Genomic DNA, 56,859 nt, shown 5'->3' on the forward strand with positions numbered 1-56,859 from the left:
ATCTGCGCCCGCTCAACGGACGACAACCTCTGCCCCGGCATGACCCCTCATCCTGACGAGAATCCACCCCGTTGCAACAACCACTTGAGCCCAAGGCGATCGGACACCGCGATTTTCATTGAACGCGAGTCGATCAGCAGCCAGCGGTCGCGAGCGGGTCAGGCGGTGTCGGCTTTGTGGAGATCTGCTCCCTTTTCCCGGGCTGAGTTCGGGCCGGAAGAGTCCTGGGCGGGCGGCGAGTTTCGCCGGAGCAGACCCGGGCCGGCCGAAGCGGGCGGGCCGACCGGTTCGCGCTCGGTCGCAACCGGGATCACGGCCGCCGCCCCCGACGGCTCGACGTAGGCAGGTCCGGGCACACCCGACTGCTCCGCCTCGACCGCGCGGGTGCCGTCGGCATCGGCCATTTCGGCACCGGGGCTGTCGACGCCGGCAAGCCTCGCAGCGCCACGCCCATCCCGCCGCTGCGCAAGCCCCTCCACACCGTCGAGCCGCCCCACACCACCGGACCGCTCCACGCCACTGGACCTCTCCACCCGCTCGGTGGGGGCGGCGCGCCGGGGGTTGGGGGTCGGCCGGGACGACAGCAGCCGGGGCGGCACGGCCTCCGGGGCGGTCACCGGGGCCAGACCGGCCACGACAGTGTTGACGATCTCGGCCGCGTACGAGCCGTCCGGGTCGTAGTCGGGGTCGAAGACGGTCAGCTCCACGCCGAGGCAGTGCGGGGTGTCGACCAGGCCGGCGAGCAGGATCTCCAGCTCGGCGAAGGCGATCCCACCGGGGTCGGGGGCGTCGACGGCGGGCATCACCGCGGGGTCGAGCACGTCCACGTCGATGTGCACCCAGTAGCCCGCGCAGTCGGCGAGTTGCTCGTGCGCCCACTGCGCCGTCCGGGCGGCGCCTTCGGCGCGGAGCGCCGGCACCGGTCGGGTGGTGATCCCCGCGGCCTGCAGGTCGAGCCGGTATTCGTCCTGGGCTCGGATGCCGAGCACCACCACGTCGATGTCGCGGAAGTACGGCCGGCGACCCTCGATCGCGGCCAGGTCGGCCTGGCCGCGACCGGTGACGAGGGCCAGGTCCTCCCCGGCTGCCGCTCCCACGTAGGAGGCGTTGCCGGGGTGCCGGAAGTCGGAGTGCCCGTCGACGAAGACCAGCCCGATCCGGCCGCCGACTGCCTCACCGAGGCGGTGCATGGCAAGCGCCGAGCCGAGCAGCACTGAGCAGTCGCCGCCCAGCACCACCGGGAACTCACCCCGGTCGATGATCGAGCCGATCCGTTCGGCGAGGGCGAGCGAGTAGTCGGCGATCTCCCGGGCGTGGCACACCCCGTCGCCGGGCCGCCAGTCACCCGGGTCGTACCGGGCCGGGGTGACGCAGCCCGCGTCGCGGGCGCGGAGCCGGGCCAGCAGTTCGTGGTCGCGCAGCGCGCCGGGTGCCTTGGCGCAACCCGGGACCGACGTGGACGTCGGTGGCCGCAGACCGAGATTTGTCGGCGCGTCGAGGACGGCGATCCGGCGCATCATGAGCTCCCGTCCTCGTTTGTCGGGCGGGCCGGCCGGAACGCCGGCCCGCGCTGGCGTGCTTCGAACTCAGAACAGGGCGCTGGCCAGGGCCCGGCGGGCCGAGGCGACCGCCGGATCGTCGGGGCCGGCGATGGAGAAGAGCGAGACCAGGTGCTGGCGGGCGGTCTCCCGGTCCTCTCCGGCGGTGCGCCGGACCAGACCGACGAGCCGGGCGTACGCCTGCTCGGCCAGGCCGCTGAGCACCTCGATGTCGGCGGCCAGCAGTTGCGCGGCCACGTCGTCGGGGGCACTCTCGGCGGCGGCCAGCGCGGCGGCGGGGTCCGCGCCGGCCACCCGGCGGGCCACCCCGACCTGGGCCAGCCCGGCCGTCGCCGCAGCGTCCGCCGGAGCGTCGGCGAGGATCTTCTTGTACGCCTGCTCGGCGGCGTCCAGGTCACCGCTCATCAGCGCGTCGTCCGCCTCGTCGAGGCGGGGGTCCTCCGGTTCGGCGACTGTCACGCCGCCGGCCTTGAGCACGGCCTGGAGCCACTGGCGCAGCTGCGGCTCGGGCACCACACCGGAGAAGGCGTCGACCGGCTGCCCGCCGACGACCGCGTAGACCATGGGGATGCCCTGGACCCGGAACATCTGGGCGATGCGCGGATTTTCCTGCACGTCTACCCGGGCCAGCACCCAGGTGCCGCCGCCCTCGGCGTTCAACTGCTCCAGGACCGGGGCGAACTCGTCGCTCTCCGGGAAGCCGGCCGCGCCGAAGAACACGACGACGGGCATGGCCATCGACCGTTCGAGCACCTCGGACTGGATTGTCGCTTCGGTGACGTCGACGATGGCGGTGCTTCCGCCGGCGGCGGGGGCGCCGGGGGTGCCGTTGGACGGGCCGCCCTGCGGGGGCGTGCCGGGGCGGGAACTGGCTGGTGCGGGGCCACGCAGCGTGCTGAGGTCGACCGCGCCGCGGGTGAAGATCGACGAGGTGATCCGTGGGTCGCTCATGGTTACCTAGTCTCGCACGTGACCCGCCGTTCTCAGGTCACCCACAACCCCGACGTTGCAACTCTCACCCTGCCCTTCCACCCCGCCCGACACCCCCGCCCGGCACCCCACGCCGCAACCTCGCGATCGTGCACTTCCGGCCCGGCGGGACGCGGCTTTCAGGCCGTTCGCCGGGACCGCAGGTGCACGATTCGCGGGGGTTGCGGGGCGGGGGGAAACGCGGGGGTGGGGTGGTCAGAAGCGGGCGGGTTCGCGGTGGGTGCCCCATTCGGCGCGCAGGGCGTCGCAGATCTCGCCGAGGGTTGCCTCGGCGCGAACGGCGTCGAGCATCGCGGGGATCATGTTCTCGTCGGTGCGGCTGGCGTCGACCATCCTGGCCACCGCCGTCCGGACCGCCGCCTCGTCCCGGGCGCCCTTGCGCGCGGCCAGCACCCGGCGCTGCTCCAGCTCCACCTCGTGCGAGATGCGCAGGATCTCCAACTCCTTGGCGACGGTGCCGGTGTGGCAGTTGACCCCGACGATCTTCTTGTCGCCCTTTTCGAGGGCCTGCTGGTAGACGAAGGCCGACTCGGCGATGTGCCCGGTGAACCAGCCGTCCTCGATGCCGCGCAGGATGCCGGAGGTCATCGGGCCGATCTGGTGCGGCCCGTCGCCGCCGAGCTGCCGGATCCGGGCGAAGATCTCCTCCGCCTCGGCCTCGATCTTGTCGGTCAGCGCCTCGACGTACCAGGAGCCGCCGAGCGGGTCGGCGACGTTGACGACGCCGGTCTCCTCCATCAGCACCTGCTGGGTACGCAGGGCGATCTCGGCGGACTCGTCGGTGGGTAGCGCCAGGGTCTCGTCGAGCGCGTTGGTGTGCAGCGAGTTGGTGCCGCCGAGCACTGCCGCGAGGGCCTCGACGGCGGTACGTACGACGTTGTTCACCGGCTGCTGCGCGGTGAGCGACACCCCGGCGGTCTGCGTGTGGAACCGCAGCCAGAGTGCCTTCTCGCTGGTAGCGCCGTAGACGTCGCGCAGCCAACGGGCCCAGATCCGGCGGGCGGCGCGGAACTTGGCGATCTCCTCGAAGAAGTCGAGGTGCGAGTCGAAGAAGAAGCTCAGCCCCGGCGCGAAGACGTTCACGTCCAGGCCGCGGGAGAGGCCCAGCTCGACGTACCCGAAACCGTCGGCCAGGGTGTACGCAAGCTCCTGCGCGGCGGTCGAGCCGGCCTCGCGGATGTGGTAGCCGGAGACCGACAGCGGCTTGTAGCGCGGGATCTCGGCGGCGCAGTATTCCATCAGGTCGCCGATCAGGCGCAGGTGCGGCTCGGGGTCGAAGAGCCACTCCTTCTGCGCGATGTACTCCTTGAAGATGTCCGTCTGCAGGGTGCCGTCCAGCTTGGACAGGTCGGCGCCCTGCCGTTCGGCGGCGACCAGGTACATGCAGAACACCGGCACCGCCGGGCCGGAGATGGTCATCGAGGTGGTGACGTCGGCCAGGTCGATGCCGTCGAAGAGCGCCTGCATGTCGGTGGCGCTGTCGATCGCGACACCGCAGTGGCCGACCTCGCCGAGTGCCTGCGGGTCGTCCGAGTCGCGGCCCATCAGCGTCGGCATGTCGAACGCGACCGAGAGGCCGCCGCCGCCGGCGCCGAGGATCATCTTGTAGCGCTCGTTCGTCTGCTGGGCGTTGCCGAAGCCGGCGAACTGCCGGATCGTCCAGGTCCGCCCCCGGTAACCGGTCGGATAGAGGCCCCGGGTGTACGGGTACTCGCCCGGCCAGCCGATCCGCTCGAAGCCCGGGTACGCGCTGCCCTCGGGCGGTCCGTAGACCGGCTCGACCGGCATCCCGGAGAGCGTGGTGAAGTCAGCGTCGCGCTTGCGGGCGGCGTCGTAGCGGGCCTGCCAACGCGCCCGTCCGGCGTCGATCTCGTCGGCGTCCATGAGCAGGGCTCCTCCTCGGGTCCTCGACTGGCAGGTCGAGTGTAGGGCCCATACCTGAACGATCGCTAAGTCCCGTCGTACCGACGGGTAACCGTCACCGGAGCCACCGCCTGGCGCACGGGCCGTCGTGGTCGGCCCGCAGCAGGCAGCGCCGGCCGCCGTCGAGCCGCAGGTCGCAGAAGACCCGATGGCGTACGCACTAGGCGTCCTCGGCCGAGACGGTGGTCTCACCGGGTTCGGCCTGGGCGAGTACGTCGGCCCACCGCGCCACCACCCGGGCCAGCCGTACCGCGCCGCCCAGGTCGGTAGCGACCACCGGCAGGTGGATGACGAAGATCTCCCGGCAGGATCGACCCTGGCCAGTGAGGCGCGGATGGCTCAGGAGCACAGCATCGGCCGCGACGCGGTACGTATGGCGGTCTCACTTCTGCGTTCTGAGGACCTGGTCACCACCAGCCGGGGCCAGAGCACCAGGGTTAGTGAGACCCCGCGGCGCACCACTGTCGAACTCGCCGCCGGCAGTTCGGTCAGTTCGGTCATCGCCCGGATGCCGAGCGGCATCGAGCGGCGAGCGATGCAGCTCGACGATGGCGTGCCGATCCTCGAGGTCCGGGACGCGACGGGCGAGGTGAAGGTGCTACCCGGCGACGAGGTCGAGGTTGACCCGGCCGGGCCAGGGCTGACGGCCGGGTCGTCACTGTCTCGACGCGCGGTCAGGCGGCCGGGCCGCCCATCGCCACGTCGTCGACCCGGATGTTGACCTCGTCGACCCGCAGCCCGTACGCCTCGACGGCCTCGGTCACCCGTGCCCGTACCTCGCTGGTGACCTGGGGCACCGGCTGGCCGGCGTCGATGACGAGCACCAGGTTGACCACTGCCGCGTCGCCGGTCACGTGGGCCGAGCAACCCCGCCGGGCGTCGCCCACCTGATCCAACCCGACCCGGTCGAGCACCGAGTTGAAGAATCGGGCCACGTCCCCGCCCAACTCCGCCACCCCGGGCACTGCGCGAGCCGCCGCGACCGCGATCTTCTCGATAACCTCGTCGGAGACGTGCGTCGTACCGCCTGCTGGAACCGACACCGCGCCCAACTCCTGCGTCGCCTCGTGGTTCACGTCCCGCTCCCCTGCTCGCCGCGTCACCGCCCAGCCCGAACACCGTCGGGCGGGTGCGAGCGTACCGATCTGGACGCAGCGACGGGGGCCCGCGGTCGCAAGTAGAGCCGCCAACTCCCTGACGATCAATCTCAAGCGCTCGATGAGTGCAGGTGTTAGGCGCCGCCGGGAGCGGCCGGTGCCCTCGGTTGATCGATCATGAGGTTATTACCACCGATGTCGGCGTGTCGGCGCTACAACTTCATGATCACCCGAAAGCGAGCGCCGGGCACTGCCTCACCGAGGCGGTCCAGGTCTACGAGCTACGCGATCTCGCTGCATGAGGCCCGCTGCACCGCTCCCAGTGAAGCGCCGCCTTCCTGTTCAGCGGGCGAGTTGGGCGAGCAGGGTGTCCGCCGCCGCGTACGGGTCGAGGCCACCGGCAGCGACGGAGGCGGCGAGCGTGCTCAGCTCCGTACCGTCGCGCAGGGAGCCGATCCGGGCGCGGAGGATGCCGAGCGCGATGGCCTCGATCTCGGCGGCGGCCCGCGCCTCCTGGCGGCGGCGCAGCTCGCCGTGCTCGACCAGCCAGCCGCGGTGCTTGTCGATGGCGGCGGCGATGTCGTCGATGCCCTCGCCCCGGGCGGCTACCGAGCGGACCACCTGCGGTCGCCACTGCCCCGGCCCACGCTCACCGAGGGCGATCATGCCCTGGATGTCGCGGACGGTGGCGTCGACGCCGTCCCGGTCGGCCTTGTTGACCACGAAGACGTCAGCGATCTCCAGGATGCCGGCCTTGACCGCCTGGATCGCGTCGCCCATCCCGGGCGCGAGCAGCACCAACGTGGTGTCGGCAAGCGAGGCGACCTCGACCTCGGCCTGCCCGACGCCGACGGTCTCCACAAGCACCACGTCACAGCCGGCGCCCTCCAGCACCCGGACCGCCTGCGGCGTCGCAGCGGCCAACCCGCCGAGGTGGCCCCGGCTGGACATGGACCGGATGTAGACGCCCGGGTCGGTGGCGTGGTCCTGCATCCGCACCCGGTCGCCGAGGATCGCCCCGCCGGTGAACGGGCTGGACGGGTCGACCGCCAGCACGCCGACCCGGTGCCCCTGCGCCCGCAGCGCGCGGACCAGCTCGTTGGTGGTTGTCGACTTGCCCACCCCGGGCGAGCCGGTCAACCCGACCACCTGGGCCTGCCCGGCGTACGGCGCCAGCGCGGCGGCGACCGCCGGCAGCAGCGGGTCGCCGTTCTCCACAAGCGTGATCAGCCGAGCCACCGCGCGGGGGTCACCCGCGCGGGCCCGCTCGACAAGCATCGGTACGTCCCGGGAGCGGCGCACCGACGTGGTGCCCGCCGACGGGACCTGCTCGGCCGCCTCGCTCACCGGTCCGACACAACCTTGCCCGGCACGTGGATGATCAGCGCGTCGCCCTGACCGCCGCCGCCGCAGAGGGCCGCCGCGCCGGTGCCGCCGCCACGCCGCTTCAGCTCCAGGGCGAGGGTGAGGACCAGCCGCGCGCCGGACATGCCGATCGGGTGGCCCAGCGCGATCGCGCCGCCGTTGACGTTGACCTTGTCGGGGCTGATCCCGAGGTCCCGGGTGGACTGGATGCCGACCTGGGCGAACGCCTCGTTGATCTCGATGAGGTCCAGGTCGGCGACGCTCAGGCCACCCTTCTTCAGGGCGTGGTTGATCGCGTTTGACGGCTGCGAGTGCAGGGAGTTGTCCGGGCCCGCCACGTTGCCGTGCGCACCGATCTCGGCCAGCCAGGTCAAGCCCAGCTCGGTGGCCTTGGCCTTGCTCATCACGAGCACGGCGGCAGCGCCGTCGGAGATCGGCGACGAGCTGCCGGCGGTGATGGTGCCGTCCTTGGCGAAGGCCGGGCGCAGCTTGGCAAGCGACTCGACGGTGGTGTTCGGGCGGATGCCCTCGTCCTCGCTGATCACCAGCGGGTCACCCTTGCGCTGCGGGATCACCACCGGGGCGATCTCGTCGGCGAAGTGGCCGTTCTTCTGCGCCGCGGCGGCCCGCTGGTGGCTGGCGGCGGCGAAGGCGTCCTGCTCCTCGCGGGTGATGCCGTGCTTCGTGCCGATCCGCTCGGTCGACTCGCCCATCGAGCAGCAGTCCCAGGCGTCGCTGAGCCCGTCGTGCGCCATGTGGTCCTTGACCACCACGTCGCCGTACTTGTAGCCGGTGCGTTGACCCATCAGCAGGTGCGGGGCGTTTGTCATCGACTCCATGCCACCGGCCACCACGATGTCGAACTCGCCGGCCCGGATCAGCTGGTCGGCCAGGGCGATCGCGTCCAGGCCGGAGAGGCAAACCTTGTTGATGGTCAGCGCCGGCACGGACATCGGTACGCCGGCCTCGACCGCCGCCTGCCGCGCCGGGATCTGGCCGGCGCCGGCCTGCAGCACCTGCCCCATGATCACGTACTGGACCTGGTCGGGGCTGACCCCGGCGCGCTCCAACGCGGCCTTGATGGCGATCCCACCGAGCTTCGTGGCCGGGAGGTCCTTGAGGTTGCCCAGCAGCCGACCCATCGGGGTCCGTGCGCCGCTGACGATCACCGAAGCCATGCCTGCCTCCGAGGGGGTGCCGTGCTGTACGCCTTAACGATTGTTCGGCCAGACTAGCGTCATGACTGAGAACTCCTCCGCCGAGCCCGGTGCCGACTCCGTCACAGACATCGGGCTTCGCAAGATCGACCACGTCGGGATCGCCGTGGCCGACCTGGACGCCGCGATCGACTTCTACCAGCGGACGTTCGGGATGCGCTGCGTGCACGTCGAGACCAACACCGAGCAGGGCGTCCGGGAGGCGATGCTCGCCGTCGGGCCGACCACCGAGGGCGGCTGCGTGCAACTGCTCGCCCCACTCACCCCGGAGTCGAAGATCGCCAAGTTCCTGGACCGCAACGGGCCGGGTGTGCAGCAGGTCGCGTACACGGTGGTGGACATCGACGCGGCCTGCGCGGCGCTGCGCGAGCGGGGCATGCGGCTGCTCTACGACGCACCACGGCGCGGCACCGCGGACAGCCGGATCAACTTCGTCCACCCCAAGGACGCCGGTGGCGTCCTCGTCGAACTGGTCCAGCCCGCCCCCACCGCCCACTGACGCCCGCCCGGCAAGATCCGCATCACGTAGCCCGCGCCCGTCGAAGCCGTCGGCCGCGCACGTCAGTGCGCGGTTGGCGGGGCGGCCGGACACCTTCACGCATCGGCGGATGCAGTTTTTCACAGAGGACTTCCCGGCCTAGCTACCGTTCAGTAACGTCCGCCTCCACCGGAGCTCGACCGGGGTCGGATGTGTCGAATGCCGACATGGCGGTCGTGCCCTACCGGCGCCGACGATGGCAGCACCCGGGCCCGCGCGGGTGCGGACGAACCGGAGGTCACCGTGCAGGACATCCTCGAAGCGATCATGGCGGCGGAGGAATCGAGCGATCCGGACCGCGAACTCACCGGCATCGCCGGGCTGCCCGTACCGGAGAGTTACCGAGGCGTGGTGGTCCGCGCCGAGGAGGCCCGGATGTTCGACGGCATGGCCACCCGGGACAAGGACCCCCGCAAGGCGTTGCACGTCCAGGAGGTGCCGACGCCGGAGCTGGCGCCGGGCGAGGCGTTGGTAGCGGTGATGGCCAGCGCGATCAACTACAACACCGTGTGGACGAGCATCTTCGAGCCGCTGCCCACCTTCAAGTTCCTCCAGCGCTACGGCCGGGTCTCCGAGCTGACCCGCCGGCACGACCTCCCGTACCACGTCGTCGGGTCGGACGCGGCCGGCGTGGTGCTGCGCACCGGTCCCGGGGTGACCCGGTGGGCGCCCGGCGACGAGGTTGTGGCGCACTGCCTCTCCGTCGAGCTCGAGGACGCCGCCGGGCACGACGACACCATGCTCGACCCGCAGCAGCGGATCTGGGGCTTCGAGACCAACTTCGGTGGGCTGGCCGAGCTGGCGGTGGTCAAGGCCAACCAGCTGATGCCCAAGCCACGGCACCTGAGCTGGGAGGAGGCGGCCAGCCCCGGGCTTGTCAACTCCACCGCGTACCGGCAGCTCGTCTCGCACCACGGGGCCAACATGAAGCAGGGCGACGTGGTTTTGATCTGGGGGGCCTCCGGCGGCCTCGGCGGGTACGCCACCCAGATGGCACTCAACGGTGGCGCGATCCCGGTGTGCGTCGTCTCCTCGCCGGAGAAGGCGGAGCTGTGCCGCCGGATGGGCGCGGAGCTGGTCATCGACCGGGCGGCGGAGGGTTTCCGCTTCTGGAAGGACGAGGAGACCCAGGACCCGGACGAGTGGAAGCGCTTCGGCGAACGGATTCGCGAGCTGACCGCCGGCGAGGACCCGGACATCGTCTTCGAGCACCCGGGGCGGGAGACGTTCGGCGCCAGCGTCTACGTGGCCCGGCGCGGTGGGACCATCGTCACCTGCGCCTCCACCAGCGGCTTCCAGCACCAGTACGACAACCGCTACCTCTGGATGCACCTCAAGCGGATCGTCGGCAGCCACTTCGCCAACTATCACGAGGCGTGGCAGGCCAACCGTCTGGTCGCGCTCGGCAAGGTGCACCCGACGGTGTCCCGCACCTACTCACTCGAGCAGACCGGTCAGGCCGCGTACGAGGTGCACCGCAACGCCCACCAGGGCAAGGTCGGCGTGCGTTGCCTCGCGCCCACCGACGGCCTGGGCGTGCGCGACTGGGAGCTGCGGGCCCGGCACGAGGACGCGATCAACCGGTTCCGGGGGCACTGACCGGCACCGGCGGACCGGAGGCACCGACCAGCCGGACGGATGAACGCGTGATGACCAATGCGGCGATCGACATTGTTCTTCCGCTCCCATTACCGGGAAACCCACCCGGATCGAACAAAGGGCCTCGGGGTAACCCCGGGGCCCTTTTCCGCGTCACGCTGCGTGGCGTCCGACCCGCCCGGGACCTGCCAAGATCGCCGATTGGTCCCGCCCCGCCGATGGTGGGAGTTGACCATGTAAAGAGGCCACGAAAGCTGCGCACCGCTCTTGCGAAGCACCCTGGGGCGTCTGCCAGTATGTCCCAATGCCCCAGCAGCAGTCCTCCCCTCTCGCGTTCTTCGATAACGCGAACTCGCAGCCAGACTTCACCGTCGGCCTGCGCGGTTACAACACCCACCAGGTCGATGACTTCCTCGGCCGGATGACCGCCGCGCTTACCCAGTCCGAGCAGGCCCGCGCCGAGGCCGAGCAGCGGATGAACGACGCCCAGCGTCGACTCCGCCAGGCCGAGCAGCGCATGGGCGCGCTCGAGCAGAAGCTCACCGAGACGAACAAGCAGCTCGAAGAGAACAGCCGGCCCACCCTCTCCGGGCTCGGCACCCGCGTCGAGCAGATCCTCCGGCTCGCCGAGGAGCAGGCCAACGATCACCGCAACGAGGCCAAGCGCGAGGCGGAGGGCATCCTCTCCGCAGCCCGCCTCGAGGCCCGCGAGATCACCGACAAGGCACGTGCCGAGGCGGCGGCCATGAAGGCGAGCGCCGAGCGCGAGGCGGGCAACCTCCGCACGACCGCCGAGCGCGAGGCCGCCGAGGTCCGGGTGCAGGCCCGCCGGGAGGCCGACACGCTGCGCGCGGACGCCGACCGGGAGACCAAGCAGCTGCGCACCGTGACCGCGCACGAGGTCGCCGAGCTGAAGTCGACTGTCGAGCGGGAGGTCGCCACCCTCCGGGCCACCGCCGAGCGGGAGATCACCCAGCAGCGGGCGAAGGCCGCCCGCGAGGCTGAGGAGAAGCGCGCCGAGGCGACCAAGCTGCTCACCGACGCACGGGACAAGCGCGACAAGGACCTCCAGGCGCTGGAGCTCCAGCTGGCTGAGCGGCGGGAGAAGTCCGAGCGCGAGGAGTCCGAGCGGCACGCCGCCCAGGTCGCGCAGACCCAGAAGATGGTGAGCGAGGCCGAGCAGCGTGCTCGGGCCGCTCAGGATCGGGCCAAGGAGATCGAGCAGCGCGCCGAGGCTCGCCGGGTCGAGTCGGAGCGCAACGCCGCCGAGACTGTGGACAAGGCCAAGGCGCACTCCGAGAAGATGCTCAACGAGGCCAAGTCCGAGTCGCAGCGTCTGCTCTCCGAGGCCCGCACCGAGGCGGAGCTGACCACGCAGGCCGCCCGCCGCGAGGTCGAGGACCTCACCCGGCAGAAGGACGCGGTCACCTCGCAGCTGGGCCAGATGCTCTCCGGGCTCGCCGGCATCGTGCCGGGGATGCCGGCGGCTGCTCCGGCGGCCAAGCCGGAGGCCAAGAAGACCGAGGGCGGTCAGGATCGGGTGCCGGCGGAGACCGCCGGCTGACGCGAGGCGTCAGGTCGGGGCATCGACGGCGCGAGGTGACACCGGGTAACCGGTGCAACCTCGCGCCGTATGCGTTTCCCAACCGTCGGTGTCCCTCGCTCATAACGGAGTGAAGTAGGTCGCACAAGGCGCGTCCGTATCGCCCCAGCCGGCCCGGTTGCGTGTGAGGATGGGGGCATGTCGCACGGCGAGGAACTGTTCGCTCTCGGCGGGGACGTGACGACGGAGCCCAGCTTCGAGTCCGCTCTGCGGGGGTACGAGAAGAAACAGGTTGATCGGTATGTCGCGCGTGCCGAGCACGAGATCGCGACCCTCGCCGCCGAACGCGAGCAGGCGTATACACAGATCCACAAGCTCGCCGGCCAGGTCGAGGTGCTCCAGCGTGACCTGACGCAGGTGCGCAAGCAGATGAACGTGGTCGACCCGGCCTCGCTCCGGCACCTCGGCCCACTTGTCGACTCGATCGTGACGCAGGCCCAAGAGTTGGCCGACAAGCTGGTGGCCGATGCGAATGTGGAGATCGACGCCCGCCGCGCCGCGGCCGAGCACATCATCGAGGAGGCCCGCGAGCAGGCCGCGCGGGCGCTGAAGGACTTCGAGATCGCGCTCGCCGCGCGCCGCTCGGAGGAGGAGCGGCAGAGCGCGGCCCGGCGGGCCGAGGCCGAGGCCACTCTGCGGTCCGCCAAGGACGAGTCGGCGCAGTTGCGCAAGGCGGCGCAGGACGCGCTGGCGAAGGCGCAGCAGGAGGCCACCCAGCTGCGGGACAACGCCAAGGAGATCCACGCTCGGGCCCAACAGGAGTCGGCCAAGCTGCGTGAGACGGCCCGCGAGGCGTTGGCGAACGCCCGGCAGGAGGCCAGCGACCTGCGCGAGGCCGCCAAGGAGGTGCACGCCAAGGCCCTCCAGGAGGCCAAGCGGCTCACCGACACCGCGACCGAGGCCGGTCGGGCGAGTCACGCCAAGGCGCAGCAGGAGGCAAAGCAGATCATCGACGATGCGTCGATGGCCGGGCGGGCCACCCGCGCGAAGGCGCAACAGGAGGCGGAGCGGCTGACCACGCAGGCCGCCGAGGCGGCCAAGCGCAGCCGGGCCGACACCGAGGCGTACGTGCAGCGGATGCGCGCCGAGACCGAGGCGTACGTGCAGCAGACCCGGGCGCAGACCCAGCAGGAGCTGGGCGCGTGGCGGGCCGGTGTGGAGCAGGAGGTCAACTCGCGTCGGGAGGCTGCCGACCGGGAGTTGGCGCAGCGTCGGTCCACTGCCGAGCAGGAGTTCGCCAAGCACCGCGACGAGCTGGACAAGCAGCACACGTCCCGCCAGCAGGAGTTGGAGTCCGGGTTCGCCAGCCGTCAGCAGGAGTTCGAGGCGGGTTACACCACCCGCCGCGACGAGTTGGAAACCGAGTACACGAGCCGCAGGAACGAGCTGGAGACCGACTACTCCACGCGTAAGAACGAGATCGAGCAGAGCGCGGCCGGGATTCTTCAGGCGGCCGAGCAGGAGGCGGCGGCTCTGCGCCAGCGGTCCGAGGCGGAGGCGGCCGAGCTGCTGAGCCGGGCCGAGACCGAGGCCGGCGCCAAGCGCCGCGAGGCTGACGAGCACGTCGCGGCGTCGCGTCGGCAGTTCGAGGAGTACGCGGCCACCACCCAGCAGCACCTGGCCACCACCCAGCAGCACCTGGCGGCCACCCAGCAGGAGTCGGCGGCCGGTCGACAGCAGCTCGCCCAGGTGATGCTGGAGATCGCCCAGGCCCAGCAGCAGCTCGCCGACCTGCGACAGGAGACCTGGAAGGCTCGGCAGGAGTCGGACGAGCTGCAACGGCAGATGGCCGAGCTGCGGTTGCAGAGCGTGGCGGGCCCGGTCGACGGCCCGACCGCGCCGGCCGCCGCTGACGGTGCGGGCCGGAACACCACCGACGACGGTGCCGAGGGCGCGACAGTCTCCAGCGCGGCGACCGTCGACGCGGGCACCGTCGACGCGGGCACGTCGCCCGGGTCGGGTGCGGCCACCGGCGTCAAGACCGAGCCCGCCGACACCCGTCAGCCGCTGAACGCCGGGGCCGAGGGCGCCGGGCAGTCCACGACCCGACCGGTGGCCGAGCCGGTGACCACAGTCGATGGAGGTGCGGCGAGCGCCGGGGTGGACGGGGAGCCGACAGTGGCCGCCGTTCCGGGCGAGGGCGGCCGGGGCGCCAAGCCGACCAAGATCACCAGCACCGGTGAGAACGGTAAGCGGCCCAGCAAGCCCACCACCGACGAGCGCAGCGCCAAGCCCAGCAAGGTCACCATCGACAAGGACTGACGGCCGGCGTCGCCAGCCGCATGATCGACACGACATCAGTGACTTCGGGGTGTCCGGGTAACCCAGACACCCCGATTTCCTGAAGGGCGAGTGGATCAGGGCTGCTGGTCGGGTGGTGGGTCGATGACCGGGCGACGGAACGGCCCCCACGCCACGAAACGTTCGAACAGCTCCCGAGGCGCCGGCCCGGCGTAGGGATCGAGCTGGTACAGGTCGTGTGCCGCCTCGTGGTAGAGCCCGGCGAGGTAGATGGTCAGCGCCGCCGGATCGGTGGCGAACTCCGCCTTGAGCAGCAGCCGGGCGTCCGCGCAGGGCCACGGTAGGCCGTCTGCCCGGCAGCACCACATGGGTCGCAGCGGGGTGTGCGGCGTCCGCGCGCCGCAGGGTCGAGGAAACACGGGGTACGGCCCGAGCCTCGGCTGGGGCAACCCCGACACCGGTGTACGCGCCCTCCCGCCCGAGCGGGGACCCAACGGTGTGCAGCCGGTCGACGGCGGCGACGCGGCGACGACAGTGACGGGCAGCGACCGGCCGGCGGGGCGAGACGGGGGCATCAGATTGTCTCCTCGACTAGGCACGGTCGGGCCGTTGTGGAAACGGCAGGCCCGCGCGGTGGGAACCGGAGTGGTCCGGGACGACCCGGTAGGTGACAGTCTGCTGAGGGCACCGCTACGGTCGGAAGGCATCGCCGGGTCCGGTGGGGTGACTGCGGTGACGGCATGACCCGCCGGGTCGACCGGTGGAGAGGACCCTCGACCTGCGGAGGCACTGTGGAAGGCGACGCCGCGCCGACGGCCGACATGATCCGTGCGCAGCTGCGGCGGCTGCGGACCGCCGCCGGGATGAGCCAGGAGGATTTCGGCCGGCTGGTGCACTACTCCGGCTCGATGGTGTCCGCGCTGGAGCTGGGCCAGCGTCCGCTGGACCGGCTCTTCCTGGCCCGCGCCGACGAGGTCCTGGCCACCGGCGGTCTGCTCGTCTACCTGCTCAAACTCGCCGAGCGCGACGGCCAGCCGAGCTGGTTCCGGCCGTGGCTGGACGCCGAGCGCAACGCCCGCCAACTGCGCTGCTTCCAACCCACGCTGATCCCCGGCCTGCTACAGACCGAAAACTACGCCCGCGCGGTGCTGCGCGGCGACGAGTCCCTTAGCGCCGACGGCTTGGACCGGTTGCTGGCCGGCCGTATGGACCGCCAGTCGCTGCTCGTTCAGGCCGAGCCCCCGCAGTTCGTTGCCGTCATCGACGAACTGGTGCTGAGGCGCACCGGGGAAGAGTTCGTCGGCCTGATGGTCGAACAGGTCACCCACCTGGTCTCCTGCGCGGAACAGCCCAACGTCAGCGTGCACATCGTGCCCGCCGAGGTCGGGCTGCATCCAGGGCTGTCGGGGCCGTTCGTCTTGGCCCGGGGCGCCGACGGCGGCTGGGTGGGGCACCTGGAAAACCAGCTTGGCGGCACCGTTGTGGACACCGAGGATGGTCTGGCTACGCTGCTCGCGAGATGGGAAAGCGTGCGGAACGATGCCCTGTCCCGCCGGCAGTCCATCGAGCTGATGAAGAGGATCGTGACGACATGGAGCTGAAGAGCGCTGAATGGCGCAAATCAACCCGCAGCGGCGTTAGCGGGGGCGACTGCGTCGAGGTGGCGGACAATCTGCCCGGGGTCGTGGGGGTTCGGGACAGCAAGGACCCGACCGGTCCGGTGCTGATGTTCGCGCCGGCCGCGTGGCGGGCGTTCGTCGCTGTCGCCGCTCGTCCGACGGCCTGAGCCGGGGGTTCTGTTGCCACAGCACGATCCGTCGACTGACGACCCGGACGCGACGTCCGGTGCCCCGTCGGCGGAGACGCCACCGCCGGTGCCGGTTCCCGCTCCGGGGTTCGACCCGGACGAGCCGCCGGCGGTCCCGTCCGGGAAGTTCGGCACTCCTGGTCGTCCGTTACGCCGCAGCAGTTTCCTGATCGGGTTCACCGGGGCGCTCGGCGTGCTGCTGGCGTACACCCTCTATCTGGGGATTCGCAATGCCGGCGGCATCCTGGTGCTTGTGGTGATCGCGCTGTTCCTGGCGGTCGGCCTCAACCCGGCGGTGGTCCGGCTACGCCGCTGGGGCGTGCCGCACGGCCTGGCGGTGGCGGCTGTCGCGTTGACAGTGGTGCTGCTGCTCTGCGGTGGCGTGGTGGCGCTGGTGCCGCCGATCGTGACGCAGTCGGGGCAGTTCATCGACCAGATCCCGAGCCTGCTCGACGAGCTGCGCCGCAATCCGACGGTCAACGACCTGGTGGAGCGGTACGACGTGGTGGAGCGCGTGCAGAGCGCGGCCAACGCGCAGACCATCGGGCGGGCGCTCGGCGGGGTACTGGGCGGCGCCCAACTGATCTTCGGCACGGTGTTCCGGACGCTCACCGTGCTGGTGCTGACGATCTACTTCCTGGCCTACTTCAACAAGCTGCGCGGTCTGGGCTACTCGTTGGTGCCCCGGTCCCGGCGGGAGCGGGTGCAGCTGATCGGCGACGAGATCCTGGCCAAGGTGGGTGCCTACATGGTCGGCGCGCTGAGCATCGCGGTGCTGGCCGGCGCGACCACCTTCGTCTTCGCGCTGATCGTCGGGCTGCCGTACCCGTTCGCGCTGGCCGTGGTGGTGGCGGTGACCGATCTGATCCCGCAGATCGGTGCCACCCTGGGCGCGGTGATCGTGAGCCTTGTCGGCTTCGCCGCCGACCTGCCCACCGGCATCGCCTGCGCGATCTTCTTCCTCATCTACCAGCAGGTGGAGAACTACCTGATCTACCCGAAGGTGATGCGGCGCTCGGTGGAGGTCAACGAGGTGGCCGCCCTGCTGGCCGCGTTGCTCGGGGTGGCGCTGCTGGGCGTCGTGGGCGCGCTGATCGCCATCCCCACGGTCGCCGCGCTGCAACTGATCCTGCGCGAGGTGGTGCTGCCCCGTCAGGAGACCCGCTGAGGGTCAGCCGGCCTGACCGGCGGCCGGCCCGGGGACTGGTGTGTCCGCGAACGACGCCACCGTCCGGTCGGCGTACGCGCTGACGTCGCCGGACTCCATCGGGCCGTCCCAGGTCGTCGGGAGCGGCACCTCGACGGCCGGGTTGACCCGCCGGACGATCTCGTCGAGCACCGTCTCCGCGTCGCCCACCCAGAGGTGCTTGGCGCCCGGGACCCCGACCACCTCGGCCTGCGGCACGGCGGCGAACCGCTCCCGCGCCTCGGTCGGCCGCAGGTAGTCGTCGAACTCGGGCACCAGCGCCGTCAGCGGCCGACCCGAGGCTGCCCAGGTGGCCAGGTCCTCCGGGGCGGAGAAGCGCAGCGGCGGGGAGAGCAGGATCGCCCCGGCGACCGCCGGGTCACAGCCGTACTTCAACGCCAGGTCGGTGCCGAACGACCAACCGACCAGCCAGATGTTGGGCAGCTCGGCGAACTCCGCGTACTCGATGGCGGCGGCCACGTCGTAGCGCTCCCCCACCGCGCCGTCGAAGGCTCCCTCGCTGGTGCCGCGCAGGCTGCTGGTACCCCGGGTGTTGAACCGCAGCACGGCCAGGTCGGCCAGGGCGGGCAACCGCCAGGCCGCCTTACGGAAGACGTGGCTGTCCATCATTCCGCCGTGGGTGGGCAGCGGGTGCAGGCAGACCAGGGTGGCCACCGGCGGCCGGTCGGCCGGCAGTGCCAGCTCGCCGACCAGCCGCAGACCGTCGGCGGTGTGCAGCTCGATGTCCTCCCGGCGGCCGGGCAGGATCGACGACGCGCGGATCGCTGTGCTCACCGCCCAAGTGTGTCGTGAAGTGAGCGCCGCCGCCCGCCCAGGCACGAACAGGGTGATCCAGGTCGCTCGGTCAGTAGCGCGGGGTGCCCCGGCCGCGCTGCACCGCCGGCCCGCGCCGGTCCCGGGCCCGCCAGCAGCCGCTGTGCCAGTGCCGCCGGTCGGTCAGGTCACCCAGGCCGTCCGCCGGCCAGGCCACCAGGTGCGCCACCCCGGGTCGGATCTCCTGGTCACAACCGGGGCAGCGGTACGTCTTGACCGACGCCCCCGCGCCGATCCCACGCACCTGCCAGGCGCCGTCGGTCCACTGCTGCACCGAGGCGACGCCCTGCCGGACACGGTCGGCGTCCAGGTTGGCGTTCTCGTCCCGGCGAGGGCGGTTGCGACGGGGGCTCACAGTCACCAAGCGTACGTTCCGTCGGGCGGGACGACCCTCCGGCCGGCCCGCCCGACGGTCGAGGTCACTCCCAGGTCTGCGACCTGGTCGGGTCCTCCGACAGTTTCACGTCCGCCAGCACCAGCGTCGCGTCCGCCTCGGTGAAGCTTTTCGGCCAGTTCATGGGAGTTCCTTCGCCGGCGGGCCACGCGAAATCGGCGAGCACCGTCGTCTTGGGGATGCCGACCAGTTCCAACCTCGTCCCCCTCCCCGAGAGCAACGCCGGCCGGCCGGCGATGGTCCGATCGGCGTTGGTGTAGGTACCCCCCTGACTCACATACCGGTACTCCACCGACATTCTCTCCGTCGGGGCTCGCACCACGTCGAACCGGGCGGTGACCACTCTCGGGTACGAGTCGACGTCGACCGAGCAGCCGGTGACCTTCGCGCCCTCGGGCAGGGCACCGAGCCGCAGCGGCGCGGCGCACCGTCGGGCCTCCTTCCACCGCAGGGCCTCGACCGCCTTGGTCAGCACGGCCCGGTTTCCCTGCAACATGACGGCGCGGGCGTACAGGCCCGGCACGGGCTGCCACAACATGACGAGCGCGCCGGCCACACCGCTGGCCGGGCGGATCGCGCCGTCGAACACCGGGCGTCCCGACTCGGTCACGTCGAACGAGGTGCCGTCGACGGTGACGCTGCCGGAGAACACCTCCACGTTGCGACTCACGTCGATAAGCACCTCCTCACTGCCCGCCACGCTGAGCCGTACCCTCTCGGCGTGATCTCGGATCACCTCCCAGCCCAGGTAGCGCGCCCGCGCCGGGTCGACGCCGAAGTGCAGCACCTGCGGATCGGCACCCACCAGCGTCGGGTCGGCGGCGGCGCCGGGCACTCCGTCGGCGCGCGGCAGGACCACGGAGGGCGTGGACGTCGCAGTGGTCCAGGGCAGGCGGCCGGTCAGTTCGTCGAGGTCCGATCCGGTAACTCCGACGAAGCCGAGCGCCCCGACGAGGCACAGGGCGGTGCCCACGGCGGCCCGGCGGTGCACCTGTCTGCGGCGGCCCCGAGCACGGGAGGCTCGCAACAGCCGGTCGGTGTCCACGCCACCCTCGGCATGCTCCCGCAGGGTCTGGGCGATCTGTTCGTCGAGGTCGATCACGACCGGCTCCCGTTCGTGGCCGGGGCACCGCAGCGCTCCCGGAGGTTGGCGAGCGCCCGCATCGCGTGGGTGCGGACGGTGACCGGCGAGCAGTCCAGGATCTGGGCGATCGTCGCGTCGTCGAGGTCCTCGTAGAAGCGCAGCACCAGCACCGCCCGCTGGCGTTCGGGCAGGCCGAGGATGAGCCGCCACATCTCGTCCCGGTCGGCCGCCTCGCGGCCGAGGTCGCCACGCTGCGCCCGGTCGGCGAAGGTGTCGACGACCAACTCACGGTTGGACCGGCGACGCCACCAGGAGTTGTTGGCGTTGACCAGCATTCGACGTACATACACGTCGGGTCGGTCCGCCCGCGAGATCTTGCGCCAGTGCACGTACGCCCGGGACAGCACCTCCTGGGTGAGGTCTTCAGCCCGGTGCTCGTCACCGGTCAGCAGCCGCGCCAGCCGGATCAGGGCCGGGCCGCGGCTACCGACGTACTCCTCGAAGGTCACATCCCTCAGACGCGGCCGGGCCCCTCCGGCGTTGACCCCGTCAGCGGTGCGAGTGGTCGCGGAAACCGCGACGGGTCTTGCGGCCCAGGTAGCCGGCGGTGACCAGGTGCTCCAGCAGCGGCGCGGGCGCGAAGCCCGGCTCGCGCAGCTCCAGGTACAGCTCGCGCTGGATCGCCAGCGCGACGTCCAGGCCGACCACGTCGAGCAGCTCGAACGGGCCCATCGGGTAGCCGCAGCCGAGTTTCATGGCGTGGTCGATGTCGTCGGCCGTCGAGTAGCTGGCCTCGAGCATCTTCACCGCGTCGTTCAGGTAGGGGAAGAGCAACGCGTTGACGATGAACCCGGACCGGTCAGCGCAGACCACACCGGTCTTGTCGAGTGCGGCGCAGGCGGCACGGGCGGTGGCGATGGTCTCCGGGGAGGTGCGGATCGTGCGGACCACCTCGACCAGCGGCATGACCGGTGCCGGGTTGAAGAAGTGCAGTCCCACCACGTCGGCCGGTCGGTGGGTGGCCATCGCCACGTCGATCACCGGCAGCGAGGAGGTGGTGGTGGCAAGCACCACGCCCGGCTTGCAGATCTCGTCGAGGCTCGCGAAGAGCGCCTTCTTCACGCTCAACTCCTCGATCACCGCCTCGACCACCAGGTCCACGTCGGCGAGGTGGTCGAGCGTGGCCGACCAGCTGATCCGGCCGAGCGCGGCGTCGCGGTCAGCCTCGGTGAGCCTGCCGCGCACCACGCCCTTGTTCAGCGACGTCTTCACCGCCTCGCAGACCGTCGCGGACTTCTCCGCGCCGCGGGTCACCGAGACGACCTCGTAGCCGGCCTTCGCGAAGACCTCGATGATTCCGGTGGCCATCGTTCCGGACCCCACCACGCCGACCTTGGCGATCACTCGCGCGCCGTCGGCGAGCCCGCCGTCCGACGTCAGCGGCGTCACCTCATCCGGTACGACCACCGGCGAGCCGGGCCGCTCGTAGGTGTAGAAGCCCCGGCCGGACTTCCGACCGAGCAACCCGGCGGTCACCATCTGCTTCAGCAGCGGCACCGGGGCGTGCCTGCGGTCCCGCCCGCCGCGCCGGTACATGGTGTCCAGGATCTCGTACGCGGTGTCCAGGCCGATCAGGTCCATCAGCGCCAGCGGGCCCATCGGCAGGCCGCAGCCGAGCTTCATGGCCGCGTCGATGTCCTCCCGGGTCGCGTAGTGCGCCTCGAACATGCCGACCGCGTGGTTGAGGTAGCCGAAGAGCAGCGCATTGGCGATGAAACCGGCCCGGTCGTTGATGGTGACGTCGACCTTGCCGAGCCGGGCGCAGAGCGCCTCGACGTCGGCGACGACCTCGGGCGAGGTGACCACGGTGCGGACCACCTCGACAAGCTTCATCACCGGCGCCGGGTTGAAGAAGTGGATCCCGATCACCTGGTTGGGCCGGGTGGTGGCCACCGAGATCTCGGTGACGCTCAGCGACGAGGTGTTGGTGGCGAGGATGGCGTCCGGCCGGCAGACCCGGTCCAGCTCGGCGAAGATCCGCTGCTTGAGGTCGAGGTGCTCGGGCACCGCCTCGATGACCAGGTCGACGGAGTGCAGCGCGGGCAGCCCGACAGCGAAGTGCACGCGTTCGTGCAGGGCGTCGCGGTCCGCCGCGGCGAGCTTGCCCTTGGCGACCGCCCGGTCGGTGGAGGCGGTGAGGGTGGCCCGGCCGCGGTCCAGCGCCGCCTCGGAGATCTCGACAGCGACCACGTCGATGCCGTTGCGGGCGAAGACCTCGACGATGCCGGCACCCATGGTGCCCAGCCCCACCACACCCACGGTGTTGAACTCGCGCGCCACGACCGGCCTCCCCAGACACTCCACACGACCCCGAACGGCCGCTAAGGCTTTGCGCGCGAGTCTGCCACGTGACGTCCGGTTGTCGAGACGCCGTGGCACATGTCACCGCCGACGATGCGGGACCGTCGCTAGGCGGCCAGCCCGTCGGTGAGCGCCATTAGCTCGGCGACGAATTCCGCAGGCCGTTCCAGGTGCGGGCTGTGCCCGCAGCCGGGCAACACCACCTCTTGGTACGCGCCGCCGGCCGCCGCGTACCGATCCAGCACCGACCGGGTCTGGCCGACCATCGGCTGGGGTGGACAGGCCGCCTCGCCCGGCCAGCCGGGCACGAGACCGAGCGAGCCCAGGTACGCCAGGTCGAACAGCGAGGTGTCCGAGACGATGACGTCGGCGTCGCCGCGTACCCAGGTGACCGGAGGCTTGTCGGCGACGGCCACCAGCTCGTCGGCGAGCCGGAACCAGGTCGGTGCGAGCGCGTTGAGCACGCCACGTTCGCCCGGCGCGGTGCCCGGCCAGTTCGTCGAGGGCACCGCCGTGCCCGGGTAGTTGTCGTCGCCGGTGGCGGTGGAGAGCACGGTGTCCAGCAGCAGGTCCTCGTCGGTGCCCAGGGTCGCCGGGTCGGCCACGTAGGTGGCGCGCAGGACGGCGCGCGGGCTGGCTGGGGTGTCCGCGCTCCGGTCGCCGGCGGCGAGCCGGGCGACGAAGTCCGGGTTGGCCGAGCCCGCGCCGGTGCCGGCGAAGTCGGCGGTGGTCGGGGTGCCGGTCAGGTCGCGGGTGCCACCGAAGCCGTACGGGGAGACCGGTGCCGCGAGCAGCAACGCGCCCACCCGGTCCGGGTGGTCGACGAGGAGGCGCATCGCCACCCCGCCGCCGAGGGAGTGCCCGACCACCACCGGGCGGGTGCCGTCGCTGTCGAACAGGGTCGGGTCGTCGAGCAGGGCGGCCACGTCGTCGGCGAAGTCGCGCAGGCCTCGGGTGGCGTCCACCGGGGCGGTCTCGGTGTCGCCGTATCCGCGCAGGTCGGGGGCGACCACCCGCAGGGTCGGCGGTAGCCGCCGGACCAGCGGCTCCCAGAACAGCGCCGACGAGCAGTTGCCGTGGATCAGCAGCACCGGGGTGCCGTCCGGCGGTCCGGCCACCCGTACCGCCTGGGTGATGCCGTTCGCCGGGACGCTGCGCTGCTCGGTTTCCATCCGCGCGATGGTGCCAGGCCGGCCGGTGCGGGTCCAGGTGCGGGACCGCCACCCCGGGTGCGGCCCAGGTGTGGGCCACGCCCGGGTCGGCGTGCCCCGGTCAGCGGCGGGCGCTGGGCGGCGCGGCCAACGGCAGCGGCAGTGTCGGTCGAACGTCGCGCCGGGACGGGCCGAAACTGAGCCCCACCGGATCGGTGTGGGCCACCCCCGGGTCGAACAGGCGCAGCTCGGTACGGCCGAGTCGGATCACGTCGCCGTCGGAGAGCCGCTCGACGTCGGTTATCCGGCGATCGTTGAGCCAGGTGCCGTTTGTCGAGCCGAGGTCGCGCAGCGACGGGCCCTCCGGGGCCAACCACACCTCCGCGTGGCGGCGGCTCAGGTGCGGGTCGCTGATGACGACGTGACCGGTCGGTGCCCGACCGACCACCTGCGGCTCGACCCGAAGTCGAAAGCTCGCTCCGCGCATCGGCCCACCCGCCACAGTCAACAGCGGCATAAGTTCCGGATGTTCCTCCATGGACAGTCAGCCCTCCACCCCACACCGTTACTCCGCGCGTCAGCCTGCCATCAGACGGTAGTCATCGATACCGACCGGCCGGTCAGCTCCTCGTCACCTCCCGGCTACCCACCGTTCGACGGTTCGGGCGGGTCGTTTTCGTCATCGGCATCGTGGCCTGCACTGATAAACGATCAGGCGAAGCGCTACGGCTCCGGCCCGGTTGGTCACGATCCGGACCTACCCGTGAGTAATCTTCGGGTCTAGACTTCCGCCATGACGGCTGTGCATGTCCCCGGTCTTCCGGTCATCGAGGCAGGTCGGCTGGTCTCCACCAGCCCGGCCACCGGTGCGGAAGCCGGCCGGTTCCCGGTCGCTACCGACGCCGACGTCCGGCGGGCCGTCGAGAACGCCCGCACGGCCGGCGGGTGGTGGGCCGGGCTCGGCTTCACCGACCGCCGCGAACGGATGCTGCGCTGGCGTGCCCTGCTCGCCAAACGCATCGAGGAGCTGGCCCAGCTGGTGCATGTCGAGGGCGGCAAGCCGACCGCCGACGCCATCGTCGAGATCGTCACCGCGATCGAGCACATCGACTGGGCCGCCCGCAACGCCAGCCGCGTACTCGGCCCGCGCCGGGTGCGGTCCCGGCTGATCCTCGCCGAGTTCTCCGGCCACCTCGAATACCAGCCGCACGGTGTCGTCGGCGTGATCGGGCCCTGGAACTATCCGGTCTTCACCCCGATCGGTTCCGCCGCGTACGCGTTGGCCGCCGGCAACGCCGTGGTGCTCAAGCCGAGCGAATACACCCCGGCCGCCGGCCAGTGGCTGGTGGACAGCTTCGCCGAGGTGGTGCCCGAGCACCAGGTGTTCACCGCAGTGCACGGGCTGGGCGACGTGGGGGCGGCGCTGTGCCGCTCCGGGGTCGACAAGGTGGCCTTCACCGGCTCGACCGCCACCGCCCGGAAGGTGATGGCCGCCTGCGCCGAGACGCTGACCCCGGTGCTGATCGAGGGCGGCGGCAAGGACGCCATGATCGTCGACAGCGACGCCGACCTGGACGCCGCGGCCGAGGCGTGCGTCTGGGGCGGCATGACAAACGCGGGTCAGACCTGCATCGGCATCGAGCGGGTGTACGCCGTCGACTCGGTCTTCGACGCCTTCGTCGACAAGGTGGTCGCCCGGGCCGGTCGGTTGACCGTCGGGCCGGAGGGCACCGACATCGGGCCGATCACCATGCCCCGGCAACTCGACGTGATCCGCCAGCACATCGACGCGGCGATCGCCTCCGGCGGGCGTGCCGTGCTCGGCGGCCCGAGCGCGGTCCAGCCGCCGTACGTGCACCCGACGGTGCTCGTGGACGTCCCGGAGGAGTCGGCCGCCGTCCGTGAGGAGACCTTCGGCCCGACGCTCACCATCAGCCGGGTCCGCGACGCCGACGAGGCCGTCAGCCGCGCCAACGCCCTGTCGTACGGCCTCGGCGGTTCGGTCTTCGGCCGGCGGCGGGCGGTGGCCATCGCGCGGCAGCTGCGCTCCGGAATGGCCGCGATCAACTCTTCACTGACCTTCGCCGGCATGTCCACCCTGCCCTTCGGTGGGGTCGGCGACTCCGGCTTCGGGCGGATCCACGGGGCGGACGGGCTGCGCGAGTTCGGCCGGGCCAAGGCCGTGACCCGCCGTCGGGCCCGCTCGCTGCTGCCCTCGATGACCTTCGAACGGACCCCGACCGACGTGGCCCGACTCGTCAAGGCCATCAAAATTATGTACGGAAGGTGAGTGTCAGATAACCGATCTTCACTAAGGATCGGCGTATCCACATGTTTATGTGCGGTGTCAGCGGCGGTACATTACGTTAAATGGGCCCCAATCGATTGCGCTACCGCCTTGTCGACAGCGACCAGTCGTGGAGTGCGCGGCGGCGCCGGCACCGCTCGGACTGGTTGGCGCGCACCTTTCCCGACATCGGCGACATGCACGTGGTCGACCTGGGCGGCCGGCTCGGCACCTGGCACCGCGCGACCGTCCGACCGGCCCGGGTGACGGTCATCAACCTGGAGCAGCCGCCAGCCGTCGTGCCGGACTGGGCCCACGTCGAACAGGCCGACGCCTGCGAGCTGCCACCGCGCCTCACCAGGAGCGACTACGACCTGGTCTTCTCCAACTCCGTGCTGGAGCATGTGGGCGGGCACGAACGCCGGCTGCGCTTCGCCGCCGCCGCCCGCGCGATGGCCGACCGGCACTGGGTGCAGACGCCCTACCGCTACTTCCCCATCGAGCCACACTGGATCGCGCCCGGGATGCAGTTCCTGCCGGTGCGACTGCGCACCGCGCTCGCCCGCCGTTGGCCGCTGGGCCACAAGCCGACCCGCAGTCACGAGGCCGCCATCCACCAGGTCCTCTGGACCGAACTGCTCGACCGCTCGCAGATGCGCCACTACTTCCCCGACTCGACAATGCTTGTCGAGCGGGCGTTCGGCCTGCCCAAGTCGCTGATCGCGGTGCGTAGCGGCGGGTGAGCCCGATCAGAAGAGCGTCAGTTCGTCCTTTTCGATGCCCCGCAACCGGTCGTAGTTCACGACCACGCACCGGATGCCCCGGTCGGCGGCGAGCACCCGGGCCTGCGGCTTGATCTCCTGAGCCGCGAAGACCCCGGCCACCGGGCTGAGCAGCGGGTCACGGTTCATCAACTCGAGGTATCGAGTCAGCTGCTCCACACCGTCGATGTCGCCGCGCCGCTTGACCTCCACGGCGACCGCACCGGAGTTGGCGTCCCGGCAGAGCAGGTCGACCGGGCCGATCGCCGTCATGTACTCGCGGCGGACAAGCGTGAACCCCTCGCCCAACGCACCGGGGTTGGCGGCCAACAACTCCTGCAGGTGCGCCTCCACCCCGTCCTTGCGCAGGCCCGGGTCCACGCCCAGCTCGTACGAGGTGTCCTGGAAGATCTCCTCCAGGGTGATCCGCAGCTCCTCGCCGGCCTTGTTGACCACCCGCCACACGCCGGGGGCCTCCTCCAACCGGCACGGCGGGCTCATCCAGTTCAACGGCTTGTACGCCCGGTCGTCGGCATGGATCGACACCGACCCGTCCGCCTTCACCATCAGCAACCGGGTGGCCGGCGGCAGGTGAGCCGAGAGCCGTCCGACATAGTCCACCGAGCACTTCGCAATGACCAACCGCACCCGACGAGGGTAGCCGAGGACCCAGCGGTCGCCACCGAGCGGCACTGGCGCGTCGATGCGATGCTGAGACCGTGTTCGAAGTCCTCACCGGCACCGGCCTCGCCGCCTCGGCGGGCCTGAACGCCTACATACCCCTTCTTGTCCTCGGCCTGCTCGGCCGCTACACCGACCTGATCGACCTGCCAAGCGGCTGGACCTGGCTCGGCAACGGCTGGGTCATCGTCATCCTGACCGTGTTGCTCGCCGTGGAGACGGTGGCGGACAAGGTGCCGGTGGTCGACCACATAAACGACGTGGTGCAGACAGTGGTCCGTCCCACCGCCGGTGGCCTGGCCTTCGGTGCCGGATCCTCGTCGGAGACGGTGACGGTCAGCGACCCGGGGAGTTTCTTCTCGTCGCACGAGTGGGTGCCGGTCGCCACCGGCGTGCTGCTGGCGTTGGGCGTACACCTGCTCAAATCCGCGGCCCGGCCGGTGATCAACGCGACCACCGCCGGGTTCGGCGCCCCGGTGGCCAGCACCGCCGAGGATGCCACGAGCGTTGTGGTTTCCCTGGTGGCGATCGTCCTGCCGGTGCTGGTGCTGGCCTTCCTGCTCGGCCTGGTGGCCTTCTTCTACTGGTTCCTGCGACGGCGCTCCGAACGCCGCCGGGAACGCGAGGCGGCCCGCGCCGCCGGCTACCGGGTCTGAGCGCAGGTGCCCGGTCGGCCCGGCATATCGGGGTCGGCCGGGCCGGCAAAAGCCTAGGATCAGGGCAAAGACCTAGAGGAGGTTGGCATGACCGCAGCGTTGGAGATGCCCCGAGTCCAGGAATGTGTCGTCGCCGCGTGCGCGTACAACCAGGCGGGCGACTGCCACGCCTTCGCGATCACGATCGGCAGCATGGATCACGCGCACTGCCACACCTTCGTCGAGTCGCCGGTACGCGGCGGGGTGGACGGCCTGACCGCCCAGGTCGGTGCCTGCCAGCGGGCCGACTGCCGGCACAACGAGCAGTTGGAGTGCCACGCGTCGGCCATCCGGGTCGGCCCGGACAACGACCTGGCCGACTGCATGACGTACGCCAGCCGCTGACCCGCCGACGGCCGGATCAGGGCAGGTCGTTGGCCCGCCGGATGACGGTCACCAGGTCGTCGATGATGTCGGTGAGGGCGAAGTCCTTCGGGGTGAAGACCCGGGCCACCCCGGCCGCCCGGAGCGTGTCCGCGTCACCGGCGGGGATGATGCCGCCCACGACCACCGGTAGGTCCGCCCGCCCGGCGGCGCGCAGCCCGTCGAGCACCGCGGGCACGGCGGCCAGATGCGAACCGGAGAGCACCGACAGCCCGACCAGGTCGACGTCCTCCTCGACCGCGGCGGCGACGATCTGCCCCGCGGTCAGCCGGATGCCCTGGTAGACGACCTCGAAACCGGCGTCGCGAGCGCGTACCGCGATCTGCTCCGCGCCGTTGGAGTGCCCGTCCAGTCCCGGTTTGCCGACCAGCAGCCGCAGCCGGCCGCTGCCCAACTCCCGGGCGGTGGCGACGACCCGTTCGCGGACGGCGGCGAGGCGCGGGCCCCCGCCACCGCCGCCCGTGGCACCGGCCAGGCCGGTGGGTGCCCGGTACTCGCCGAAGACCTGCCGCAGCGCGCCGGCCCACTCGCCGGTGGTCACCCCGGCCCGCACGCACGCCAGGGTGGCCGGCATCAGGTTGGTGGTGGTCGCGGCGTCCGCGCGGAGCCGGTCGAGTGCCGCGTCCACTGCCGCGCCGTCCCGATCGGCACGCCATCGGCGTACGCCCTCGACGGCGGCGGCCTCGACCGCGGGGTCGACCTGCTCGACGGCGTCCGCTCCGGCGGCGGTGAGCGGCGAGGGCTCGGTCTCGGGGTAGCGGTTGACCCCGACCACCACGTCGGCACCGGACTCGATCCGGCGGCGGCGCTCGGCCAGCGAGCCGACGAGCGCGCTCTTGAGGTAGCCGGTCTCCACGGCCGCCACCACGCCGCCCAGTTCCAGCACCTTGTCCAGTTCGACCCGGGCCCCGGTGACGATCTCGTCCACCAGCGCTGTCATCACGTGCGAGCCGGCGAACAGGTCCGGGTATTCGAGCAGATCCGACTCGTACGCCAGGACCTGCTGCATCCGCAGCGACCACTGCTGGTCCCAGGGGCGGGGCAGGCCGAGCGCCTCGTTCCAGGCGGGCAGCTGCACGGCGCGGGCCCGCGCGTCGCGGGACATCGTCACCCCGAGCATCTCCAGCACGATGCGCTGGATGTTGTTCTCCGGCTGCGCCTCGGTGAGGCCGAGCGAGTTGACCTGCACGCCGTAGCGGAACCGTCGTTGCCGGGCGTCGGTGACCGCGTACCGGTCCCGGGTGATCTCGTCCCAGAGCACGCCGAACGCGCGCATCTTGGCGATCTCCTCGACGAAACGCACACCTGCGTTGACGAAGAACGAGACCCGCTGCACCACGTCGCCCATCCGCTCCGGCGGCACCTGGCCGGAGTCCCGGACCGCGTCGAGCACGGCTACCGCGGTGGCCAGCGCGAAGCCCACCTCCTGCACCGGCGTGGCACCGGCCTCCTGGAGGTGGTACGAGCAGATGTTCACCGGGTTCCACCGGGGCATCGTCGTCACCGTGTGGGCGATGACGTCGGCGGTGAGCCGCAGCGAGGCGGCCGGCGGAAAGATGTAGGTCCCCCGGGACAGGTACTCCTTGATGATGTCGTTCTGGGTGGTCCCGGCGAGCATGTCGGCGGTCCAGCCCTGCTCCATGGCGACGGTGCCGTAGAGGGAGAGCAGCCACATCGCCGGGGCGTTGATGGTCATCGAGGTGTTCATCTCGGCGAGCGGTATGCCGTCGAAGAGCGCCCGCATGTCGCCGAGGTGGGCCACCGGCACGCCGACCCGACCGACCTCACCGGCGGCCAACTCGTGGTCCGGGTCGTACCCGGTCTGGGTGGGCAGGTCGAAGGCGACCGAGAGGCCGGTCTGCCCCTTTGCCAGGTTGCGCCGGAAGAGGGCGTTGGACGCGGTGGCCGACGAGTGCCCGGCGTAGGTGCGCATCACCCACGGGCGGTCCCGCTCGGGCAGCCGCCCCGCAGATGCCGTCTCATCCATGCCTGGAGCTTAAGTTACCGTTCAGTAAAACGGGTTGTGGAAAACCACACAGGTCCATGTCGGGGATGTCCGGGTGCGAAGTACGCGCAGTGGTGCGCACCGCTACACCCCGGACACGACGCCGGTCGGGTCAGGACGCACACTTGACGGCATGGATGACGAGCTGGCCATCTCCGTCCGTGGGCTGCGCAAGGCGTACGGCGACAACGTCGCGGTGGCGGGCGTGGACCTCGACGTACGCCGGGGCGAGGTGTTCGCGTTGCTCGGCCCGAACGGCGCCGGGAAGACCACCACCGTGGAGATCCTGGAGGGTTACCGACACCGGGATGCCGGTGAGGTCTCGGTGCTCGGCACGGACCCCGAGAAACCGGACACCGACTGGCGCTCCCGCGTCGGCATCGTGCTCCAGGGCACCGGCGAGTTCGACGAGCTGACAGTGGCCGAGGTGATCCGGCACTTCTCCGGCTTCTATCCCGACGCCGACGACCCGGGCAAGGTGATCGAACGGGTCGGGCTGGCCGACAAGGCGAAGGCGCGTACGCACACCCTCTCCGGCGGTCAGAAGCGCCGCCTGGACGTGGCGCTGGGCATCATCGGTCGCCCCGAGCTGCTCTTCCTCGACGAGCCGACCACCGGCTTCGACCCGGAGGCCCGCCGCGAGTTCTGGGAGCTGATCCGCGACCTCGCCGCGGCCGGCACCACGATCGTGCTCACCACGCACTATCTGGACGAGGCGGAGGCGCTCGCCGACCGGGTCGGGGTGATCGCCGGCGGCCGGCTGGTCGAGGTGGCCGCCCCGAACCGGCTGGGCAACCGGCAGGAGGCCCTTGCCACGGTCTCCTGGCGTACCCCGGACGGGACACCGGAGCTTGCCCAAACCGCGACGCCGACGGCCCTGGTGGCCGACCTGGCCGCGCGTTATGGCGGCGAGGTTCCCGGGCTCACGGTGACCCGACCGACCCTGGAGGACGTTTACCTCACCATGATCGGACACGCGCGATGACGACCACGACGAAGCCGGCCACACCGCTCACCATCACCCGCGGCCGGCTACCACGTGCTGGCGCGCTCGCCCTGCGCCAGGGCCGACTGGAGATCACCCAGTTCCTGCGCAGCCGGGAGTCTGTGGTCTTCACAATGGGCTTCCCGATCATCATGATCCTGATCTTCGCGTCGATCTTCAGCGGCGAGATCGGTGGCGGGGTCAAGTACACGCAGTACTTCATCACCGGCATGATCGCGACCGGCCTGATGACTGTGAGCTTCCAGAACCTGGGCGTCTGGATCCCGATCGAGCGCGACCGCGGGGTGCTCAAGCGCTACCAGGGCACGCCGATGCCGAAGTGGGTGTGGTTCGCCGGCAAGGTCCTCATGGTGGTGGGGATCGGCATCGCCGAGACCGCGCTGCTGCTTGCCGTCGCTGTGGCGTTGTTCGACCTCGACCTGCCGGGCACCGCCGGGAAGTGGCTCACCTTCGGCTGGGTAGCCGTGCTCGGCGTGACCGCGTGCACCCTGTGCGGCATCGCCATCTCGTCGCTGGCCCGCACCGCCCGCAGCGGCTCGGCGGTGGTCACCCCGGTCGCCCTGGTGCTCCAGTTCATCTCCGGGGTGTTCTTCGTCTTCACCGACCTGCCCACCTGGATGCAGCAGGTGGCGGCGCTGTTCCCGCTCAAGTGGATGTGCCAGGGGCTGCGGTCGGTCTTCCTGCCGGAGAGCTTCGGCGCCCAGGAACCGGGCGGCTCGTTCGAGCTGGGCCGGGTCGCGCTGGTGCTGGCCCTGTGGTGCGTGATCGGTCTGGTGCTCTGCCTGACCACGTTCCGCTGGACCACCAGGCGCGACGGCTGACCGACCGGCCGGGGCGGGATGCCGCCCCGGCCGACCTCCCTCAGTACGTGTAGAAACCCTTGCCGGTCTTGCGGCCCAGGTCGCCGGCGGTGACCATCCGCTGGAGCAGCTCCGGCGGAAAGAACTTCTCGTCGGCCGTGTCGGTGTAGATGTTCTTCGAGGCGTGCAGCAGCACGTCCACGCCGGTCAGGTCGGTGGTGGCCAGCGGGCCCATCGCGTGCCCGAAGCCCAGCCGGCAGGCGGTGTCCAGATCCTCGGCCGACACCACGCCGGACTCCACGAGCTTGACCGCCTCCATCACCAGGACAGAGATCAACCGGGTGGTGACGAAGCCGGCGATGTCCCTGTTGACCACCACCACCGTCTTGCCGATCTCCTCGGCGAACGCCCGCGCGGTGTCGAGCGTCGCGTCGCTTGTCGAATAACCGCGCACCAGCTCGCAGAGCTGCATCATCGGCACCGGGGAGAAGAAGTGGGTGCCGACGACCGCCTCGGGCCGCTCGGTCACCGCGGCGATCTGGGTGACCGGGATGGCCGAGGTGTTGGTGGCGAGCACCGCGTCCGACTTGCAGATCTTGTCCAGGGCGCGGAACACCTCGTGCTTGATCTCCAGCCGCTCGAAGACCGCCTCGACCACGATGTCCGCATCGGCCGCCGCCTCCAGCTCGGTGGTCGGGGTGATCCGGGCCAGCGTCGCCTCGACCTCGGACGCCTCGATCTTGCCCTTCTCGGCGAACTTCTCAAGTGACTTCCGAATGCCGCCGATCCCCCGGTTGGTGGCCGCGTCGTCCAGGTCGCGCAGCGTCACCTGCCAGCCCGCCTGCGCCGCCACCTGGGCGATGCCGGAACCCATCAACCCCGCCCCGACGACCGCGAGTCGACCCGCCATCTACTTCTCCCTCGCTGCGATTGAGTGCCTCACTGCACCCTAGCCGGCAGACCTGAACGATGACTAAGTGCTCGGCACGAAAGGATGTCTGGCGCCCCCCAGGGCGACCGGTGACGGATTCACGACTCCGTTCTCCGAACAAACTCCCTCGCGGGTGCATCGAACCCTACGACAACAAACACCAAGCGGAACAAGCCAGGAGCTCACGATGCGTGCCACGTCCGTTGCCGGAACCCTCGCCTGCCTTCTCCTCGTCGCCGGGTGTGCGACACCCGCGCACCAGGACGGCAACGCCGCCCCGGCCGGCTCACCAGACCCCACGACCAGCGCGGCCACTACCGCGACGCCCGCTTCAACCGCGCCGTCCGCGTCGGCCACGCCGTCCGCGTCGTCCTCGGCGTCGGCGCGGCCGTCGAGCCCCACCGATCAGCTCGTCCTGGGCCCGGATGGCATCGGCTCGCTGAAGCTCGGAATGACCCGTCAGCAGGCCACCGCGACAGAAATGCTGCGCCCGTTCGCCACCACGGGCCGCTGCGGTACGGCAACCCTGCGCGCCGCCCCGTTCGAAGAGGGAGCCGTCACCCTCTCGCCGACCCTGGGAATCGCCGCCATCAGCGCGTGGTCCGGCATCAAGACGCCCGAGGGTCTGCGCATCGGCATGTCAAGCGCCGAGATGCTCCGGATCTACCCGGCGTACCGGCCCGCCGAGAACGCGGACGCGGCAAACGCCCGGGGCTACGCAACGACCCCCGGCAACAACAAGGCCTCCTACCGCATCGCGACGAGGAACGGCAAGGTCACCGCGCTGGCCCTGCAGCTCAAGAACCAGGACTGCTACGAATAGACGGATCGGACCCGGCCGGCCTGCGGCGCCAGTGAGCTGGACAACCGCAGGTCGGCCAGGATCTCGTCGGTCAGGTCGGCGGCGCCTACCTGCTTGATCTGCAGGTAGACGCCGAAGCCGCGCTGCGGCACGCCGAGCACCACCTCGCTGAAGGAGACCGCGGCGCCGCACGAGGTCCAGCGCCGCACCCGGGCCTGGTTACCACCCACGTCCAGGGTCCGGTCGGGCTGCCTGACGCAGGAGGTGTGGCTGGGCAGCGCGGGTGCCGCGCCGCCGGCAAGCAACGCCTTGCTCGCACCGACGAACACCCCGGGTATGTCGCTCGCCGGGTCGGGCCAGGCGCCGAGGTCCGGGGCGATCACGAGACCCGGCGCCTGGCCAGCGGGGAGTCGCAGCACCGAAGGATCCCAGCCGGCGTCCTTCACCTCGCCGGCCCAGCTCGACGGCACCGCGACCGACAGGGCACCAGAGACGTCGTGCACGCGTACCCAACCCGACCGGGTCGCCAGTGTGGCGTTGGACCCCGCCGTCGCCAGCACCGCGGTCAGTGCGACCCCGACCCCGACAACCCTTCCCGACCACCGCACGAAACGGCCACGGCCCCTGTGTCGTTCCATCGACGCGATGACCCGGTGCAGCTCGTCGAGCAGGACTGCGGCGGACGCCCACCGTTGCCGGGGATCGTGATGCAGCGCGCGTCGCACCAGATCGTCCACCATGGACGGCACTCCGGGTCGCACCTGGGACGGCCTGGGCACCGACCGCCCACCCCGGCCCGCGCGGCTGACCTGCTCGGGCGGGCTCCCGGTCAGCATGTGGTACAGGGTCGCGCCGATCGCGTACACGTCGGCGCGGATGTCCAGGCCGCCGCCAGGAGTGGCCTGCTCCGGCGGCATGTAGCCGGGTGTGCCGGCGGCGATGGTGAAGCCTGACGCGTTCGCGAGCGCCTTGGCCAGGCCGAGGTCGGCGACGAGCACCCGATCCCGATCCGCCCCCGGCTGAAACAGCACATTGGACGGCTTGAGATCACGGTGCAGCACACCGGCCTCGTGCAGCACCGTGACGGCACCGGCGATATCGGCCGCGACGAGCAGGGCCTCCCGTACCGGCATCGGCCCCGAGACCAGCCGATCCGCGAGGGTGCCACCGGCCGCGTACGGCATCACCAGGTACGGCCGACCGTCGGGCAGCTCACCGACGTCGAGAACGCGCACGAGCAGGCTGGAATCCGTCCGCCGCATGATCCGCGCCTCCTGCTCGAAGCGCTCCCGCAGATCGGCGTGGTACGACCAGTTGTCGGCCAGCACCTTGATCGCCACCGACGCGTCCAGGGCGTCGTCCGCGCCGAGCCAGACGGTGGCGAACGCTCCGGAACCGATTCGCCGCAGAATGCGATATCGGCCGATCTTGTCGGGTACTGACACGTCCGTATTATGGCCCCCAGGACGGGGACGAACGGGGCCGGAGCATGTCAGACGATCTTGAAGTTGAGGAGCTTGCCGGCCGTGCCGCCACGGGCGACGCCGCCGCTCTCGACGCGCTGCTGATCAGGGTCGGCCCGCAGGTTCTGCGGCAGTGCCTGCGCCTCCTTCCGTGCCGGCAGGACGCCGAGGAGGCGTGCCAGGACGCCCTGCTGCAGGTCGCACGCAAGATTGACAGCTTCGCGGGACGCTCGAAGTTCTCCACCTGGCTGTACGTCGTCACGGCCAACTGCGCCCGGCAGACGTACCGGAGCCTCAAGCGCCGGGCCGACGAGCAGTCCACGGGAGTGCTGCCCCTCGACGCCGCCGACCCGCGCACGACGAGCGTGATCGCGGGCTCCCGGCTCGACCTGCTCGACGCACTGGAACGGCTTGAGGCGCACCGACCCGAACTGGTCGCCCCACTGGTGATGCGTGACCTGTGCCAGTTGACCTACGACGAGATCGCCGACCATCTCGACATTCCGGTCGGCACCCTGAAGTCACGCATCCACGACGCGCGACGGCACGTACGCGCCTCGCTGCGGGCCGCCTGACAGCACGAGCGCCGCGACAGGCACCGGTCGCGTGGTCCGCGGGTCTCAGATCTCCAGCGCCGGTTCCTCCGGGGTGGTGCCCCGCTCGACCGCCACCCCGAGCGCGCGGAGATCGGCCACGAAGTCCGGGTAACCGCGGTCGACGTGGTGCACGTGGGAAACCTCGGTGACCCCCTGTGCGCACAGCCCGGCGATGATCAGCCCAGCGCCGGCGCGGATGTCGGTCGCCTGCACCGGTGCGCCGGAGAGCCGGTCCCGCCCGCGGACCACCGCGTGGTGCCCGTCGGTCTTGATGTCCGCGCCGAGCCGCATCATCTCGTTCGCGAACATGAACCGACCGTCGAAGATGTTCTCGGTGATCAGCGAGGCCCCGTCACTGACCGCGGCCAGCCCGATCGCCATCGGCAGCAGGTCGGTGGCGAAGCCGGGATACGGCAGGGTCACCACGTCCACCGCGCGGGGCCGGTCGTCCATGCGTACCCGGAAGCCGTCACCGCGCGTCTCGACCAGGCCGCCGGCCGCCACCACCTTGTCCAGCGCGACCTCCAGGTACGCCGGGTCCAGCCCGGTCACCGTCACGTCGCCGCGGGTCATCGCCGCCCCGAACGCCCAGGTGCCGGCGACGATCCGGTCCCCCACCGTGGCGTGCCGCACCGCGTGCAGACCGGGCACCCCGGTGATCCGCAACGTGGAGGTGCCCGCACCGGAGATCCGCGCGCCCATCTGGCTGAGCATCGTGCAGATGTCGACGATCTCCGGCTCCCGAGCGGCATTGTCGATCGTCGTGACGCCCTGGGCCAGCACCGCCGCCATCACCAGGTTCTCGGTCGCGCCCACGCTGGGGAAGTCCAACACGATGTCCGCGCCGTGCAGCCCGTGCGGGGCCTCGGCGATCACGAACCCGTGCTCGCCGGAGATCTCCGCACCCATCCGGGTCAGCCCGGAGATGTGCATGTCCAGGCCACGCGAGCCGATCGCGTCGCCGCCGGGGTGGGCCACCCGCACGTACCCCCGGCGGGCCAGCAGCGGGCCGAGCACACAGATCGACGCGCGCAACCGCCGGACCAGGTCGTAGTCGGCCTCCGCGCCCGGTTGCTCCGGTACGTCGATGGTCACCGAGCGGGACCGGGCCACCCCGCCCCGGGCCACCATCGGGTCGACCGGGTCATCCGCGTCGAACCGGACGTCGCAGCCCAGCCGGCGCAGCACCTCGCCCATGATCGCGATGTCGGTGATCCGTGGGACGTTCGTGATCACACTGCGGCCCGGGGCGAGCAGCGCGGCGGCCATCAGCTTCAACGCCGAGTTCTTCGCCCCCACCACGTGCACGGTGCCGGTGAGCCGGGCGTCGCCGTGCACCCGGATGACGTCGACATCGTTTACCGCCGGGTCGCCCGCGTCGCCGGGGCCCACCACCACCGGCCAACCGGTCGCGCTCTCCGGCGGCGCCGGGATCGTCAGGTCGGGTATCCGTAGGCTGTGCGTCATGGCCGTCCACCTCACGCGCATCTACACCAAGGCCGGCGATGCCGGCATGACCAGGCTGAGCAACAACGAGCAGGTGCCGAAGACCGATCCTCGGATCGCGGCGTACGCGGATGTCGACGAGTGCAACGCCGCGATCGGCGTCGCACTCGCACTGGGAAACCTCGAAGCGGAGCTTCGCGACGTGCTGGCGTCGGTGCAGAACGATCTGTTCGACGTCGGCGCCGACCTGTCCACCCCGGTCGAGCCGGAGCCGAAGTACCCGCCGCTGCGGGTGACCGAGGAGTACGTCGAGCGCCTCGAAGGTTGGTGCGACGAGTACAACGCACGCCTCAGCAAGCTCGACTCCTTCATCCTCCCCGGCGGCACCCCCGGCGCGGCGCTGCTCCACGTGGCACGGACCACCGCCCGGCGAGCCGAACGCGCGGCGTGGGCGCTGGTCAGCCACGATCCGGACCGGACCAGCACCCTCCCGGCAAAGTATCTCAACCGGCTCTCCGATCTGCTCTTTATCCTGTCAAGAACGGCAAATCCGGCAGGAGATGTGCTATGGGTGCCGGGCGGCAAGCGCTGACCGTCGGTGCACCGCACCACGTCGAGGTCTGAATTCCCACTCTGGCCGCCGCCACGCGTAACCAAGACAGCCGGCCGGCTCGCCCACCAGCACGCCGACCGCCGGCCACCCGTCAGCCCTGGGCGGCTGGGCCCGTCAGCCCTGGCCGGCTGGGTCCAGCCGGGCGTCAGCCCTGACCGACCGGGTCCAGCCGGGCGTCAGCCCTGGCCCGGCACGCCGGGCGCGGCTGGGGCATGATCCACTCGTGTTCATTGAAACCGCGGCATCAAGTCGCCAGGACACCCCGACATCATGAAAACCGTGTCGATCAAGGCCGCCTGGGAGCCGGGAGCGGCTAGACCCAGCCGCACCAGCAACGGTAGGTGACGAAACCCCGCGCCGACGTGACACAGAGTGCCCCCGACGGGTTTCCGGGGAGCCCGCCCGGCGCAGGGATCAAGCTTGACCGCCCGGAGCCGGGTGGGCTCCCCGGAAACCCGGACCGCAACCGAAGACAGCCGCATCCGCCCGCGCAAACCCGGGGTTGCCGGCGGCGGCGCGGCTGTTCGTGGTCGCGGGTCCGGGCTTCCGGCTGTGGGTGCGGCTGTTCGTGGTCCGGGTTTCCGGCGGCGGTGCGGCTGTTCGTGGTCCGGGCTTCCGGGAGCGGGTGCGGCTGTTCGTGGTCGCGGTCCCGGATAGCCCGGCCGCAACCACAGACGCCGGGATCGGCCAGAGGCGACGCTCAGGCAGCCGGCCAGTCCTGGGAGGCCATACGCGGCGAGACCGCCCCCGGAGGGGCGGCCTCGAGCCAGGAGAGGAAACCGGTGACGGTAGACCGCGCCATGGCGATCTCCACCGGTGCGTGGTGACTGGTACAGCGGAGGATCACCCAGTCGGCCGGCATGGAGAGGCGTTCCTGACCCTCCGGCAGCCGGCGGCGTTCGACCGCCAGATCTTTGCGGGAGAGCACCCGCTTGGGTCGGATCGCGAAGCTGAACATTCGGTACCACCGCAGCTCGTCACCGGCGAACCGGCCGAAGCCGGGCGACCAGCCACGGCCGTCGAGCATGGTGGTGACGCGGACGCTGAGCCGGATGATGCCACCGCTGCGGGTGACCAGGGCTCGCCGGACGAAGAGGGTGAGCAGCGCGCCGAGGATGACGACTACGCCGATCCCGATTCCTTCGACGATGTCCATCCCCGGTGTGGCTCAGCGGCTCTGCGCGGAGACCGGGGTTGCGCTCTCGGCCAACACGGTGACGCCGTCGGCGCTCACCGAGAGGAAGCCGCCGGCCACCTCGTAGGAGACCTGCTCACCGCCGGCGAGCTTGATCCGGACCTGACCGGGCTCCGCGAGCTGGCCGAGCAGCGGGGCGTGCCCCGGGAGAACGCCCAGCTCGCCTTCGGTCGTCCGGGCGACGACCATCTCGGCGTCACCGGACCAGACCTTCTCCTCGACGGCGACGAGCTCGACGTGAAGCTGCTTTGCCACGCTGTCTCCTTGCTGCGGCTACGGATTGCCGAAAGTCTAGCCTGACGCGCCCGGGCTCCCAACGCGGGTGGGCGAACCCGCGCCACGACTACTTGGTCTTGTTCACGAAGTTCGGATGCTCCAGCAGGAAGGGGTCGAGCTGCTCGTTGTGCAGGGCGGTGAAGAAGTCCGGGACGTCCGGTTGGAACTGCTCACCGAGGTAGGCGCCCCGGCTGTTTTTCAGCTCACCACCCTGGAGCTTGATCATCTGGATGGTGTTGGGGCGGATGTCCTTGAGGGCGAGCCCGAAGTCGACGACGCTGCTGCCCCGACCGTTGAAGATCAGCGACTGGCCGGCGGCGCGGAGCACCTTGTCCAGCTTGAGCGGGTTGGCCACCACGTCGGCGCTGAACGCCTGGCCGACCATGGCCTTGACGAACTGCTGCTGGTGGCGCTGCCGGCCGTAGTCGGAGTCCGGCACACCGTTCTTCGGGTAGCGCTGCCGGACGTAGTCGAGCGCCTGCCACCCACTGAGGTGCTGGTTGCCCTTCTTGTACACCGCCTGCGGGCCGACGTAACCCTCGCCGTACGTCTTGCCCGGCCGCGGCTTGCCGTCCGGCTGCTTGTGCTCGGACTTGACCTCGCGCTCGATGTACATGTCGACGCCACCCATCGCGTCGACGATCTTCTGGAAGCCGGTGAAGTTGATGATGGCACCGGCGTCGAACCGCTTGATGCCCGTCACGTTCTGCACGGTGGTGGCGAGCAACTCGAAGCCCCGCGCCGCGTCGGGGTTGGCCCCGGGCACCTTGCTGCCGTACGACATCGCTGCGTTGATCTTCGTGGTCTCGCCCGGGAAGTTCGCCTTCTTGAACGGCGGGATCGGCACGTAGAGGTCGCGCGGCAGGGAGAAGAGGTAGGCCCGGTCCATCGACGCCGGCACGTGCAGCACCATGATCGAGTCGGCCAGCGGGGCGGCCGTCGGCGTACGGGGGTCGATGCCGACGAGCAGGATGTTGAGGGGACCCTTGATGTCGCTCTTCTTCGGCTGGGCGCCCGCCGCCTGGTCACCGAAGAGGTCCGCCTTGCCGACCGCACCCTCGTAGCGGGCCATCAGGGCCTCCGTGCCGACCAGCACCGCGCCGCTGAGCACGACAAGCACGGTGCCGAACACCGTGCAGAGCCTGGCCCAGCGCGGGACGCCGCGCCAGACGGAGGACTTGCGGCCACGCTTGCCGGCCTTACCCACGAGCAGCTCCGTTCGTTACGCCCACAGAGAGGAAGACGGGCGCACGTCGTCGAAAGGTTGCAGAGATCAACGCTCGTTCGGGTGAGCGTGCGGATAGAACGTATCTCGGGTTCTTCGCTCTGGACGACCCCGAGTAACGGACCGCGACGATGGTAGGACGTGAAAGTGAACAAAAGACTGCCCCGGCATTGCCGGGGCAGTCTTTTTGGTACGGGGCGAATGGGGGCTTCTCAGCCCTTCATCAGCTCCTCAGCCTTCTTCTCCAGGTCCTCGAGACCGCCGCACATGAAGAACGCCTGCTCGGGGAAGTGATCGTACTCACCCTCGCTGATCTTCCGGAACGCCTCGATGGTCTCCTTGATCGGGACCGTCGAGCCCGGCACGCCGGTGAACTGCTCCGCCGCGTAGGTGTTCTGCGACAGGAAGCGCTCGATCCGCCGGGCCCGGGCCACGGTGATCTTGTCTTCCTCGGAGAGCTCCTCGATACCGAGGATGGCGATGATGTCCTGCAGGTCCTTGTAGCGCTGCAGGATCCGCTTAACCTCGGTGGCGACCTGGAAGTGCTCCGGACCGACGAACTCCGGGGCGAGGATCCGGGACGAGGACGCCAGCGGGTCCACGGCCGGGTAGATGCCCTTGTCGGAGATCGACCGCTCCAGGTTGGTGGTCGCGTCCAGGTGGGCGAACGTGGTGGCCGGGGCGGGGTCGGTGTAGTCGTCCGCCGGCACGTAGATCGCCTGCATGGAGGTGATGGCCTGGCCCCGGACGGAGGTGATCCGCTCCTGGAGCTCGCCCATCTCGTCGGCCAGGGTCGGCTGGTAACCCACGGCGCTCGGCATGCGGCCGAGCAGGGTGGACACCTCGGAACCGGCCTGCGTGAAGCGGAAGATGTTGTCGATGAAGAGCAGCACCTCCTGCTTCTTCACGTCCCGGAAGTATTCCGCCATGGTCAGCGCGGAGAGCGCCACCCGCAGCCGGGTGCCCGGCGGCTCGTCCATCTGGCCGTAGACCAGCGCGGTCTTGTCGATGACGCCGGACTCGGTCATCTCGGCGATGAGGTCGTTGCCCTCACGGGTGCGCTCACCCACGCCGGCGAACACCGAGGTACCACCGAAGTTGCGGGCAACACGGGTGATCATCTCCTGGATGAGCACCGTCTTGCCCACGCCCGCGCCGCCGAACAGGCCGATCTTGCCGCCCTTGACGTACGGGGCAAGCAGGTCGATGACCTTGATGCCGGTCTCCAGCATCTCGGTCTTCGGCTCCAGGTCCGCGAAGGCCGGGGCCTTCCGGTGGATGCCCCACCGGTCGTCGGCCTCGAACGTCTCGCCCTCTTTGAGGTTGAGCACCTCGCCGATCGCGTTGAACACCTTGCCCTTGACCGCGTCGCCCACCGGCACCGTGATCGGCTCGCCGCGGTCACGCACCTCAGCACCGCGAACCAGGCCGTCCGTCGGCTGCATCGAGATCGCGCGGACCAGGTTGTCACCCAGGTGCTGGGCGACCTCCAGGGTCAGCGTCTTCTCACCGCCGGACAGGTTCACGTTGACGTTGAGCGCGTTGAAAAGGGCCGGCATGGCGTCGCGCGGGAACTCGGCGTCGACGACCGGGCCGATGACCCGGACCACGCGACCCGTGGCCGTCTTGGTCTCTACTGGTGCAGTCATCACACTTCACTTCCCGACGCGGCCAGCGCGTTCGCGCCGCCGACGATCTCGCTGATCTCCTGGGTGATCCCGGCCTGGCGTGCCGAGTTCATCTCACGCGTGTACTTGTCGATCATGTCTTCGGCGTTGTCGGTGGCGCTCTTCATCGCTCGCCGCCGTGCCGCCGACTCGCTCGCCGCCGACTCGATCAACGCCGCGTAGATCCGCGTGTTGATGTACCTCGGCAGGAGCGCGTCGAGCAGCGCCTCCGCCTCCGGCTCGAACTCGTACGCCGGCAGCAGCCCCTCGGAGCGCGGCCGGTCCTCGACCTGCATCGGCCCGAGGATCTTGGCAACCGGGGTCTGCGTCATCAGCGAGTGGAACTCGGTGTAGACGATGTGCAGCTCGTCGACGCCGAGCACCCCGTCCGCACCGGCCCCGCCGTCGACGTCGTCCGCACCTGCGGTGAACGCCTTGATCAGCGTCTCACCCACCATGCGGGCGTCCTCGAACGAGGGCTGCTCGCTGAACCCCGTCCAGTTCGCCTCGATCGGCCGGTCGCGGAACCGGTAGAACCCGACGCCCTTACGCCCGATGACGTAGAGCACCGGCTCCTTGCCGTCCGCCCGGAGCCGCGCGATGAGCGACTCCGCCGTCTTGATCGCGTTGGAGCTGTAGCCGCCGGCCAGGCCACGGTCGCTGGTGACCAGCAGGACGCCCGCCCGCCGCACCCGCTCACGCGGGGTGAGCAGCGGGTGGTCGATCCGCGCGTTGGACGCCAGCGCCGTGAGCACACCGGTGATGGCCTGGGCGTACGGCAGGGACGCCTGCACCCGGGCCTGGGCCTTGGCGATCCGGCTCGTCGCCACGAGCTCCATCGCCTTGGTGATCTTCTTCATCGACTTCGCCGAGCGGATCCGTTGACGAAGAACGCGTACCTGGGCCGCCATCGGATCAGCTCTCGGCCGGGCGGTCGGTCGTGCCGTCGCGGAAGCGGGTCACCGTCTCGCGGTTCTGCTCACCCTCCAGCGGCGCGGCCGGCGCGTCGTTGACCTTGCGCTCGTCCGCCTTACCGAGGAAGACCTGCTTGAACTCGGTGATCGCCGCGTCCAGGGAGTTGACGATGTCGTCGCCCCACTGGTTGTCGGCGATCGACGCCAGCACACCCGCGTGCTTGTGCCGCAGGTACTGGAGGAACTCCGACTCGAAGCGCCGGATCTCCCCCACCGGGATGTCGTCCAGCTTGCCCTCGGTGCCGGCCCAGACCGTGACGACCTCTTCCTGCACCGGGAACGGCGAGTAGTTCGGCTGCTTGAGCAGCTCGACCAGCCGGACACCGCGGTCCAGCTGGGCCCGGGATGCCTTGTCCAGGTCGGAGGCGAAGGCGGCGAACGCCTCCAGCTCGCGGTACTGGGCCAGGTTGAGCCGCAGCGAACCGGCGACCTTGCGCATCGGCTTCACCTGCGCGGCGCCACCGACCCGGGAGACCGAGGTGCCGACGTTGATCGCCGGACGGACGCCCTGATTGAACAGGTCGGTCTCCAGGAAGATCTGGCCGTCGGTGATCGAGATGACGTTGGTCGGGATGAAGGCCGAGATGTCGTTGGCCTTCGTCTCGATGATCGGCAGACCGGTCATCGAGCCGCCACCCAGCTCGTCCGAGAGCTTCGCGCAGCGCTCCAGCAGGCGGGAGTGCAGGTAGAAGACGTCACCCGGGTACGCCTCGCGGCCCGGCGGGCGACGCAGCAGCAGCGACACGGCCCGGTACGCCTCGGCCTGCTTGCTCAGGTCGTCGAAGACGATCAGGACGTGCTTGCCGCCGTACATCCAGTGCTGCCCGATGGACGAGCCGGTGTACGGGGCGATGTACTTGAAGCCGGCCGGGTCGGACGCCGGGGAGGCCACGATGGTGGTGTACTCCATCGCGCCGGCCTCCTCCAGCTGGCCCTTGATCGAGGCGATGGTGGAGGCCTTCTGGCCGATGGCGACGTAGATGCAGCGAACCTGCTTCTTCGGGTCGCCGGTCTTCCAGTTGTCCCGCTGGTTGAGGATGGCATCCAGGGCGACAGTGGTCTTGCCGGTCTTGCGGTCGCCGATGATCAGCTGCCGCTGACCCCTACCGATCGGCGTCATCGCGTCGATCGCCTTGATGCCGGTCTGCAGCGGCTCGAACACCGACTGCCGGGACATCACGTTCGGAGCCTGCAGCTCCAGCTCGCGGTAGCCCTCCTCGGCGATGTCGCCGAGACCGTCGATCGGCTGGCCGAGCGCGTTGACCACGCGGCCGAGGAAGGCGTCGCCGACCGGAACCGAGAGCACCCGGTCGGTGCGCTTGACGCGCTGCCCCTCCTCCAGCTTGGCGGAGTCACCCAGGACGACGACGCCGATCTCCCGGACGTCGAGGTTCAACGCCACGCCGAGCGTGCCGTCCTCGAACTCCAGGAGCTCGTTGGTCTTGGTCGAGGGAAGGCCCTCGACGTGGGCGATGCCGTCGCCGGTGTCGGCGACGGTGCCGACCTCCTCGCGGGAGACGTCGGACGAGTAAGAGGAGACGTAGCGCTCCAGGGCGCCGCGGATCTCCTCCGTCGAGATGGTCAGCTCGGCCATCCTCTGCTTCCTTAAAATTCAGGGGCCCGGGATACCTAGTACCGACCGGTCCGAATGGCGTCTGTCAATCCGGGCGCTGAGCGGCGCAGCCGCCCCGACGCTGGGCGGCGGAGCCGCTCAGCCGCTGGGCGGCGAGCCGTTCAGCGCTTCGCGAGCGCGTTGCGGGTCTCGTTGAGGCGACGAAGGATGGTGCCGTCGTACAGGTCGGAGCCGACCCGCACGCTCACGCCACCCAGGACGTGGGGGTCGACCGTCTGCTTGACGGAGACCTCTCGACCGTATATCCCGGCGAGGCTCGCACCCAGCCGGCGCTCCTCCTCGTCACTCAACGGGGCGGCCACGGTGACGTACGCCACCTGACGGTCCCGCCGTGCGGCGGCGAGTTCCACGAGCCGGGTGAGCGATCCGCTGAAGGAGCGGCCCCCGAACCCGCCGAGCGCCGCCTCGACGAGGCGGACGGTGATCGGGTGGGCCTTGTCGGCGAGCAGTTCACGGACCAGGGCGGCCCGGTGCTCGATCGGAGCCGCCGAGTCGGCCAGCGCGTTGCTCAGCGCCGACTGACCCATGACGACCTGACCGAAGCGGAACAACTCGTCCTCGACCTCGCCGAGGTCGCCAGCCGAGTCGGCGCTGGCGAGCAGCGCCTCCACGCCGAGCCGCTCGGCGCCGTCGAGCAGCTCCGACGGTGCCGACCATCGGCCGGAGACCAGCGTGGCGAGCAGGTCCAACGCTTCCGCGTCGATCTTGCCGCGCAGCATGTCGCCGAGCAGGCCGGCACGGTCCGCGCCGGACCGTGCCGGCTCGGACAGCGCCCGACGCAGCCGCGGCTCACGCCGCAGCAGGGTGGCCACGGAGAGGATCCCGGCGGCGGCGTTGGCCACCGCCAACGGCTCCGCTCCGCGGACGTACGTCTCCAGCTGCTCCGCCGCGGCCTGGTACGACTCCCGGCTGGCGGCCTGCATCAGCGGGCCCCCGTGCTCTCGAGGCCGCTCAGGAACCGGTCGACGGTGCCCTTGCGTCGCGCCTCGTCGGCAAGCGACTCACCAACGATCTTGCTGGCCAGGTCCACCGCGATGGTGCCGACCTCCGCACGCAGCTCGCGCACGATGGTGGCCCGCTCGGCGGCGAGTGCGTCCTTGCCCGCCTGGATGACCCGGTCGGACTCCTCCCGCGCCTTGGCGAGGATGTCCTGCCGGATCCCCTCGGCGTCGGCCCGAGCGTCGTCACGGATCTTGGCGGCGTCGGTCCGAGCCTCGGCGAGCTGGGCACGGTACTGCTCGAGCAGCTGGTTCGCCTCGGCCTGGGCGGCCTCGGCGCGCTTGATGCCACCCTCGATCGCGTCGACCCGAGCCTGGAACGTCTGCTCCATGCGCGGGAAGACGAACTTCATCAGCACGAAGCAGAGGACGATGAAGGCGATCGACCCAACCACGACCTCCTGCCAGAGCGGGATGATCGGGTTGTGGGTGGACTCACCACCCTCAGCGGCGAGGAGAAACATGGGTGACCTCCCGGTCGAGGGGCGAGATTAGAGCTGGCCCTGCCAGATGAAGCCGAAGGCGATGCCCAGCAGCGCGAGCGCCTCGATGACGGCGAAGCCGATCCAGACGTACGGCAGGGTCATCCGCGACGACTCCGGCTGACGGGCGGTCGACTGGATGTAGGCGGCGAAGACCAGGCCGACGCCGATACCCGGACCGATGGCCGCGAGGCCGTAGCCGATGGCGGCGGTGCTGCCAACGACACCTTCTGCGGCGGCGACGTAATCCATTAGTGGTTCCTCCTGGTTATCACGCGTGTCTCTCACGCGGGACGACAACGGTTGGTGCGGTGGATCAGTGCTCGTCGGCGAGCGCGCCCTGCACGTAGCTCGCGGTCAGGACGGTGAAGACGTATGCCTGCAGGCAGATCACCAGGAACTCGAGGAAGGTGAGCGCGATGGTCATCACCCAGGAGAGCACCGAGACCGGCGCCAGCCAGGCGTTGGCGCTCAGCATCGCGAAGCCGCCGAGCGTGAAGACCAGCAGGAGCATGTGCCCCGCGAACATGTTCGCGAAGAGACGGACGGCCAGCGAGAACGGCCGGACGATGAAGGTCGAGAAGAGCTCGATCGGGATCAGCAGCGGCAGGATGAACCAGGGCGCCGGCGGAACCAGGGAGTTCTTGAAGTACTTGGCGAAGCCGTGCTTCTTGATGCCGACGTAGTTGAACAGCACGTAGCTGATGATCGCGAGGAACGCCGGGAAGGCGATGTGCGAGTTCGGCGAGATCTGGAAGAACGGCACGATCGCGAAGAAGTTCGTCAGCAGCACGAAGCAGAACAGCGTGGTGAAGTACGGCGCGAACCGCACACCCTGGTGCCCGATCATGTCGACAGCGATGTTGTTGCGCACGAAGCCGTAGATCGACTCGGCGAGCCACTGCTTCTTGGTCGGCACCAGCTGCGGCTTCCGGTACGTCGCCAGGAAGAAGATGATCAGGACGCCGACCGCGACCCAGACCATCGCCGTGATCTTGGTGAACCAGTACGAGTCGTGCGCACCCCAGGGCAGGATGCTGGGCAGGTAGAAGTCCTCCACGCTGGGTGGGAATGCCGCCTGGCCCGCTGCCAGAACGTTCGCCTGTCCGAACACCGCGTCCCTTCCTAAGTAGGCGTGCCGAGTCGGCGGACGACCAGGATGATGCCCCCGGCCATACCGAGCACGACGCCGATCCCGGTGGCGACGCCGCCGGTGTCGAGCCACTGGTCAACAAGCCAACCGATGAAACCCCACACGAGCATGCCTCCGATGAGGTAGCTGAGCGCGGTCCAACCCTGGCCGGCACCGGACGGATAATCGTCCGGGTCACCGGCAGGACGGGGGGTTTGGTCATCAGCCATGACGGGGCGAACGATATCAGCCGGGAAGACGAGGCTGTGCCTCACCCCCCGCACAACCATCGTTGTGTGGGCATCTCGTGGGCGCCGTCGTCTGTGGGCACGCTACTCCCCTTCCGCCCGTCGGAAAATGACCGGAGGCCGACACATTCCCGCGCGTCCGAAACGTGGGACGCCCGACGGGTCAGCCGTGCACCCGACGGGCGTGCACCGTGGTCAGCCACCAGATGTGCACTGCCGTCCACACTGCCACCCCGGCGACGATGCCGAGGCAGAGCGGCACCAACCCCGCCCAGCCGGTGGACGCCACCGCCACCAGCACCCCACCCAGCAGGCTGAACTTCAGCACGTACAGACCCAGGCCGAGCGGCAGCAGCAACTGCGGGTTGACCTGGTCGGCCCGGGCCAGCACCACAGTGGTGAGCGTGTAGCTGAGCACCGTGACGCCGACCCCGGCCGCCGCGCCGATCGCCGCCGTCGCGCCGCCGGTCACCGCACCGACGACCGCCGCGACAACGGCCAGCGCCAGCGACGCGCCGAGGAGCACCGGCAGGTGCCGCAACCGCCACCGCCGGTCGGCGGCGGGCTCGACCACCCCGGGCTCAGCCACGGGGGTACGCCGGGAAGGCCGCGGCCAGTTCGGCCACCTCGGCGCCGATCCGGGTCAGCGCATCGGTGCCACCCGGTGCCCCCGGGTCCGTGCGCACCGCGCGGGCGATCAGGGCGGCCACCTGCCGCAGCTGCCCCTCGCGCATCCCCTGAGTGGTGACGCTCGGCGTGCCCACCCGGATGCCGGAGGCCACCAGCGGCGGCTGCGGGTCGTACGGGATGGCGTTCTTGTTGAGCGTGATCGCGGCGGCGTCGCAGCGGGCCTCGGCCTCCGCGCCGGTCACCCCCACCTCCCGCAGGTCGATCAGGGCGAGGTGGGTGTCGGTGCCACCGGACACCGGGCGCATCCCCTCGTCGGCCAGCCCGGCGGCGAGCGCCTGGGCGTTGCTGACCACCTGCTTGGCGTACGTCTGGAACTCCGGCTGGGCGGCCTCGCGCAGGGCGACCGCCTTGGCCGCTACCGCGTGCATCAGCGGGCCACCCTGGGTGAAGGGGAAGACCGCCTTGTCGATCCGCTGGGCCAGCGACTCGCGGCAGAGGATCATGCCGCCGCGCGGGCCGCGCAGCACCTTGTGGGTGGTGGCGCAGACGACGTCCGCGTACGGCACCGGGGACGGGATCGCCCGGCCGGCCACCAGGCCGATGAAGTGCGCCGCGTCCACCATCAGGTACGCGCCGACCTCGTCGGCGATCTCCCGGAACCGGGCGAAGTCGATGAGCCGGGGGTACGCGGTCGCGCCACAGATGATCAGCTTGGGTCGGTGCGTGCGCGCCAGGTCGCGTACCTCGTCGTAGTCGATCAGCTCGGTGTCCGGGCGGACCGGGTAACCGACCGGGTGGAACCACTTGCCGGAGAAGTTCACCCGACTGCCGTGGGTGAGGTGCCCACCGTGCGGCAGGTCCATCGCCAACACCGTGTCGCCCGGCTGCACCAGCGCCGCGTACGCGGCCAGGTTGGCGCTCGCCCCGGAGTGCGGCTGGACGTTGGCGTGCTCGGCCCCGAAGAGCTCCTTGGCGCGGGCGATGGCGATCTCCTCGGCCCGGTCCACCTCTCCACAGCCGCCGTAGTAGCGCCGGCCCGGGTAACCCTCGGCGTACTTGTTGGTGAGCGTCGAGCCGAGCGCGGCAAGCACCGCCGGCGAGGTCAGATTTTCGCTGGCGATGAGCTGCAGGCCACCGCGCAACCGCTCCAGCTCGCCGAGGACCACCCCGGCGATCTCCGGGTCGGTCGCGGTGAGCTGCGCGAAATCCGGCCCCCAGAAGGTGCTCGTCTCGGTCTCCACAGCGAACGAGTCTAGGTGGCCGCAGACTGGGACCTGTGAGATGCCTCGTCACCGGAGCCACCGGATACATCGGCGGGCGGCTGACGCCGCTGCTGCTCGCCGAGGGGCACATGGTGCGTTGCCTGGCCCGCAAGGCGGTCCGGCTGCGCGATGTGCCCTGGGCCGCGACGGCCGAGATCGTCGAGGGGGACCTGAGCCGACCCGACACGTTGCCTGTCGCCTTCGCCGACGTGGACGTCGCGTACTTCCTTGTGCACTCACTCGGCCGGCCCGACTTCGAGGCGGCCGACCGGGCGGCGGCGACGAACTTCGCGGCGGCGGCCCGCGCGGCCGGCGTACACCGGATCGTCTACCTGGGTGGGCCGGAGCCGGCGGCCGACGAGGAGGTCCCCTCCCCGCACCTGCGCTCCCGCGCCGAGGTGGGTCGGATCCTGCTGTCCAGCGGGGTGCCCACGGCGGTGCTGCGGGCTGCGGTGATCATCGGGTCCGGCTCGGCGTCGTTCGAGATGCTGCGCTACCTGACCGAGCGACTACCCGCCATGGTCACTCCGCGCTGGGTCGGCAACCGGATCCAACCCATCGCGGTCCGCGACGTGCTGCACTACCTGGCCGGCTGCGTCGCGCTGCCGCCGGAGGTCAACCGGGGCTTCGACATCGGCGGACCGGACGTGGTGACCTTCCGCGAGATGATGCAGCGCTACGCCCGCGTGGCCGGGCTGCGCCGGAGGATCATCGTGCCGGTCCGCCCGCTCACCCCGTCGCTCTCCTCGCACTGGGTCGGCCTGGTCACCCCGGTGCCGAACGCGATAGCCCGCCCCCTGGTGGAGAGCCTGATCCACGAGGCGGTGGTGCACGAACACGACATCGCCCGGTACGTTCCCGACCCGCCCGGCGGGCTGACCGGCTTCGACACCGCGGTGGCGCTCGCGCTCGCCAAGGTCCGCGACGCCCAGGTGGAGACCCGCTGGTCGAACGCGAGCGGCCCGGACGCCCCCGCCGAGCCGCTGCCCAGCGACCCGGAGTGGTCCGGTGGCAGCGTCTACACCGACGTCCGGGAGACGGTGGTGGACGCCCCGCCGGCGGCGCTCTGGCGGGTGATCGAGGGAGTCGGTGGCGAACACGGCTGGTACTCGTTCCCGCTCGCCTGGTCGATCCGGGGCTGGCTGGACCGCCTGGTCGGCGGGGTCGGGCTGCGCCGGGGTCGACGCGACCCGCACCGCCTCCAGGTCGGTGAGGCGCTCGACTTCTGGCGGGTCGAGGAGATCGTCCCCGGCGAGCTGCTGCGGCTGCGCGCCGAGATGCGGGTGCCCGGCCGGGCCTGGCTGGAGATGCGGGCGCTGCCTGGCGAGGACGGCCGCAGCCGCTACCACCAACGCGCCGTCTTCCTGCCCCGTGGTCTGGCCGGGCACGCCTACTGGGGCTCGGTGGCACCGTTCCACGCCGTGGTCTTCGGCGGGATGGCCCGCAACATCGCCCGCAACGCCGAACAGGCCCCCTGACCCACCCCGGCCTCAGTTGCCGGTGCGGGCCCCGGTGAGCTGGAAGGCCGTTCGTTCGCTCGGCGGGACGAAGTCGCGTACCGGCTGGCCGCGCAGGGCGGTGGCGAGCACCTCGCCGACCGCGTCCACCATCTGGGCCTGCACGGCCTGGCCGACCGCGTCCCGGGGATCGTCCGGGTTCGCCGCCATCGAGGCGACCGCGAGCTGCGGTGTGAACGCCACCACCGTCTCCGTCTCGTACCGCTCCGAGCTGCCGGTCTTGCCCGCCACCGGTCGGCCGAGCCGGGCCCGCAGGCCGGGTGCGGTGGCGCCGTCGCAGCGCCCGTACATCGACTGGTCGCCGACCGGGCAGCGCGCCGCGTCGGTGGCCGCCCGAGCCACGTCGACGTCGAGCACCTGCCGGCAGTCCGGCTTGGCGGCGTCGACCGGCCGACCATCCGCGTCGGTGACCGACACCACCGGCAGCGGCGCGCACCAGGTCCCCTCGGCTGCCACAGTGGCGTACGCGGTGGCCAGGTCCAGCGGGGTGGTAGCGGCGACGCCGAGGGTGAACGGACCCCAGTCCTTCGCACCGTAGCGGGCCAGTCGCGCGTCGTCGTCGGCGCGCAGCACGATCCCGAGCCGCTCGGCCATCTCCACCACCCGGTCGGCACCTACCTTCTCGGTGAGCCAGGCGAAGTAGGTGTTCACCGACCGGCCGAACGCGGTCCACATGGTGCGGGGGCCATCCATCGAGGATGGGCTGGCGTTCGCCGGGCACCAGTGGCCGTCGCAACTGGCCTCCCCGGTCACCGGGAATCGGGTGAGCAGCTGGGTGGGGGCCACGAAGTCGGTCGACAGCGGCAGGCCCGCCTCAAGCGCGGCAAGCATCGTGAAGAGCTTGAACGTCGAACCGCCCTGGTATCCGTCGATCGCGCCGCCACCGCCGATCAACTGGTTCACCGTGTTCGGGCGGTTCTTCTGCCCCGTCGGGTTGTCCCGCACGCTGTAGACCCGGTTCACCGACATGGCCAGCACCCGCCCGGTGCCCGGCTGCACCACAGCTGTCGGCACCGCCTCGGCGGCCGACGGTTGATAGATCTTCAGCACCTGCTCGGTGGTGGCCCGCTGCACCCCCGGGTCCAGCGACGACACGATCGAGAACCCGCCGCGCCGCAGTGCGCGCTGCCGCTCGTCGGCGGTCGCCCCGAACGCGGACTGGCTGCTCCACCACCTGGTGAACCAGTCGCAGAAGAAGCCCCAGTCGTTGTGCTCGTCGGGTACGCCGGTGCAGTCGTTCGGGGTCTCGCTGGGCCGCAGTTGCAACGGTTCGGCCCGTGCCGCAGCCGCCGCGTCCGCCGGCACCTGCCCGGACTCCACCAGCCGGGTCAACACGTACGACCGTCGTGCCAGCGCGCTGTCGGCGTCGCCGTTGATCGGGTCGTCGCTGTCCGGCGAACGGACCAGGCCGGCCAGCAGCGCCGCCTGGGCCAGCGTCAGCTCGGCCGGGGACCGGGAGAAGTAGCGCTTGCTGGCCGCCGCGATCCCGTACGCCCCGGCGCCGAAGTAGGCGATGTTGAGGTAGCGGGTGAGGATCTGCTCCTTGTCGAGTTCGCGCTCCAACGCGAGCGCGTACCGCATCTCCTGGAGCTTGCGGGCGGTGGTGACCTCGGTGGCGGCCACCCGCTGCGCCTCGGTCAGCCGGGGGTCGCTGCTGAGCACGTTGCGGACGTACTGCATGGTCAGCGTGGAGGCCCCCTGCCGGGTCTTCCCGTCGCGGCTGTTGACGGTGAACGCGCGTACCACGCCCCGCAGGTCCACCCCGCTGTGCTGGTAGAACCGGACGTCCTCGGCGGCCACGATGGCCTGGCGCATCACCGGGGCCACCTCGTCCAGCGGCACGTCCACCCGGTCCTCCTGGTAGAAGGAGGTGATCAGGGTGGTGCCGTCGTTGGCGTAGAGGTTGGAGCGCTGCGCGGTGGGCGGCGTGCGGAGCGTGTTCGGCAGCTCCGAGTACGGCGTGGACAGGGCGCTGAAGCCGATCCCGAACACCAGGGCCACTGGCAGGGCGGCTGCGGCCAGCACCAGCCCGGCCAGCACTCCGGCGATCACCACGGTCAGCAGTTTGTCGAGATGGGCCCGGATCATCAGCTCTCCCCGCAGGAGCCGGTCACGCTAGGACCCGTTCAGAATGACCCGGAATGCCGCTTTCGCCCCGGGTTTTCCCCAAACCCGGAGGAAACTCGCACCGCGCTCAGGGCAGCAGCGCGCCGGCCAGCGGGTGAACCGTCTCCTCGATCTCGTCGGCGACCCGGCTGAAGCACTGGTCACCACGACCCCAGGGGTCGTCCAGATCGTCGGTCGGCAGCGCCGAAGCGCCCAACCGGGCGTCGTGGGCCGCTGCCACCAGGGCCACCCCCCGGGCGTACACGGCCTCCGGGGTCGCGTCACCCGGCGGCAACGCGGCGGCGTCCACCGCCGCCAGCAGCCGACCGAACTCGCCGAGCACGAACGTGCGGGCCGCCGCGTCCGGCCGCAACGCCACCACGTACTCCTGCTGGTCGGCGGTGGCGGTCAGGACCAGGTCGGCGGCGTCGATGTGGTCCGAACGCAGCTTGCGCGCGGCGAACCCCTCGACGTCCCCACCACGGCCGGTGACCTGCCGGGCCGCCGGCGGATTCATCTCCTCACCCGCGTGCCAACCACCGGTGCCGGCGCTGTGGCTGTGCACCAACCCGTCGGCCTGGGCCGGATCCTGCCCGCGCCGGGTCAACCGCTCCCGCACCGCGAGAGCGAGCAGCCGCTCCGCCATCGGAGAACGGCAGATGTTGCCCATGCAGACGTGCAGCACCGTGAACGGGGGCACTCAGACCGCCCGACCGTCAACGAGGTCCGGCACGACGTCGCGCAGCTTCTCCAAGGGGATCGCCCCGGCCCGCAGCAGCTGCGGCACCTCACCGGTCAGATCCACGATCGTGCTGGGCACCGGGTCCGGGCACGGGCCGGCCTCCAGGTAGGCCCGCACCGAGTAGCTCAGCTGGTCCCGTGCCTCCTCGGCGGTCACCGCGGCGGGCTGGCCGGTCTTGTTCGCCGACGAGACCGCCATCGGGCCGGTCTCCCGCAGCACCTCAAGCGCCACCGGGTGCAGCGGCATCCGCACCGCCACCGTGCCCGTCTTGTCACCCAGGTCCCACTGCAGGCTCGGTGAGTGCTCGACCACTATCGTCAGCGCACCCGGCCAGAACGCCTCCACCAGGTCACGGGCGGCCGTGGGCAGCGAGAAGACCAACCCGTCAAGGGTGTGCCGCGAGCCGATCAGCACCGGCGGCGGCATCTGCCGACCCCGGCCCTTGGCATCCAGCAGCGCCTTGACCGCGTAAGGCGTGAACGCGTCAGCGCCGATCCCATAGACGGTGTCCGTCGGGAGGACGACAAGCTCGCCGTTCTTGACCGCCTCGATCGCCGCAGCGATGCCGCGGTCCCGATCGGCGGACGACCGGCAGTCGTAGAGCATCACGAGGAGTCAGTCTGCCACGCCACCCCGATCGGGGCGTGCTGGCCGTCCGCCCGTCGGGATGCGGTGGCGTAACGGGGACGTCCGGTGAGGTCCAGATGCGCCGTGACAGCGGTGAACCCGCCGTCCCCGGCCAGTAGCGCGGGGACCGCCGCGCCGTGGGTGTCGTCGTGCTCGACCCCCACCACGCCGCCCGCGCGCAGCAGCACCGCCGCCCGACTCACGACGGGACGGATCACCGCCAGGCCGTCCGCACCGCCGAAGACCGCCGCCGCGGGGTCGTACCCGGCCACCTCCGGCGGGACCACCACGTCATCCGGCACGTACGGCGGATTGCACAGCAGCACGTCCACCGCGCCCACCAGGCCCGCCAGCAGGTCCGGTGCTGTCACGTCCGCCTCGACCACCTCGATCGGCCGGTCCCCGGCGGCGGCCCGCTCCGCCGCGTTGCGGCGCAACCAGGCAAGCGCCTCCGGGGACCGCTCCACCGCGATCACCCGTGCCGCGGGCAGCTCCTGAGCCACCGCCAGCGCTATCGCTCCCGACCCGCTGCACAGGTCGACCACCACCGGGTCGGTGCGGCCCCGGGCCTGCTCGACACCCCAGCCGGCCAGCAGTTCGGTCTCCGGCCGGGGCACGAAGACGCCCGGGCCGACCGACAGTTCGAGGTGCCGGAACCCGGCCCGGCCGGTCAGGTGCTGCACCGGCTCCCGAGCGGCACGCCGACGCGTCAGGCCGTCGAGCCGCGCCACCTGCTCGCCGCTCAGATCATCGGCGAGCGCCAGCCGCCCCCGGGGCACCCCGAGCACGTACGCGGTAAGCAACTCGGCCTCCGCCCGGGCCGAGCCGATCCCGGCGGCGGCGAGCGCACGGGCCACCCGAGCCACCGCCGCGGACGGACGGATGGGGCCTGTCCCTCCCGGGGGGTGTTGCGGCAGAGTGGTCACGCGATAATCATGATGCGTCGCGGGCGGTGCGACCAACGGGTGCGCGACGGCGCGCACGACAGGAGGTTGGCGGGTGGGCTGGCTCGACCGGGTCGACGACCAGGTTGATGCCCTCACGCGCGCCCGCGCGCTGCAGGAGGCCAGTCGCTCCGCGGAGTCCTACGTCCTGTTGGAACGTGTGATCCGCACCACCACCGACCCGGCAGCGCGGGCGGACGCGATGGTGCAGCGCCTGTCCGCACTGATCAATCTCGGTCGGACGGCGGAGTTCACCAGGGCCATCGAGGAGGCGTCGGCAGCCGTCCGCGACCTCGCCGAGCCCTACCTGCACGGGCACCTCAACGCGCTCGCCGCGCTCGCCGCACACCACCAGGGCGCCCTGGACCGCTGCGTCACCCACCTGGTCCGCGCCGCGCGGGCGCTGGGCGCCGTCGAGGACCCGGACCGGGACACCGCCTGGGGCTGGCACGACCTGGCCATGGCGTACAGCTACCTCAGCTTCCACGGGTACGCCCTGGGCGCCATCGAACGGGCCCGGCAACTCGGACTCACCGCCGGGATCCCCGAGGAGACGTTCGCCGCGCCGGGCATCCGGCTGCGCAACGCCGTGGCACTCGACCACAACGGCGACAGTGACGGCTGCCTGCGGGTGCTCCGGGACGTGGCCGCCGACCTGGACCGCTTCATCCGTTCCGGGCGGGCCGGCCGGCTGCGCCCGAGCAGCCTCGCCGCGTACGGCTACGCGGCGGCCCGCCAGGCCGCGCTCGGCGACCCGGTGGAGACCGACGGGAAAGCCGAACCGGCCCGCCTGATCAGCCACGGTGGGGACAGCTCCCGGGCCCGCGACATGCGTCAACTCGGGCAGGTGTGCCTCGCCGTCGCCGACGGGCGGCCGATCGAGGCGGTCACCCGGTTGGACACCATCCACGTGTCGAACGAGACACTCGGCGCGGCCGAGCCGGCCCGGCTGCGAAGCATCGCGCTGGCCCGGGCCGGCGACCACGCGGCAGCGCACCGGGCCGACCGACTGGCGTTCCGGCTCGCCGCGCAACGCAACGACCGGCTGCGCGACGTCTACATCGACGGCATCGCCGCCCGGATCGACCACGAGGAGATGCGCCGCGAAGCGGCCCGGTACGAGGGCGAGGCGTTGACCGACCCGCTCACCGGGCTGCCCAACCGGCGCCGGCTGGAGCGCTACATCACCGCCGTGGTCACCCGGGGCGACCGGGTGGTGATCGGTGTCTGCGACCTGGACGGCTTCAAGGCGGTGAACACCCGCCACGGGCACCACTCCGGCGACCTGGTCCTCCAACGCATCAGCGGGGTGATCAACCGGGTAATGCGCCGGGGTGACTTCGTGGCCCGCTACGGCGGTGACGAGTTCGTGGTGGTGCTGCCGGACACCAACATGGCGGAGGCCGCCGAGGTGGCCCGCCGGATCGAGGCCGCCGTCCGACTCGAGGACTGGGAGTCGCTGGTGCCGGGGACCCCGGTCGGGGTGAGCATCGGCTTCGCCGAGGTCTCCGGCGGCGGTGGGCTACGGGAGGCGCTCAGCGTCGCCTTCGAGCAGGCCGACCGGGAGATGCTGCGCGCCAAGACCCGCCCCCGCGCAAGCTGACCGCCGGGCAGCCGGGCCCCCGACAGTCGTGGTCGAGGCAGCCGGGCCCCCGACAGTCGTGGTCGATCAAGGACTTCTGGTGCCTGACAAAAGCCTCACCGCTGTGGCCGGGCAGCTCATCACGAAGTACGGGCGGTGGAAGGCCTACCTGGTGGCCGGCGCCGCGGTGATGAGCGTCG

Annotated in this window: 54 protein-coding genes and 1 pseudogene; 18 read left to right on the plus strand and 37 right to left on the minus strand. The window is 70.9% G+C overall.

What is annotated here, in order from left to right; all coding sequences use genetic code 11:
• Window positions 1-158: 158 nt before the first annotated feature.
• The 7 genes and pseudogenes from AB0B85_RS29255 to AB0B85_RS29285 form a co-directional block, all read right to left on the minus strand.
• Window positions 159-1,520, minus strand: coding sequence for an arginase family protein (locus tag AB0B85_RS29255; protein WP_357412241.1), 1,362 nt, complete (start codon window positions 1,518-1,520; stop codon window positions 159-161).
• 66 nt (window positions 1,521-1,586) lie between these two features.
• Window positions 1,587-2,510: a tetratricopeptide repeat protein gene (locus AB0B85_RS29260; protein ID WP_357412243.1), complete on the minus strand. Its 924-nt coding sequence runs from the start codon at window positions 2,508-2,510 to the stop codon at window positions 1,587-1,589.
• Window positions 2,511-2,744: 234 nt separating this feature from the next.
• On the minus strand, window positions 2,745-4,433 hold the full coding sequence (locus AB0B85_RS29265) for a methylmalonyl-CoA mutase family protein (RefSeq protein WP_357412245.1): 1,689 nt from the start codon (window positions 4,431-4,433) through the stop codon (window positions 2,745-2,747).
• Between the two features lie 94 nt (window positions 4,434-4,527).
• A pseudogene (locus tag AB0B85_RS29270) lies at window positions 4,528-4,770 on the minus strand (hypothetical protein).
• A 376-nt stretch (window positions 4,771-5,146) separates the two neighbouring features.
• The gene (locus AB0B85_RS29275) at window positions 5,147-5,548 is read right to left on the minus strand and encodes an Asp23/Gls24 family envelope stress response protein (protein ID WP_357412247.1); all 402 of its coding nucleotides are present in this window, start codon (window positions 5,546-5,548) and stop codon (window positions 5,147-5,149) included.
• 363 nt (window positions 5,549-5,911) lie between these two features.
• Window positions 5,912-6,916: a methylmalonyl Co-A mutase-associated GTPase MeaB gene (meaB, locus tag AB0B85_RS29280; protein ID WP_357412249.1), complete on the minus strand. Its 1,005-nt coding sequence runs from the start codon at window positions 6,914-6,916 to the stop codon at window positions 5,912-5,914.
• Entirely contained in the window at window positions 6,913-8,112 is a 1,200-nt protein-coding gene (locus AB0B85_RS29285; protein ID WP_357412251.1) for an acetyl-CoA C-acetyltransferase, read from the minus strand. Before AB0B85_RS29285 ends, meaB begins: the two co-directional genes overlap by 4 nt.
• Window positions 8,113-8,173: 61 nt before the next feature.
• On the opposite strand from AB0B85_RS29285, the gene mce reads away from it, so the two are divergent.
• The 4 genes from mce (at window position 8,174) to AB0B85_RS29305 (ending at window position 14,153) form a co-directional block, all read left to right on the plus strand.
• Window positions 8,174-8,650 carry a methylmalonyl-CoA epimerase gene (mce, locus tag AB0B85_RS29290; protein ID WP_357412253.1) on the plus strand — a complete coding sequence of 159 codons (477 nt, stop codon included), beginning with the start codon at window positions 8,174-8,176 and terminating at the stop codon, window positions 8,648-8,650.
• Between the two features lie 282 nt (window positions 8,651-8,932).
• Complete coding sequence (gene ccrA, locus AB0B85_RS29295; protein WP_357412333.1) at window positions 8,933-10,288, plus strand: crotonyl-CoA carboxylase/reductase; 1,356 nt, start codon at window positions 8,933-8,935, stop codon at window positions 10,286-10,288.
• 304 nt (window positions 10,289-10,592) lie between these two features.
• Window positions 10,593-11,852, plus strand: coding sequence for a DivIVA domain-containing protein (locus tag AB0B85_RS29300; protein ID WP_357412255.1), 1,260 nt, complete (start codon window positions 10,593-10,595; stop codon window positions 11,850-11,852).
• 177 nt (window positions 11,853-12,029) lie between these two features.
• Window positions 12,030-14,153 carry a hypothetical protein gene (locus tag AB0B85_RS29305; RefSeq protein ID WP_357412257.1) on the plus strand — a complete coding sequence of 708 codons (2,124 nt, stop codon included), beginning with the start codon at window positions 12,030-12,032 and terminating at the stop codon, window positions 14,151-14,153.
• A 95-nt stretch (window positions 14,154-14,248) separates the two neighbouring features.
• Here AB0B85_RS29305 and AB0B85_RS29310 read toward each other — a convergent pair whose 3' ends face one another.
• Window positions 14,249-14,551 carry a hypothetical protein gene (locus AB0B85_RS29310; RefSeq protein ID WP_357412259.1) on the minus strand — a complete coding sequence of 101 codons (303 nt, stop codon included), beginning with the start codon at window positions 14,549-14,551 and terminating at the stop codon, window positions 14,249-14,251.
• Between the two features lie 402 nt (window positions 14,552-14,953).
• On the opposite strand from AB0B85_RS29310, the gene AB0B85_RS29315 reads away from it, so the two are divergent.
• From AB0B85_RS29315 to AB0B85_RS29325, 3 genes are all read left to right on the plus strand, one after another.
• Window positions 14,954-15,733, plus strand: coding sequence for a helix-turn-helix transcriptional regulator (locus AB0B85_RS29315; RefSeq protein WP_357412335.1), 780 nt, complete (start codon window positions 14,954-14,956; stop codon window positions 15,731-15,733).
• Complete coding sequence (locus AB0B85_RS29320; RefSeq protein ID WP_357412261.1) at window positions 15,724-15,918, plus strand: DUF397 domain-containing protein; 195 nt, start codon at window positions 15,724-15,726, stop codon at window positions 15,916-15,918. Before AB0B85_RS29315 ends, AB0B85_RS29320 begins: the two co-directional genes overlap by 10 nt.
• An 88-nt stretch (window positions 15,919-16,006) precedes the next feature.
• Window positions 16,007-17,107 (plus strand): AI-2E family transporter, encoded by a 1,101-nt coding sequence (locus AB0B85_RS29325; protein WP_357412337.1) that lies wholly within the window; start codon window positions 16,007-16,009, stop codon window positions 17,105-17,107.
• 3 nt (window positions 17,108-17,110) lie between these two features.
• Here AB0B85_RS29325 and AB0B85_RS29330 read toward each other — a convergent pair whose 3' ends face one another.
• From AB0B85_RS29330 to AB0B85_RS29360, 7 genes are all read right to left on the minus strand, one after another.
• Window positions 17,111-17,920, minus strand: coding sequence for an alpha/beta hydrolase (locus AB0B85_RS29330; protein ID WP_357412263.1), 810 nt, complete (start codon window positions 17,918-17,920; stop codon window positions 17,111-17,113).
• A 70-nt stretch (window positions 17,921-17,990) separates the two neighbouring features.
• A complete protein-coding gene (locus tag AB0B85_RS29335; protein ID WP_036411703.1) occupies window positions 17,991-18,320 on the minus strand; it encodes a hypothetical protein in 330 nt (109 codons plus the stop codon).
• 58 nt (window positions 18,321-18,378) lie between these two features.
• Window positions 18,379-19,455 (minus strand): hypothetical protein, encoded by a 1,077-nt coding sequence (locus AB0B85_RS29340; protein WP_357412266.1) that lies wholly within the window; start codon window positions 19,453-19,455, stop codon window positions 18,379-18,381.
• A complete protein-coding gene (locus AB0B85_RS29345; protein WP_357412268.1) occupies window positions 19,452-19,946 on the minus strand; it encodes a SigE family RNA polymerase sigma factor in 495 nt (164 codons plus the stop codon). The genes AB0B85_RS29340 and AB0B85_RS29345 overlap by 4 nt, the downstream gene beginning before the upstream one ends.
• A gap of 40 nt (window positions 19,947-19,986) precedes the next feature.
• Complete coding sequence (locus AB0B85_RS29350) at window positions 19,987-21,777, minus strand: 3-hydroxybutyryl-CoA dehydrogenase (RefSeq protein WP_357412271.1); 1,791 nt, start codon at window positions 21,775-21,777, stop codon at window positions 19,987-19,989.
• Between the two features lie 128 nt (window positions 21,778-21,905).
• Entirely contained in the window at window positions 21,906-22,970 is a 1,065-nt protein-coding gene (locus AB0B85_RS29355) for an alpha/beta hydrolase (RefSeq protein ID WP_357412273.1), read from the minus strand.
• Between the two features lie 100 nt (window positions 22,971-23,070).
• The gene (locus AB0B85_RS29360) at window positions 23,071-23,436 is read right to left on the minus strand and encodes an FHA domain-containing protein (RefSeq protein WP_357412275.1); all 366 of its coding nucleotides are present in this window, start codon (window positions 23,434-23,436) and stop codon (window positions 23,071-23,073) included.
• Between the two features lie 306 nt (window positions 23,437-23,742).
• On the opposite strand from AB0B85_RS29360, the gene AB0B85_RS29365 reads away from it, so the two are divergent.
• Together AB0B85_RS29365 and AB0B85_RS29370 are read left to right on the plus strand one after the other, a co-directional pair.
• The gene (locus AB0B85_RS29365) at window positions 23,743-25,239 is read left to right on the plus strand and encodes an aldehyde dehydrogenase family protein (protein WP_357412277.1); all 1,497 of its coding nucleotides are present in this window, start codon (window positions 23,743-23,745) and stop codon (window positions 25,237-25,239) included.
• A gap of 80 nt (window positions 25,240-25,319) precedes the next feature.
• A complete protein-coding gene (locus AB0B85_RS29370) occupies window positions 25,320-25,979 on the plus strand; it encodes a class I SAM-dependent methyltransferase (protein WP_357412279.1) in 660 nt (219 codons plus the stop codon).
• Between the two features lie 6 nt (window positions 25,980-25,985).
• Here AB0B85_RS29370 and nucS read toward each other — a convergent pair whose 3' ends face one another.
• The gene (gene nucS / locus AB0B85_RS29375) at window positions 25,986-26,645 is read right to left on the minus strand and encodes an endonuclease NucS (protein WP_357246312.1); all 660 of its coding nucleotides are present in this window, start codon (window positions 26,643-26,645) and stop codon (window positions 25,986-25,988) included.
• Between the two features lie 71 nt (window positions 26,646-26,716).
• On the opposite strand from nucS, the gene AB0B85_RS29380 reads away from it, so the two are divergent.
• A complete protein-coding gene (locus tag AB0B85_RS29380) occupies window positions 26,717-27,334 on the plus strand; it encodes a DUF4126 domain-containing protein (protein WP_357412281.1) in 618 nt (205 codons plus the stop codon).
• A gap of 87 nt (window positions 27,335-27,421) precedes the next feature.
• The gene (locus tag AB0B85_RS29385; RefSeq protein WP_357412283.1) at window positions 27,422-27,718 is read left to right on the plus strand and encodes a DUF1540 domain-containing protein; all 297 of its coding nucleotides are present in this window, start codon (window positions 27,422-27,424) and stop codon (window positions 27,716-27,718) included.
• A gap of 16 nt (window positions 27,719-27,734) precedes the next feature.
• Here the strand turns inward: AB0B85_RS29385 and AB0B85_RS29390 are convergent, their stop codons facing one another.
• Window positions 27,735-29,744, minus strand: a complete 2,010-nt coding sequence (locus tag AB0B85_RS29390; protein WP_357412285.1) for a protein meaA — start codon at window positions 29,742-29,744, stop codon at window positions 27,735-27,737.
• 151 nt (window positions 29,745-29,895) lie between these two features.
• Between AB0B85_RS29390 and AB0B85_RS29395 the strand changes: the two genes are divergently transcribed.
• Both AB0B85_RS29395 and AB0B85_RS29400 read left to right on the plus strand, forming a co-directional pair.
• Window positions 29,896-30,747, plus strand: a complete 852-nt coding sequence (locus AB0B85_RS29395) for an ABC transporter ATP-binding protein (protein WP_357412287.1) — start codon at window positions 29,896-29,898, stop codon at window positions 30,745-30,747.
• Complete coding sequence (locus tag AB0B85_RS29400) at window positions 30,744-31,589, plus strand: ABC transporter permease (protein ID WP_357412289.1); 846 nt, start codon at window positions 30,744-30,746, stop codon at window positions 31,587-31,589. Before AB0B85_RS29395 ends, AB0B85_RS29400 begins: the two co-directional genes overlap by 4 nt.
• Before the next feature lie 40 nt (window positions 31,590-31,629).
• On the opposite strand, the gene AB0B85_RS29405 is transcribed toward AB0B85_RS29400, so the two are convergent.
• On the minus strand, window positions 31,630-32,478 hold the full coding sequence (locus AB0B85_RS29405; RefSeq protein WP_357412291.1) for a 3-hydroxyacyl-CoA dehydrogenase family protein: 849 nt from the start codon (window positions 32,476-32,478) through the stop codon (window positions 31,630-31,632).
• 208 nt (window positions 32,479-32,686) lie between these two features.
• Between AB0B85_RS29405 and AB0B85_RS29410 the strand changes: the two genes are divergently transcribed.
• Entirely contained in the window at window positions 32,687-33,322 is a 636-nt protein-coding gene (locus AB0B85_RS29410; RefSeq protein ID WP_357412293.1) for a hypothetical protein, read from the plus strand.
• Here AB0B85_RS29410 and AB0B85_RS29415 read toward each other — a convergent pair.
• Entirely contained in the window at window positions 33,313-34,746 is a 1,434-nt protein-coding gene (locus AB0B85_RS29415) for a serine/threonine-protein kinase (RefSeq protein WP_357412295.1), read from the minus strand. The two genes, AB0B85_RS29410 and AB0B85_RS29415, sit on opposite strands and share 10 nt — an antisense overlap.
• A gap of 44 nt (window positions 34,747-34,790) precedes the next feature.
• Between AB0B85_RS29415 and AB0B85_RS29420 the strand changes: the two genes are divergently transcribed.
• Window positions 34,791-35,339, plus strand: a complete 549-nt coding sequence (locus tag AB0B85_RS29420) for an RNA polymerase sigma factor (RefSeq protein ID WP_357412297.1) — start codon at window positions 34,791-34,793, stop codon at window positions 35,337-35,339.
• A 45-nt stretch (window positions 35,340-35,384) separates the two neighbouring features.
• Here the strand turns inward: AB0B85_RS29420 and murA are convergent, their stop codons facing one another.
• Window positions 35,385-36,827 carry a UDP-N-acetylglucosamine 1-carboxyvinyltransferase gene (murA, locus tag AB0B85_RS29425; RefSeq protein ID WP_357412299.1) on the minus strand — a complete coding sequence of 481 codons (1,443 nt, stop codon included), beginning with the start codon at window positions 36,825-36,827 and terminating at the stop codon, window positions 35,385-35,387.
• Between murA and AB0B85_RS29430 the strand changes: the two genes are divergently transcribed.
• A complete protein-coding gene (locus tag AB0B85_RS29430) occupies window positions 36,826-37,398 on the plus strand; it encodes a cob(I)yrinic acid a,c-diamide adenosyltransferase (protein ID WP_357412301.1) in 573 nt (190 codons plus the stop codon). The two genes, murA and AB0B85_RS29430, sit on opposite strands and share 2 nt — an antisense overlap.
• A 721-nt stretch (window positions 37,399-38,119) precedes the next feature.
• Here the strand turns inward: AB0B85_RS29430 and AB0B85_RS29435 are convergent.
• The 13 genes from AB0B85_RS29435 to glyA all read right to left on the minus strand — a co-directional run bounded on the left by AB0B85_RS29435 (window position 38,120) and on the right by glyA (window position 49,120).
• The gene (locus tag AB0B85_RS29435; protein WP_357412303.1) at window positions 38,120-38,575 is read right to left on the minus strand and encodes a DUF2550 domain-containing protein; all 456 of its coding nucleotides are present in this window, start codon (window positions 38,573-38,575) and stop codon (window positions 38,120-38,122) included.
• A 12-nt stretch (window positions 38,576-38,587) separates the two neighbouring features.
• Window positions 38,588-38,869 carry a F0F1 ATP synthase subunit epsilon gene (locus AB0B85_RS29440; RefSeq protein ID WP_357412305.1) on the minus strand — a complete coding sequence of 94 codons (282 nt, stop codon included), beginning with the start codon at window positions 38,867-38,869 and terminating at the stop codon, window positions 38,588-38,590.
• Window positions 38,870-38,957: 88 nt separating this feature from the next.
• Window positions 38,958-40,103 carry an LCP family protein gene (locus AB0B85_RS29445; protein WP_357412339.1) on the minus strand — a complete coding sequence of 382 codons (1,146 nt, stop codon included), beginning with the start codon at window positions 40,101-40,103 and terminating at the stop codon, window positions 38,958-38,960.
• Between the two features lie 224 nt (window positions 40,104-40,327).
• Entirely contained in the window at window positions 40,328-41,764 is a 1,437-nt protein-coding gene (gene atpD / locus AB0B85_RS29450) for a F0F1 ATP synthase subunit beta (RefSeq protein ID WP_357412307.1), read from the minus strand.
• Window positions 41,764-42,693: a F0F1 ATP synthase subunit gamma gene (locus AB0B85_RS29455; RefSeq protein WP_234588723.1), complete on the minus strand. Its 930-nt coding sequence runs from the start codon at window positions 42,691-42,693 to the stop codon at window positions 41,764-41,766. The genes atpD and AB0B85_RS29455 overlap by 1 nt, the downstream gene beginning before the upstream one ends.
• 4 nt (window positions 42,694-42,697) lie before the next feature.
• Window positions 42,698-44,350 (minus strand): F0F1 ATP synthase subunit alpha, encoded by a 1,653-nt coding sequence (atpA, locus tag AB0B85_RS29460; RefSeq protein ID WP_357412308.1) that lies wholly within the window; start codon window positions 44,348-44,350, stop codon window positions 42,698-42,700.
• A 140-nt stretch (window positions 44,351-44,490) separates the two neighbouring features.
• The gene (locus tag AB0B85_RS29465) at window positions 44,491-45,312 is read right to left on the minus strand and encodes a F0F1 ATP synthase subunit delta (RefSeq protein WP_357412310.1); all 822 of its coding nucleotides are present in this window, start codon (window positions 45,310-45,312) and stop codon (window positions 44,491-44,493) included.
• Window positions 45,312-45,851: a F0F1 ATP synthase subunit B gene (locus AB0B85_RS29470; RefSeq protein ID WP_357412313.1), complete on the minus strand. Its 540-nt coding sequence runs from the start codon at window positions 45,849-45,851 to the stop codon at window positions 45,312-45,314. Before AB0B85_RS29470 ends, AB0B85_RS29465 begins: the two co-directional genes overlap by 1 nt.
• A 27-nt stretch (window positions 45,852-45,878) precedes the next feature.
• Window positions 45,879-46,121: a hypothetical protein gene (locus AB0B85_RS29475; RefSeq protein WP_088949916.1), complete on the minus strand. Its 243-nt coding sequence runs from the start codon at window positions 46,119-46,121 to the stop codon at window positions 45,879-45,881.
• A gap of 64 nt (window positions 46,122-46,185) precedes the next feature.
• Entirely contained in the window at window positions 46,186-46,983 is a 798-nt protein-coding gene (gene atpB, locus AB0B85_RS29480) for a F0F1 ATP synthase subunit A (protein WP_357412315.1), read from the minus strand.
• 11 nt (window positions 46,984-46,994) lie between these two features.
• Window positions 46,995-47,231, minus strand: coding sequence for a hypothetical protein (locus tag AB0B85_RS29485; RefSeq protein ID WP_357412317.1), 237 nt, complete (start codon window positions 47,229-47,231; stop codon window positions 46,995-46,997).
• 181 nt (window positions 47,232-47,412) lie between these two features.
• Window positions 47,413-47,838: a hypothetical protein gene (locus AB0B85_RS29490; protein WP_357412319.1), complete on the minus strand. Its 426-nt coding sequence runs from the start codon at window positions 47,836-47,838 to the stop codon at window positions 47,413-47,415.
• Window positions 47,831-49,120, minus strand: coding sequence for a serine hydroxymethyltransferase (glyA, locus tag AB0B85_RS29495; RefSeq protein WP_357412321.1), 1,290 nt, complete (start codon window positions 49,118-49,120; stop codon window positions 47,831-47,833). Before glyA ends, AB0B85_RS29490 begins: the two co-directional genes overlap by 8 nt.
• Before the next feature lie 35 nt (window positions 49,121-49,155).
• Here glyA and AB0B85_RS29500 point away from each other — a divergent pair, with 35 nt between their 5' ends.
• Window positions 49,156-50,619, plus strand: coding sequence for an SDR family oxidoreductase (locus AB0B85_RS29500; RefSeq protein ID WP_357412323.1), 1,464 nt, complete (start codon window positions 49,156-49,158; stop codon window positions 50,617-50,619).
• Window positions 50,620-50,631: 12 nt separating this feature from the next.
• Here AB0B85_RS29500 and AB0B85_RS29505 read toward each other — a convergent pair whose 3' ends face one another.
• The 4 genes from AB0B85_RS29505 to prmC all read right to left on the minus strand — a co-directional run bounded on the left by AB0B85_RS29505 (window position 50,632) and on the right by prmC (window position 55,059).
• On the minus strand, window positions 50,632-52,746 hold the full coding sequence (locus AB0B85_RS29505) for a transglycosylase domain-containing protein (RefSeq protein ID WP_357412325.1): 2,115 nt from the start codon (window positions 52,744-52,746) through the stop codon (window positions 50,632-50,634).
• Between the two features lie 106 nt (window positions 52,747-52,852).
• Window positions 52,853-53,464, minus strand: a complete 612-nt coding sequence (locus AB0B85_RS29510) for a phosphotyrosine protein phosphatase (RefSeq protein ID WP_357412327.1) — start codon at window positions 53,462-53,464, stop codon at window positions 52,853-52,855.
• Window positions 53,465-54,112, minus strand: a complete 648-nt coding sequence (locus AB0B85_RS29515; RefSeq protein ID WP_357412341.1) for an L-threonylcarbamoyladenylate synthase — start codon at window positions 54,110-54,112, stop codon at window positions 53,465-53,467.
• Entirely contained in the window at window positions 54,112-55,059 is a 948-nt protein-coding gene (gene prmC / locus AB0B85_RS29520; protein WP_357412329.1) for a peptide chain release factor N(5)-glutamine methyltransferase, read from the minus strand. The genes AB0B85_RS29515 and prmC overlap by 1 nt, the downstream gene beginning before the upstream one ends.
• Before the next feature lie 73 nt (window positions 55,060-55,132).
• Between prmC and AB0B85_RS29525 the strand changes: the two genes are divergently transcribed.
• Complete coding sequence (locus AB0B85_RS29525) at window positions 55,133-56,680, plus strand: GGDEF domain-containing protein (protein WP_357412331.1); 1,548 nt, start codon at window positions 55,133-55,135, stop codon at window positions 56,678-56,680.
• Window positions 56,681-56,859 lie beyond the last annotated feature (179 nt).

The sequence above is a fragment of the Micromonospora sp. NPDC049044 genome (assembly GCF_040649215.1).
GTDB lineage: Bacteria > Actinomycetota > Actinomycetes > Mycobacteriales > Micromonosporaceae > Micromonospora.

Coding starts and splice junctions, on each gene's coding strand:
- atpD (WP_357412307.1), bottom strand. CDS start 41,764: ATGACTGCACCAGTAGAGACCAAGACGGCCACGGGTCGCGTGGTCCGG.
- AB0B85_RS29300 (WP_357412255.1), top strand. CDS start 10,593: ATGCCCCAGCAGCAGTCCTCCCCTCTCGCGTTCTTCGATAACGCGAAC.
- AB0B85_RS29485 (WP_357412317.1), bottom strand. CDS start 47,231: ATGGCTGATGACCAAACCCCCCGTCCTGCCGGTGACCCGGACGATTAT.
- AB0B85_RS29400 (WP_357412289.1), top strand. CDS start 30,744: ATGACGACCACGACGAAGCCGGCCACACCGCTCACCATCACCCGCGGC.
- AB0B85_RS29465 (WP_357412310.1), bottom strand. CDS start 45,312: ATGCAGGCCGCCAGCCGGGAGTCGTACCAGGCCGCGGCGGAGCAGCTG.
- AB0B85_RS29255 (WP_357412241.1), bottom strand. CDS start 1,520: ATGATGCGCCGGATCGCCGTCCTCGACGCGCCGACAAATCTCGGTCTG.
- AB0B85_RS29455 (WP_234588723.1), bottom strand. CDS start 42,693: ATGGCGGCCCAGGTACGCGTTCTTCGTCAACGGATCCGCTCGGCGAAG.
- AB0B85_RS29260 (WP_357412243.1), bottom strand. CDS start 2,510: ATGAGCGACCCACGGATCACCTCGTCGATCTTCACCCGCGGCGCGGTC.
- AB0B85_RS29435 (WP_357412303.1), bottom strand. CDS start 38,575: ATGGACATCGTCGAAGGAATCGGGATCGGCGTAGTCGTCATCCTCGGC.
- AB0B85_RS29365 (WP_357412277.1), top strand. CDS start 23,743: ATGACGGCTGTGCATGTCCCCGGTCTTCCGGTCATCGAGGCAGGTCGG.
- AB0B85_RS29420 (WP_357412297.1), top strand. CDS start 34,791: ATGTCAGACGATCTTGAAGTTGAGGAGCTTGCCGGCCGTGCCGCCACG.
- AB0B85_RS29385 (WP_357412283.1), top strand. CDS start 27,422: ATGACCGCAGCGTTGGAGATGCCCCGAGTCCAGGAATGTGTCGTCGCC.
- AB0B85_RS29320 (WP_357412261.1), top strand. CDS start 15,724: ATGGAGCTGAAGAGCGCTGAATGGCGCAAATCAACCCGCAGCGGCGTT.
- AB0B85_RS29430 (WP_357412301.1), top strand. CDS start 36,826: ATGGCCGTCCACCTCACGCGCATCTACACCAAGGCCGGCGATGCCGGC.
- AB0B85_RS29315 (WP_357412335.1), top strand. CDS start 14,954: ATGATCCGTGCGCAGCTGCGGCGGCTGCGGACCGCCGCCGGGATGAGC.
- AB0B85_RS29515 (WP_357412341.1), bottom strand. CDS start 54,112: ATGCTCTACGACTGCCGGTCGTCCGCCGATCGGGACCGCGGCATCGCT.
- AB0B85_RS29410 (WP_357412293.1), top strand. CDS start 32,687: ATGCGTGCCACGTCCGTTGCCGGAACCCTCGCCTGCCTTCTCCTCGTC.
- AB0B85_RS29390 (WP_357412285.1), bottom strand. CDS start 29,744: ATGGATGAGACGGCATCTGCGGGGCGGCTGCCCGAGCGGGACCGCCCG.
- AB0B85_RS29370 (WP_357412279.1), top strand. CDS start 25,320: ATGGGCCCCAATCGATTGCGCTACCGCCTTGTCGACAGCGACCAGTCG.
- AB0B85_RS29475 (WP_088949916.1), bottom strand. CDS start 46,121: ATGGATTACGTCGCCGCCGCAGAAGGTGTCGTTGGCAGCACCGCCGCC.
- AB0B85_RS29470 (WP_357412313.1), bottom strand. CDS start 45,851: ATGTTTCTCCTCGCCGCTGAGGGTGGTGAGTCCACCCACAACCCGATC.
- AB0B85_RS29305 (WP_357412257.1), top strand. CDS start 12,030: ATGTCGCACGGCGAGGAACTGTTCGCTCTCGGCGGGGACGTGACGACG.
- AB0B85_RS29505 (WP_357412325.1), bottom strand. CDS start 52,746: ATGATCCGGGCCCATCTCGACAAACTGCTGACCGTGGTGATCGCCGGA.
- AB0B85_RS29285 (WP_357412251.1), bottom strand. CDS start 8,112: ATGGCTTCGGTGATCGTCAGCGGCGCACGGACCCCGATGGGTCGGCTG.
- atpA (WP_357412308.1), bottom strand. CDS start 44,350: ATGGCCGAGCTGACCATCTCGACGGAGGAGATCCGCGGCGCCCTGGAG.
- AB0B85_RS29355 (WP_357412273.1), bottom strand. CDS start 22,970: ATGGAAACCGAGCAGCGCAGCGTCCCGGCGAACGGCATCACCCAGGCG.
- AB0B85_RS29395 (WP_357412287.1), top strand. CDS start 29,896: ATGGATGACGAGCTGGCCATCTCCGTCCGTGGGCTGCGCAAGGCGTAC.
- AB0B85_RS29360 (WP_357412275.1), bottom strand. CDS start 23,436: ATGCGCGGAGCGAGCTTTCGACTTCGGGTCGAGCCGCAGGTGGTCGGT.
- mce (WP_357412253.1), top strand. CDS start 8,174: ATGACTGAGAACTCCTCCGCCGAGCCCGGTGCCGACTCCGTCACAGAC.
- murA (WP_357412299.1), bottom strand. CDS start 36,827: ATGACGCACAGCCTACGGATACCCGACCTGACGATCCCGGCGCCGCCG.
- AB0B85_RS29265 (WP_357412245.1), bottom strand. CDS start 4,433: ATGGACGCCGACGAGATCGACGCCGGACGGGCGCGTTGGCAGGCCCGC.
- AB0B85_RS29405 (WP_357412291.1), bottom strand. CDS start 32,478: ATGGCGGGTCGACTCGCGGTCGTCGGGGCGGGGTTGATGGGTTCCGGC.